43 protein-coding genes and 5 pseudogenes are annotated in these 51,170 nt (G+C 68.8%); 31 read left to right on the top strand and 17 right to left on the bottom strand.

Annotated features, from left to right (window positions below; all coding sequences use genetic code 11):
• Positions 1–81 precede the first annotated feature (81 nt).
• The gene (locus AQI70_RS36275; RefSeq protein WP_159042755.1) at positions 82–396 is read left to right on the top strand and encodes a hypothetical protein; all 315 of its coding nucleotides are present in this window, start codon (positions 82–84) and stop codon (positions 394–396) included.
• Positions 397–1,723: 1,327 nt separating this feature from the next.
• On the opposite strand, the gene AQI70_RS39895 is transcribed toward AQI70_RS36275, so the two are convergent.
• A complete protein-coding gene (locus AQI70_RS39895; protein WP_208607513.1) occupies positions 1,724–2,062 on the bottom strand; it encodes a hypothetical protein in 339 nt (112 codons plus the stop codon).
• 30 nt (positions 2,063–2,092) lie between these two features.
• Between AQI70_RS39895 and AQI70_RS40520 the strand changes: the two genes are divergently transcribed.
• Positions 2,093–2,668, top strand: coding sequence for a hypothetical protein (locus AQI70_RS40520; RefSeq protein ID WP_159042754.1), 576 nt, complete (start codon positions 2,093–2,095; stop codon positions 2,666–2,668).
• A gap of 284 nt (positions 2,669–2,952) precedes the next feature.
• Here the strand turns inward: AQI70_RS40520 and AQI70_RS36265 are convergent.
• Positions 2,953–3,406 (bottom strand): annotated as a pseudogene (locus AQI70_RS36265) (transposase); the annotation flags it as partial.
• Here AQI70_RS36265 and AQI70_RS36260 point away from each other — a divergent pair.
• Positions 3,400–3,787 (top strand): annotated as a pseudogene (locus tag AQI70_RS36260) (transposase); the annotation flags it as partial. The pseudogenes AQI70_RS36265 and AQI70_RS36260 overlap by 7 nt on opposite strands.
• A 65-nt stretch (positions 3,788–3,852) precedes the next feature.
• Here AQI70_RS36260 and AQI70_RS36255 read toward each other — a convergent pair.
• Positions 3,853–4,584 (bottom strand): transposase, encoded by a 732-nt coding sequence (locus AQI70_RS36255; RefSeq protein ID WP_244181981.1) that lies wholly within the window; start codon positions 4,582–4,584, stop codon positions 3,853–3,855.
• Positions 4,585–4,775: 191 nt separating this feature from the next.
• Between AQI70_RS36255 and AQI70_RS36250 the strand changes: the two genes are divergently transcribed.
• The 6 genes and pseudogenes from AQI70_RS36250 (at position 4,776) to AQI70_RS39360 (ending at position 11,750) form a co-directional block, all read left to right on the top strand.
• Positions 4,776–5,681, top strand: a complete 906-nt coding sequence (locus AQI70_RS36250; RefSeq protein ID WP_079051629.1) for a tetratricopeptide repeat protein — start codon at positions 4,776–4,778, stop codon at positions 5,679–5,681.
• 997 nt (positions 5,682–6,678) lie between these two features.
• Positions 6,679–8,850, top strand: a complete 2,172-nt coding sequence (locus AQI70_RS36245; protein WP_341845974.1) for a phosphocholine-specific phospholipase C — start codon at positions 6,679–6,681, stop codon at positions 8,848–8,850.
• 195 nt (positions 8,851–9,045) lie between these two features.
• A complete protein-coding gene (locus AQI70_RS39370) occupies positions 9,046–9,333 on the top strand; it encodes a hypothetical protein (RefSeq protein ID WP_159042753.1) in 288 nt (95 codons plus the stop codon).
• 413 nt (positions 9,334–9,746) lie between these two features.
• Positions 9,747–9,869 (top strand): annotated as a pseudogene (locus tag AQI70_RS39885) (IS5/IS1182 family transposase); the annotation flags it as partial.
• Positions 9,870–10,509: 640 nt separating this feature from the next.
• Positions 10,510–11,327, top strand: a protein-coding gene (locus AQI70_RS38175; RefSeq protein ID WP_425264655.1) for an IS5 family transposase whose coding sequence is annotated in 2 segments (ribosomal slippage) — positions 10,510–10,839 and positions 10,842–11,327 — 816 coding nt in all. Because the reading frame shifts where the segments join, the coding sequence is not laid out codon by codon here.
• A gap of 36 nt (positions 11,328–11,363) precedes the next feature.
• Entirely contained in the window at positions 11,364–11,750 is a 387-nt protein-coding gene (locus AQI70_RS39360; protein WP_159042750.1) for a hypothetical protein, read from the top strand.
• 67 nt (positions 11,751–11,817) lie between these two features.
• On the opposite strand, the gene AQI70_RS36220 is transcribed toward AQI70_RS39360, so the two are convergent.
• From AQI70_RS36220 to AQI70_RS36190, 7 genes are all read right to left on the bottom strand, one after another.
• Complete coding sequence (locus AQI70_RS36220; protein ID WP_062156700.1) at positions 11,818–12,699, bottom strand: IS5 family transposase; 882 nt, start codon at positions 12,697–12,699, stop codon at positions 11,818–11,820.
• Positions 12,700–13,803: 1,104 nt separating this feature from the next.
• Positions 13,804–14,847 carry an LLM class flavin-dependent oxidoreductase gene (locus AQI70_RS36215; RefSeq protein WP_062156699.1) on the bottom strand — a complete coding sequence of 348 codons (1,044 nt, stop codon included), beginning with the start codon at positions 14,845–14,847 and terminating at the stop codon, positions 13,804–13,806.
• On the bottom strand, positions 14,844–15,074 hold the full coding sequence (locus AQI70_RS36210) for a tautomerase family protein (protein ID WP_062156698.1): 231 nt from the start codon (positions 15,072–15,074) through the stop codon (positions 14,844–14,846). Before AQI70_RS36210 ends, AQI70_RS36215 begins: the two co-directional genes overlap by 4 nt.
• Before the next feature lies 1 nt (position 15,075).
• A complete protein-coding gene (locus AQI70_RS36205; RefSeq protein WP_062156697.1) occupies positions 15,076–16,563 on the bottom strand; it encodes an aldehyde dehydrogenase in 1,488 nt (495 codons plus the stop codon).
• Complete coding sequence (locus AQI70_RS36200; protein ID WP_062156696.1) at positions 16,556–17,287, bottom strand: alpha/beta fold hydrolase; 732 nt, start codon at positions 17,285–17,287, stop codon at positions 16,556–16,558. The genes AQI70_RS36205 and AQI70_RS36200 overlap by 8 nt, the downstream gene beginning before the upstream one ends.
• Positions 17,288–17,293: 6 nt before the next feature.
• Entirely contained in the window at positions 17,294–17,845 is a 552-nt protein-coding gene (locus tag AQI70_RS36195; protein ID WP_062156695.1) for an amino acid synthesis family protein, read from the bottom strand.
• Positions 17,842–18,468 (bottom strand): amino acid synthesis family protein, encoded by a 627-nt coding sequence (locus AQI70_RS36190; protein ID WP_062156694.1) that lies wholly within the window; start codon positions 18,466–18,468, stop codon positions 17,842–17,844. The genes AQI70_RS36195 and AQI70_RS36190 overlap by 4 nt, the downstream gene beginning before the upstream one ends.
• A gap of 245 nt (positions 18,469–18,713) precedes the next feature.
• Between AQI70_RS36190 and AQI70_RS36185 the strand changes: the two genes are divergently transcribed.
• The 12 genes from AQI70_RS36185 (at position 18,714) to AQI70_RS36130 (ending at position 31,430) form a co-directional block, all read left to right on the top strand.
• The gene (locus AQI70_RS36185) at positions 18,714–20,309 is read left to right on the top strand and encodes a BCCT family transporter (protein WP_062156693.1); all 1,596 of its coding nucleotides are present in this window, start codon (positions 18,714–18,716) and stop codon (positions 20,307–20,309) included.
• Entirely contained in the window at positions 20,296–20,721 is a 426-nt protein-coding gene (locus tag AQI70_RS36180) for an ester cyclase (RefSeq protein ID WP_062156692.1), read from the top strand. Before AQI70_RS36185 ends, AQI70_RS36180 begins: the two co-directional genes overlap by 14 nt.
• 26 nt (positions 20,722–20,747) lie before the next feature.
• A complete protein-coding gene (locus AQI70_RS36175) occupies positions 20,748–21,251 on the top strand; it encodes a flavin reductase family protein (RefSeq protein WP_107117161.1) in 504 nt (167 codons plus the stop codon).
• Positions 21,252–21,348: 97 nt separating this feature from the next.
• Positions 21,349–22,017: a GntR family transcriptional regulator gene (locus AQI70_RS36170; RefSeq protein WP_062156691.1), complete on the top strand. Its 669-nt coding sequence runs from the start codon at positions 21,349–21,351 to the stop codon at positions 22,015–22,017.
• A 216-nt stretch (positions 22,018–22,233) separates the two neighbouring features.
• On the top strand, positions 22,234–23,562 hold the full coding sequence (glnT, locus tag AQI70_RS36165; RefSeq protein ID WP_062156690.1) for a type III glutamate--ammonia ligase: 1,329 nt from the start codon (positions 22,234–22,236) through the stop codon (positions 23,560–23,562).
• 57 nt (positions 23,563–23,619) lie between these two features.
• On the top strand, positions 23,620–24,486 hold the full coding sequence (locus AQI70_RS36160) for a class II glutamine amidotransferase domain-containing protein (RefSeq protein WP_062156689.1): 867 nt from the start codon (positions 23,620–23,622) through the stop codon (positions 24,484–24,486).
• Complete coding sequence (locus AQI70_RS36155) at positions 24,474–25,148, top strand: GltB/FmdC/FwdC-like GXGXG domain-containing protein (protein ID WP_062156688.1); 675 nt, start codon at positions 24,474–24,476, stop codon at positions 25,146–25,148. Before AQI70_RS36160 ends, AQI70_RS36155 begins: the two co-directional genes overlap by 13 nt.
• Before the next feature lie 12 nt (positions 25,149–25,160).
• A complete protein-coding gene (locus tag AQI70_RS36150; RefSeq protein WP_062156687.1) occupies positions 25,161–26,480 on the top strand; it encodes an FMN-binding glutamate synthase family protein in 1,320 nt (439 codons plus the stop codon).
• On the top strand, positions 26,477–27,562 hold the full coding sequence (locus AQI70_RS36145) for an FAD-dependent oxidoreductase (protein ID WP_062156686.1): 1,086 nt from the start codon (positions 26,477–26,479) through the stop codon (positions 27,560–27,562). The genes AQI70_RS36150 and AQI70_RS36145 overlap by 4 nt, the downstream gene beginning before the upstream one ends.
• Positions 27,563–27,571: 9 nt before the next feature.
• Complete coding sequence (locus tag AQI70_RS36140) at positions 27,572–28,195, top strand: helix-turn-helix domain-containing protein (protein WP_062156685.1); 624 nt, start codon at positions 27,572–27,574, stop codon at positions 28,193–28,195.
• Between the two features lie 397 nt (positions 28,196–28,592).
• On the top strand, positions 28,593–29,855 hold the full coding sequence (locus tag AQI70_RS36135; RefSeq protein WP_062156684.1) for a DUF418 domain-containing protein: 1,263 nt from the start codon (positions 28,593–28,595) through the stop codon (positions 29,853–29,855).
• A gap of 207 nt (positions 29,856–30,062) precedes the next feature.
• Entirely contained in the window at positions 30,063–31,430 is a 1,368-nt protein-coding gene (locus AQI70_RS36130) for a cytochrome P450 (RefSeq protein WP_062156683.1), read from the top strand.
• 91 nt (positions 31,431–31,521) lie between these two features.
• On the opposite strand, the gene AQI70_RS36125 is transcribed toward AQI70_RS36130, so the two are convergent.
• Positions 31,522–32,142, bottom strand: coding sequence for a TetR/AcrR family transcriptional regulator (locus AQI70_RS36125; RefSeq protein WP_062156682.1), 621 nt, complete (start codon positions 32,140–32,142; stop codon positions 31,522–31,524).
• Between the two features lie 115 nt (positions 32,143–32,257).
• Between AQI70_RS36125 and AQI70_RS36120 the strand changes: the two genes are divergently transcribed.
• A complete protein-coding gene (locus AQI70_RS36120) occupies positions 32,258–33,319 on the top strand; it encodes a hypothetical protein (protein ID WP_062156681.1) in 1,062 nt (353 codons plus the stop codon).
• On the opposite strand, the pseudogene AQI70_RS40515 reads toward AQI70_RS36120, so the two are convergent.
• Both AQI70_RS40515 and AQI70_RS40505 read right to left on the bottom strand, forming a co-directional pair.
• Positions 33,249–33,608: pseudogene (locus AQI70_RS40515) on the bottom strand (TetR/AcrR family transcriptional regulator); the annotation flags it as partial. The gene AQI70_RS36120 and the pseudogene AQI70_RS40515 sit on opposite strands and share 71 nt — an antisense overlap.
• Before the next feature lie 2 nt (positions 33,609–33,610).
• Positions 33,611–34,013 (bottom strand): annotated as a pseudogene (locus tag AQI70_RS40505) (maltose acetyltransferase domain-containing protein); the annotation flags it as partial.
• A 219-nt stretch (positions 34,014–34,232) separates the two neighbouring features.
• On the opposite strand from AQI70_RS40505, the gene AQI70_RS36110 reads away from it, so the two are divergent.
• The 6 genes from AQI70_RS36110 to AQI70_RS36090 all read left to right on the top strand — a co-directional run bounded on the left by AQI70_RS36110 (position 34,233) and on the right by AQI70_RS36090 (position 43,047).
• Entirely contained in the window at positions 34,233–34,898 is a 666-nt protein-coding gene (locus tag AQI70_RS36110; RefSeq protein WP_062156679.1) for a helix-turn-helix transcriptional regulator, read from the top strand.
• 230 nt (positions 34,899–35,128) lie between these two features.
• The gene (locus AQI70_RS36105) at positions 35,129–36,313 is read left to right on the top strand and encodes a DSD1 family PLP-dependent enzyme (protein WP_062156678.1); all 1,185 of its coding nucleotides are present in this window, start codon (positions 35,129–35,131) and stop codon (positions 36,311–36,313) included.
• A gap of 202 nt (positions 36,314–36,515) precedes the next feature.
• The gene (lanKC, locus tag AQI70_RS36100) at positions 36,516–39,161 is read left to right on the top strand and encodes a class III lanthionine synthetase LanKC (protein WP_062156677.1); all 2,646 of its coding nucleotides are present in this window, start codon (positions 36,516–36,518) and stop codon (positions 39,159–39,161) included.
• Positions 39,158–39,298, top strand: a complete 141-nt coding sequence (locus tag AQI70_RS38895) for a SapB/AmfS family lanthipeptide (RefSeq protein ID WP_107117160.1) — start codon at positions 39,158–39,160, stop codon at positions 39,296–39,298. Before lanKC ends, AQI70_RS38895 begins: the two co-directional genes overlap by 4 nt.
• A gap of 81 nt (positions 39,299–39,379) precedes the next feature.
• On the top strand, positions 39,380–41,101 hold the full coding sequence (locus AQI70_RS36095; RefSeq protein ID WP_062156676.1) for an ABC transporter ATP-binding protein: 1,722 nt from the start codon (positions 39,380–39,382) through the stop codon (positions 41,099–41,101).
• Positions 41,098–43,047 carry an ATP-binding cassette domain-containing protein gene (locus tag AQI70_RS36090; protein WP_062156675.1) on the top strand — a complete coding sequence of 650 codons (1,950 nt, stop codon included), beginning with the start codon at positions 41,098–41,100 and terminating at the stop codon, positions 43,045–43,047. The genes AQI70_RS36095 and AQI70_RS36090 overlap by 4 nt, the downstream gene beginning before the upstream one ends.
• 54 nt (positions 43,048–43,101) lie before the next feature.
• Here AQI70_RS36090 and AQI70_RS36085 read toward each other — a convergent pair whose 3' ends face one another.
• Together AQI70_RS36085 and AQI70_RS36080 are read right to left on the bottom strand one after the other, a co-directional pair.
• The gene (locus AQI70_RS36085; RefSeq protein WP_062156674.1) at positions 43,102–43,671 is read right to left on the bottom strand and encodes a response regulator transcription factor; all 570 of its coding nucleotides are present in this window, start codon (positions 43,669–43,671) and stop codon (positions 43,102–43,104) included.
• A gap of 311 nt (positions 43,672–43,982) precedes the next feature.
• On the bottom strand, positions 43,983–44,408 hold the full coding sequence (locus tag AQI70_RS36080) for a subtilase-type protease inhibitor (protein ID WP_167358934.1): 426 nt from the start codon (positions 44,406–44,408) through the stop codon (positions 43,983–43,985).
• A gap of 407 nt (positions 44,409–44,815) precedes the next feature.
• Here AQI70_RS36080 and AQI70_RS36075 point away from each other — a divergent pair, with 407 nt between their 5' ends.
• A complete protein-coding gene (locus AQI70_RS36075; protein ID WP_062156672.1) occupies positions 44,816–45,163 on the top strand; it encodes an antibiotic biosynthesis monooxygenase family protein in 348 nt (115 codons plus the stop codon).
• Between the two features lie 50 nt (positions 45,164–45,213).
• Positions 45,214–45,756, top strand: coding sequence for a DUF1707 SHOCT-like domain-containing protein (locus AQI70_RS36070; RefSeq protein ID WP_079051625.1), 543 nt, complete (start codon positions 45,214–45,216; stop codon positions 45,754–45,756).
• A 125-nt stretch (positions 45,757–45,881) separates the two neighbouring features.
• Here the strand turns inward: AQI70_RS36070 and AQI70_RS36065 are convergent, their stop codons facing one another.
• The gene (locus tag AQI70_RS36065; protein ID WP_062156670.1) at positions 45,882–48,836 is read right to left on the bottom strand and encodes a type 1 periplasmic-binding domain-containing protein; all 2,955 of its coding nucleotides are present in this window, start codon (positions 48,834–48,836) and stop codon (positions 45,882–45,884) included.
• Between the two features lie 230 nt (positions 48,837–49,066).
• Positions 49,067–50,329: an IS701 family transposase gene (locus AQI70_RS36060; protein ID WP_079051630.1), complete on the bottom strand. Its 1,263-nt coding sequence runs from the start codon at positions 50,327–50,329 to the stop codon at positions 49,067–49,069.
• A gap of 134 nt (positions 50,330–50,463) precedes the next feature.
• Between AQI70_RS36060 and AQI70_RS36055 the strand changes: the two genes are divergently transcribed.
• A complete protein-coding gene (locus AQI70_RS36055) occupies positions 50,464–50,883 on the top strand; it encodes an SgcJ/EcaC family oxidoreductase (RefSeq protein ID WP_062156668.1) in 420 nt (139 codons plus the stop codon).
• The last annotated feature ends 287 nt before the right edge of the window (positions 50,884–51,170 follow it).

Below are 51,170 nucleotides of genomic sequence, written 5' to 3'. Positions count from 1 at the left end.
CCTCTTATCGCAGGGCAGCGGTGACGCCGGTCAGGTTCTGGCGTTGCGGTTAATGGCCAGCTTCGATCGGACGATTGGATGATGATGATCCAGAACTTGCGCCGCGTTCCCATCTGCGTGGGCGTGGTGGCGTGTGCTGTGGTGAGTGTGTTGGGGATGGGCGCCACGGCAGCACTCGCCGACGGACGAACTCCGGCCCCGCTCGTCAGTTTGAAGAACTTGCAGCAGGGCCAGTCATCGAATCAGCTGAGCCCCGACTCGGTGCAGGAACGCAAGTTCATCAACGAGGGTGTGGGGGCGCACCTTCTCAATGCGGAGAACGTGCGCCAGGGAATTCCTCTGGTTGGCCTCAGCCCCCGGAATGTAAACCGTGATGTGTTCATCAACCACGGGTAGCCGCACCGTCGCCCTGATCCTGGGTACGCTCGTCTCCGCGGCTGCTGTCGCACCCAGCGCCTCCGGTGCTTCGGCTGCGACAGCGCCCCTGGTGAACGCCGAATGTGTGGGTCAGGGAGCGCTGCTCTCGGTGTTGGACAGCGGCTCGGAACACACTGACCGCTTCCGGTGCGATAGCACCCGAGGTGCGGTGATCCTGGACGCCAGCAAGTCCCTGCAGGGAGCAATGCTTACGGTCTCCAGCCCTGATCAGAGAACCGCTCAGATCTATTCATGACTTGCGGTCTGGTACGGCGGGGAGCCGAGGCTATCTGGTCGTCCAGGCCACGCGTCATAACACCGGCTGGTCCGGTATTGGAAGGGCGCCTTGGACGATGTAGTCCAGGGCGCCCCTTCATGTCATCGTTCCTTGGATCTGCTACCAGGGCCAGCGGAGAACGGGGAGCAGCATGAGCACGTACCTTCCTTTCCAAACAATAGCGGTGAGCAACACCGCCACACCTATCACCCAGATAGGAGCGGCTGTGACGCACGAGGGGTCAATCACCTGTTCGTGTGGCTGCCGACGGCTGGATCGCGAGCTAACCGCCCAGATGCAGTGCCGTATGGTTTTGTCGGTGGGAACCCAGAAAGTGAACGAAGCCAGTCGTCTCCTCCGGGATAAAACACAGGGAGAAAACGACCTCTAATAAGAGTCACTTCACTGGCTCGGCCCGACCACCCATTCCGTCATTTGACGAACTCCATTTCGTCGGTGTCCCGAGCTGGGGCGTGTAACCGCCATCTGCCAGCTGCCGTTGGCTCGTTGAACGGTTCCCAACGGAACTGAGCGTTGGGGCGCTGGGTCAGCACCAACTCTTGCTCGCAGCGACGCTGCACGTCGCCCAGGTTGTCGAAGTGGCCCGCGTGACGCGGCCGCATGACCCCCTCGTTCCACGCCTCGCCGCACCGGAGTAGCTCTACGAATACCTCGCCCCAGCGGAAGTGGCGGCCTGCGGTCGGCGTCTTCACCCGATCGGCGGAAGCCAGTTTCCTCGCTGCATGTTGATGTCGAGCTCGGGCCAGGATCGCGATGACTCGCGCGGCGAGTGCATCACCGGGCTTGATTTCGCGCCTCGCGGGTGACCATCACCTGAGTCCGTTCCTGGAGGATTGTGTGCCCAGTAATCATCGGATGGTGCCGCTCGCGGGCGTGGCCGGACTGGCTGTGGTCGGCTTGTTGGTCAGCAGCCTGCAAGCTCCCGCACACGCAAACAGCCAGATCAAGGGGTCGAGGCAGTACACAACACACGGCAAGTACGCGTTTGAGGTACCGGAGGGCGTTACGTCATTGAAGGTCCTGTTGTGGGGACCTGGCGGGGGCGGCTCCGGCGGAGCTGGTGGCGGCGGTGGCGGCGGTGCTGGCGGCGGGGGCGATTCCGGAAGGCTCGCGCACGGCGGAGGCGGCGGTGGCGGCGCCGGGGGCAGTGGCGGTGGGGGTGGCGGCGGTGGCGCGAGTGGCGCGTTCATCAGCTGCACGCTCGACGTCAGCGGTGTGAAGACGCTCGACGTGTACGTCCGCGGTGGTGGCGCTGCGGGCCAGGGCGGAAGGGGCGGCGGTGGGGGCGCCCACGGCAAGGGCGGCGGCACCATCTGGGGTGGCGGAGGAGACGGTGGCCAGGGCCACGGTGGTGACTACGGCGGGCAGGGAGGTGACGTGTACGTTACCGAAGTGCAGAGCTCGAACGGCGACCAGCTCGCCGCTGCCGGGTATGGGAAAGCTGGCCTCTCCGGCCAGTCCGGCTGGGGTGGCATCGCCGGTGAGGGTGGCTACAACGGCGAAACCTCCGGCGGGGAGCCCGGCTCGGGTGGCAGCAGTCGGTCTCAGGTCGGCGCGGGGGGGATGGGCGGCGGTAGCGACGAGTCAAGCGTGTGCACCGGCTCTCTCGAGGAATCGGTGCCAGGCAATCCCGGAACGAACGGCGGCGATGGCAGCGGATCCGACGCGGGCGGGGCCGGTGTCTACAGGCAGGGCGGAGCCCCTGGCCAGGGAGGCAGTGGCGGCCAGGGAGGCCGCGGCGGTGTCGCCATTGAGCGCGCAGGCTTGAGCGCTGGTTGCGGCGGTGACGGCGGCGCGGGCGGCACTGGCGGCACTGGCGGCCGCGGAGGCAAAGGCGGCAACGCGGACAACGCCTCGGCTCTGAAGGGAAAGGACGGCAACCCTGGTGAAACCGGCACGCCGGGCGGCAACGGATCGAAGGGGTGTGACGGCGCCGCTCTGATCATGTGGTGAGGAACTTGGAAACCGCATGTACAGGCGGGAAACCCGCCAGGATACATTGCGGCTATGAGCAGAGTGAAAGGGCTGGTCAGAGCCGCTGTGTGGATCGCCTACGGGCGGCGACGGTCCGGTCGGGTGGGCCGGTGCGATCTGTGGTGTGAGGTGCGCATCCTGCGACCCTGTCTTCAGGGGGAAGCTGCGCACCAGTAAAAACAGCAAACGTAGCGCTAAGGGCTCGCAGAGAAGCAACATGTTGATTCTCTGCGAGCCCTTAGAGGTCGTTTTCTCCCGTTGTTTCATCCCGGAATTGGCTTTTGATCACGAGATGTCGGGTGACGCCAGGAGAGGGTGGCTTCGTCGGTGAGGCGGCGGGCCATCAGATCGGTCATGGCCAGCTGGATCATGGCCTCGGAGCGGGCAGGCAGGGTCTCGTAGTCGCGGGCAAGGCGGCGGTGAAACATCAGCCACCCGTAGGTTCGTTCCACGGTCCAGCGCTTGGGCAGCGGCGTGAATCCCCTGGTCCCGGGGGTGCGTTGGATGATTTCCATGTCGATGCCGAGGCGGCGGCGTGCTCGACGAGATGCTGGCGGTAGCCGCCGTCCACCCAGACCTTGCGGATCGAGGGTGGGCGGCGGCCACCTGGTCGACCAGGTGGGTGCCGGCGACGGAGTCCTGCACGCTCGCGGCCGTGACCAGCACGGCGAGCAGCAGCCCGAGGGTGTCGGTGACGATGCTCCGCTTGCGGCCTACTGCTGGCGGTGCTGGTCACCGCGGCCGGCGTCCAGGACTCCACGGCTGGCCGCAACCCTCCTGGAACAGGCTGCCGCCGACCACCCCTGCCTGCGCAAGGTCTGGGTCGATGGCGGCTACCGCAAGCACTTCGTCGAGCACGCATCGACCCTCGGCATCGACCTCGAAATCGTCCAACGCATTCCCGGGACCAGGGGATTCACCCCACTCCCGAAAAGGTGGGCGGTGGAGCGGACCTACGGCTGGCTGATGCTGCACCGCCGCCTGGCCCGCGACTATGAAACCCACCCACACCGTTCCGAACCCATGATCCACCTCGCTATGACCGACCTGATGGCCCGCCGTCTCACCGGAGAGAACACCATCTCCTGGCGGGACTAAGTCTTGTCCCGTAACTGGTCTTTGAATAGGCATGGGCCAGGTCGGTCGCCGTGCGCCACCCTCGTCTATCCGGCGAGGGCGAGGTTGTGCAGGTGGGCGATGCCGCTCATGGCGTGGTGTACGCCTTCACCCTTGAGACGGCAGTCGCGCAAGATCTTCCAGGTCTTCATGCGGGCGAAGGCGTGCTCGATTCTCGCACGGACCCGCTTGTGGCACTTGTTGTGTGCCTGCTTCCAGTCCGGGAGTTCCTCGCCCTTTCGGCGCCGGTGGGGCATCACGAGGCCGGTGCCCGGGTAGCCGCCGTCCGCGATCGTCATGGTGCGGCCGACGGCGGCCTTAACCCCGGATTCCTCCCACGCCTTGCAGTCGGCGCGGTTACCGGGCAGCGGTCGGCCGACCACGACGACCAGACGGCTGTCGGCATCGATGACGACCTGGTGGTTGGTGGCGTACCGGTAATTCTTGGACTGCTCGGCGACCGTGTGGTCGCGGGTGGGCACCAGGGTGCCGTCCACAATGAGCACGGCTTCCTTGCGGAACCGCTTGCGCGGCCGGAGCGCGAGCAGGGGACCGAGATGCCCGATGATGCGGTCGGCCGCGGACTTTGAGATCCCGAACAGCGGGGCGAGCTGCCGCAGTGTCAGGTTCGTGCGCCAGTACGCGGCGACCAACAGAACCCGGTCCTCGAACGGCAGCCCCCAGGGCCGGCCCTTGCGGACCGGGTCCGCGCCCTTACGCCGCAGCGCGGTGATCAGCTTGCGGAACTGCCGCGGGCTCAGCCCGGTGAACGGGGCTATTCAGGACGGTTCCGATGCCGCAATCACTCCTGCCACAACAAGATCATGGCATCGTGTCCAGCGAGCCATGGGGGGCGGCCGACAGACGGCCGGACCAGGGATACCCTCGGACGATGTCGAATCGGGCGGTAGCAGCTGGAGTAGGTCTCGCGCGGGTGATGGCGCACTGCGGGGGCAGCCCATCAGCAGCCGTGCATTATCTGGCGGGTGCCATCGCCTCCGCACCTGAGAACCCCGAGCCCTATGCGGTTCTTGCCGAGTTGTGGAGGGACAAGCCGTCGGAGTTGGCCGAGGTCGTTCGGGGTGCCGACTCCTTGAGGACGGTACTGGCGCAGTCGTACATCAGCTTCCTTGAGGGGGACATGAACGGTGCGGCGCTGGCGATCGGATCGGTCACGGGTGTGCGACCGGACATCACATGGGCCAAAGCCCCCTGGTTCAGCGATGCACGATTTCTCGGTGTGGTGAGTGCTGACGCGTTGGCCGAGGCCGCAATGCGGACGATGGACTATGGCCATGGTCTGGACACCGAAAGCATGCGGGAACGATTCCGGCCCTGGTTCCGAGCCATCGACGTGGTCGCTGCCCGCCAGCCATTGCCGGAGGCGTTGGCCAAGATGGCGATCTTGCTGCGGACATGCGGTCTCACCGATGCGTCCTTTGCCCTCTGCGACCAGGCGGACTCCGTTGAGCGGATCATGCTGACGGAAGTTGTGCGAGCGGGCACGTGGCGCAAGCTGGGTGATCTTCAGCAGACCGTGGCGGCGTTCGAGCGTGCTCTTGCCCTGGACCCGGCCAACTGGTCGCTCTATCTCGACCTAGCCGATGTGCGTGCTGAGCAGGGCGACTTCACCTCTGCGGTCCGGCTGATCGATCAGGGGATGAGGTACGAGCCAGCTGAGCTCTCACTTCGCGCGGCCGGGGCTGCCTACCGGGCACGACTGACCGGCTCGCCTGCCGATCTGAGCGAACTCATCGAACTGGCGCCGAACCTGCCGAACGACTCGTACCGGGATCTGCTGATTGATCACGCGTGTGCTGGCCCCGCGCTGCCTGCCGAACTCGTGGCTGCGGCCCGGCGCATCCAGAACAGCTGAGGCTCCGCTCCTCCACGAGCAGCAGCTCCAGCCAGCAAGTGCCCAGCAGCGCGACCGGAGCCTAAGTTCCGGCGCGACTGCCACGGCAAGGGCGACGGCGTCCACGCCTTAACGCTTGGCGCCGCCCGGCTGCACAACCCACTCTCGGCCGCATGGCTCGTAGCTCCCAGTGCAGGGGGACCCACCTGCTGCAGTCGAAGATCAGTTACGGGACAAGTCTTAGACACCAGCACATCAAAGCCGCATCCAGGGATGAAACAACAGGACGAAACGACCTCTGAGAACCGGCTCTTTGCCGTATGAGGAACACCGCCTTTCTGAAACCACGGCCATCAGGCCGGCTGCGAGCCATAAGTTGGGCCCTGCCCGCCTGATCGTCTCTCCGGTGAACGGGACAGGCAGTATGGGTGCGTATGCCGCGTCGCGCAGGTTGCCGGGGTCTGCCGCCTGCTACCTGTCTGTGTCAACGGCCAAGTTCGGCATGGTTGGTTCCGTGCCGCCCTGATCAGAAAGGCATTACCTTGGCCGGCACCGATCGTCGCGACCTGGTGCTGCTGATCTCAACCGCCCGGGCGATACTCCCGGGTCAACAGGGGCAGGGGGACCAGGACCGCGGCACTGCTTGGCTCGCGTCGGCGCTTGCGGGTGATCGGGGGCCCGAACCATGTGCACCGCGCGCTGCCGTCGCTCTCCGAGGTGAACATCGTCGGCCGGGAGGTGCGGTCCAGGTCCCCGAGAACGAGCCCCCGGTGATGTGCAGGGAGGGGGTACTGCCAGTGGTCGGGGCCACGTCGCCTGTCGCAGTGCGACGTTCGCATGCCGCAAGCTGATCGTTTCTTCGGTGAATGGGTGGGGCCGTGTGGGTGAGTAAGCCGCCTGACGCGGTCTGCTGAGCGGCGGCCGACTGCTACCTGTGTTCTTCACTGATCGCGGGAGATCTGACGGGCCCCGCGACGAGGGGAAAGGCAGGGCGTTGGCTGCTATCGATCGTCGCGATGTGTTGAAGGCAATGGGCGGGGCTGCGGCCTTGTCGCTGCTGACGAAGAGCATCGCCCGTGCGGCTGAGATCGAGCCGCATTCGCCTACCGGAACGGTCCGCGATGTCGAGCACATCGTGATCCTCATGCAGGAGAACCGCTCCTTCGACCACTACCTGGGCACGCTGCGCGGTGTCCGCGGTTTCGGGGATCCGCATCCGCTGATCCTTCCCAATGGCGAGCCGGTGTGGAAGCAGCGGCTCGGGGAGGACTTCGAGGGCCGCGTGGTGCCGCCGTACCGGCCCGAGCCTGTCGACGGGCAGCCGCTGGGACTGACATGTTTCAGCGACCCCGACCACGACTGGGACACCGGGCACGAGGCGTGGAACCACGGCCGCTACGACGGGTGGGTCAGGTTCAAGCAGCAGTTCGTCATGGCCCACTTCGAACGGCAGGACATCCCGTTCCACCATGAGCTGGCCGACGCGTTCACGATCTGCGACGCCTACCACTGCTCTCTGAACGGCTGGACCGACCCCAACCGCTACTACATGTGGACCGGCTGCGTGGATGCAGCCGGCCTCGGCGACGGGCCGATCATCCTCAACTACAAGGCCGGCAGCACACCCGCCCACACCTGGACCACCTATCCCGAACGGCTCCAGCGGCACGGAGTGTCCTGGAAGATCTACCAGGACGTCGGCAAAGGACTCACCCTGAAGCACAACTGGGGGTGGACGAACAACCCATGCATCGGCAACTACGGCGACAACTCCCTGCTCCACTTCGCCCAGTACCAGAACGCCGGCCCCGACAGCCCGTTGTACCGCAGGGCACGCACCGGAACCCGGATCGAGAAGACCATCGGCACACACGGGCTACCCGACTTCGACCAGCTCTTCGCCCAACTGCGCCACGACGTCACCAGCGGCCGCCTGCCGAAGGTGTCGTGGATCGCCGCACCGGAGATCTTCAACGAGCACCCCATCTACCCTGCCAACTACGGCGCCTGGTACGTAGCCCGCGTCCTGGACGCGCTCACCAGCGACCCAAAGGTGTGGAGCAAAACCGCTCTGATCGTCACGTACGACGAGAACGGCGGCTTCTTCGACCACGTGCCCCCGCCCTTCCCACCGGAGAACGAGGCACAGGGCAAGTCGACCGTCACGGCCAGGGACGAGTTCTACCACGGCCAGGACGGCGTGGTCGGCCCCTACGGGCTCGGGCCCCGGGTACCCACCTTCGTCATCTCGCCGTGGAGCCGGGGAGGCTGGGTGTGCTCGGAGGTGTTCGACCACACCTCCCTCATCCGCTTCATCGAGCGCCGCTTCGGCGTTCATGAACCGCAGATCACCCCTTGGCGGCGCACCGTCTGCGGCGACCTGACCTCTGCCTTCGACTTCGGACACCGCACCGGCGAACTGCCCGCTCTGCCCAGCACCACCGCCTACCGGCCCACCAGCTGCGAACGGCAAGAGGGCGTGGACCCCCAGCCGCCCGCGGATCCCGGGCTGCCCCGCCAGGAGCCGGGACTGCGACGGGCCCGCCCGCTGCCCTACGACCTTGCCGCCGACTGTCACCTGGACGAGGACCGCCTGCACATCCACCTCACGAACCAGGGAGAAGTCGGCGCCTCGTTTCACGTCACCGCTCACACTCACGTTCACGACGGCCCTTATGGTCCGTGGGTGTACACAGTCGGCGAGCGCAGGGACCTGTCCGACAGCTGGAAAGTCACTGACAAGTACAACTTCCAGGTCCGCGGCCCCAACGGATTCCTGCGATCCTTCAGTGGAAACGCTGCTCAGCGCGAGGACACCGCGATCGCTGTCACGGCTCGGCACAGCACCGAGGACGGCGGCCAGCTTGTCGTCCAGCTCAGCAACCACGGCCCCCGACGCGCCGCTGTCACCGTCAAGAACGGCTACAGCCGGCACACCACCCGCCTGCTGCTGCACCCCGGACAGGACATCACCCACGTCGTTGCCACGCAGGACAACCACAACTGGTACGACATCACTCTGAGCTGGGGCAGCAACACCGAGTCCCTGGAAATTCGCCGCCTGTGCGGCCACATCGAAACCGGAGCGCCGAGCACCAGCGACCCCGCCTTCGGCCGGCATGAGGACATCGACACAACGACCACCGTCTCACCCACACGGGCACCTCAACCGACGCCTACCACCCGCTGAGCTCTCCGACCGCTCCCGCATGCCCTCCTCTCCGCTGCGAGAGGGGCATGCGGGACGTCGAGGCCGCGGATCGCCATGGTATTGCCGCAGCTTTGCAGCGGCCCGACACAATTCCGAGGCTGTCCGGTCCTTCTGCTACTTCTTCACCGACCCCTCGATGAGTGGGCGGGCACCTGCGAGGAACGGTTCCCACCGGTGCAGGTAGTGCACGAGTGGGACACCGCCGTCCAGGTCCAAGACAACGAGGCGACGCCGCCACACGTGCCTTCACCCGCGCCGAATCAAGCGTTCTTCGACCACGCCGACGAGCAGGTGGAACGCATCCGGGGCCGTGGCCGCAAGGAATGGCTGCCTGCCTTCCGGGACGCCGTGGCCTTCAAGACCGCGTACGGCTACGGTCTGCGGCCAAGCGTGCAGCTGATGCCCCATTCGGATGTCTCGAACGGCACGTCGGCGACGCCCTGCCGACAATCGGATGCATGATCAGCTCTCGAGCACTACAGCGCGGTTCTACCGCTCTTGTGGCGGGTGTCCTGGCCGCTTCCAGCCTGACTGCGGCAGCCACACCTGCACAAGCCCAGGCTGTCACGGACCGCACCAGCGCCCCGAAGGTAGGGGAGGTTTTCTGTTGTAGAGCGATGGAAGACCCACAAAGCCTCAGTGCATCCACCCAAGCCCTCGTAAGTGCGATCGGTCTGGATACAAGCGGTCTCTCCGGGCAGGTCGGCCGAGACTGCGCCGTGATTACCACGCTTGGCGTCACCAATCCCGAGTGCACCCATCAGGTCCAGTGCACCGGGCCCAACATGAATGGGTTGCTGGTGCTGAACTGCAGCCCCTTGCAGCCCGCAGATACCCGCCGCAGTACATCGGGTTAACGAGCCTTGGCCATGTCTTCGTCGCGGGCCATCCGGGCCTGCTTACGCAGGCGCGACATCCGCACCGTCACGCCGGAGCGGGCCGACCAGGTCGCCAACCGACAGCGGCGCGGGACTGGCAGGCGGCCTTCGGCCTCGGATCCGACGGCCGCAGCATCCCTCTGGTCGATGCCAACGGCGTCCTGCTGGCGGCCATCCAAGCGTTGCACCAGCAGGTACGCCAGTTGCAGGCCGATATCGCCCGCCTGCAATCCCGTCCCGACAACCGTAACGAGCGCCCCGCCTGAGAGGTCGTCTTCTCCTGGTGTTCCACACCGGAATGAGCCCTTGATCACGCTGTGTCGAGTGGCACCGAGGGACGGTGGCTTCGCCAGTCAGGCGGCAGGCCATCAAAGCGTGCCTGCACGCCCGCCGTGAGGAACTGTTCGAGCTGGCGGACGCGCCTGGACGCTCAGATCGATGCCGCCAGTGATGTTCCGACGTTCTGTCAAACATCCCCGCCTCGGCTCAAACCGGTGGCGTCGACTTCGGCCAGCACGCGACTGTGGAGGGGCGCCACCCCAGCTGGTGCCGGATCTCTGCTGCGACCTGCCCGCCTCGTTGGGGCGACACGCCGGTGGACAGAACACTGCATCGACGACGAGAAACTCCGGCGCAGATGCTCACCACCCAGCCTGCGCATCTCCTTGGCCTGGTGGCTTGCGGCTGTACCACCGCTTAGAGGTCCTAACAGAAGCCGTTGATCACGTGACTGTCGGCTTGGGTGGTCGTTGGTCTGTTCGTGGGAACCCGTCAGTCGTGGCCGTGGATCGTGTCGGATGAACTGTGGTCGCTCATCGAGCCGTTGCTGCCCGAGCCGGGGCCGAAGCTGGTCGAGGGCCGGCCGCGGGTACCTGACCGGCAGGCACTGTGCGGGATCCTGTTCGTGCTGCACACCGGCATCCAGTGGGAGTACCTGCCCCAGGAACTGGGCTTCGGCTCCGGCATGACCTGCTGGCGGCGCCTGGCCGCGTGGAACGAGGCCGGTGTGTGGGACGAACTGCACCTGGTGCTGCTGAAGAAGCTGCGTGCCGCGAAGAAGCTGGACTGGTCGCGGGCGGTGATCGACTCCTCCCACGTGCGGGCCGCTCGACGGGGCCCAAAAGAGGCCCCAGCCCGGTCGACCGTGCACGTCCGGGCAGCAAACACCACGTCCTCACCGACGGCCAGGGGATCCCGCTCGCGGTATCGCTGACCGGCGGAAACCGCAACGACGTCACGCAGTTGTTGCCCCTGCTGGACAAGGTTCCGGCCGTGGGCGGCGTCGTCGGCCGAGCCAGACACCGTCCCGACGCGCTCCTCGCAGACCGCGGCTACGACCACGACAAGTACCGCCGGCTGCTCTGGGCCCGCGGGGTCCGTCCTGTGATCGCCCAACGAGGACAGGAACACGGCAGCGGCCTGGGCATCTTCCGATATGTGGTCGAGCGTACGATCGCCTGGCTCCACGGCTTCCGCCGTCTGCGGATCCGCTGGGAACGACGCGACGACATCCACGAAGCCTTCCTAGGCCTCGCCACATGCCTGATCACTCACCGCCACGTCCAACGCCTTTGTTAGGACCTCTAACACGCGCACACTTTTGGGAGGCATGTCATGAACCGTGTTCGTGCGTTCAGCGCCATCGTTGCGCCAAGTGCCCTGCTTGCGTTGGGAAGCATCGTGCTGGCTACTCCCGCTCAAGCCGCCGTGCCACCCTCCCCCAAGCTCGCCTCCGTCGGCGGCATCGACGCCGTCAGGGGCGTCGGCAGCATCGTCAATACCCTCCCTCCCGTTGGTGTCGACGCCAAGGCCCTCACTGGCAATGGTGTCGGTAGCCTCCCTAAGGTCCGTGTCGACCCCAAGGGCCTCACCAATCCCGCCGGTAGCGTCCCTCCCGACGGTGGCGTCAACGCCGTCAAGGGCGTCGGCAATACCGTCGGTAGCCTCGGCGGTACCGTCGGAGGTGTCGGCGGAATCCTCGGTGGTGGAAAGCCGTCATAAGTAGCCTCTTCGGCTGACAACGCGCTCGTGACCGTGTGGGGTCGTGAACGTTAGGACGTCGGGCGGGTTACGGGCGTAGCCAGAGCCGGATCGCGGCGAGCGTGACCGTGCCTTGAAAGACGTAGGCGCGCTTGTCGAACCTGGTGGCTACGGCCCGTGAGCTTTTGAGGGCGTTGACGGTGCGTTCGACTTCGTTCCTGCGTACGTACTGGTCCCGGTTGAAGCCGGTAGGTCTGCCGCCTACGCAGCCGCGGCTGCGACGGTGGGCCCGCTGGTCGCGGCGCTCGGGGATGACGTGCCGGATCTGCCGTCGCCGCAGGTAGCGGCGATTACGGCGTGACGAATACGCTTTGTCTGCGCTTAGGCATTCGGGGCGGGCACGCGGGTGTCCGCCGCCTGGGCGGGGGACACGGATGCGGCCGAGGACCGGGATCATCTGCGGCCCGTCACCCCACTGGCCCGGGGTGACGAGCAGGGCGAGCGGGCGCCGCCCGCCCTCACTGGCCAGGTGGATCTTCGTCGTAAAGCCGCCCCGGGAGCGCCCCAGGGCTTCGTCCTGCCTGTGCCACGCGGGGCGGGTCCGCTTGCCTGGGATCTTCGGGCCGCGCTTGCGGGCGCCGGCCGCGTGCTGGTGAGCCCGCAGGACGGTCGAGTCCACACCGACCATGGACCAATCGATCCGTCCCTCCGCATCCGCGTCGGCCTGAAGGCCGCGGAAGATCCTTTCCCAGGTTCCGTCCGCCGACCATCTGCGATGGCGGTCGTACACCGTCTGCCATCTGCCGAACCGGGTCGGCAGATCCCGCCATGGAATTCCCGTGCGCAGGCGGAACAGAATCCCGTTGATCACTCTGCGGTGAGACTTCCACCGCCCGCCCCGTCCGGAGTTCTTCGGCAGGTGTGGTTCCAGCCGAGCCCACTCCGCCTCACTCAAGTCACCCCGCCCCACACGGCTGAGAACGACCTACGACCTGGGCGGTCACCACCAACCCATCAGACACGCCCTAGACGTGCGTGGTTGCAGTCTCAGCCCAGCGCGAGGACTGCAACCATGCGCGCATCACCCTCCGCCCACGAGCATCTTGAGGACGTCAATCAATGGAGACGCGACGTTGACGAGAAGTTGGAGCACGAAGTTCACCCCCTCCTCAAACTTGCAGGGCTTCATGCCAGCATGACCGTGCCCGTGAGGCGAGGTGGGGACTTGTTGGTCGGTTCAGCCGAAAGAGTGGCGGTCTCCGCTACCAGGGCGCTGTATGACCCGTCCGACAGACCCTAGGTCCTGACCCGTCGGACAGGCCCTAATTCAGTAATCGGTGATATCGCCGCACATCGGGCTGGGACTGGCCTCGACTCGTTGGGCCTTTACCGGAAGTCCGCAGTTTCGCTGCACCGTCCGGTAGCGGGGTCGGCCACTGTGCACGCGGCCTCGCGCAGCAAGCCAACGGCCCCGTCGCTGCCGGCCAGGTGCCTGTCGAGACCTGACCTGGCCCTTCGTTGTGCGGGATCGCAGGTGGTTCAAGTTGATTCAACCAATGTTGACATCCATGTCATCAATCATGGGCACTCGGATCGAGTCGGAGGAGGGAACTATGCCCATCAGCCGAGCCACATCCGTCCCTGTCGACGTGCCGCGGGGCCTCGCGGGCGTCGTCGTGACTGACACTGCCTCGGGTGATGTCAGGAGGCCGGAAGGTTTCTGTCACAGCCCCAGCCCTCATGGGTGCGGAAATATCTTCGATTGAGAGGGGTGGCGGGCAGTTGGTCCGGGAATGGCCCGGGCCTTGGCCCCGAGTTCCGACTCGGCGTCCATCTGAGGGAGGTGTAGCCCGGTAAGTGTGAAGGGGGGACGTGTGTGGTCCGTCCGAAGCTTGCCTGCGCGTGGTCGCACGCTCCGGATGTCAGGCTCTTCCGGCGGAACCGGCGCAGCACGGTCGCGTCGAAGGTCTTGGTGGACGCCAAGAAGTGCGGGCGGCCCCGGTGCTGATCACTGGCATCGCGTTCACCGAGATCCGGTTCGTGCTTGGCAACGGCTTGGCCGGACGGACTCGGCTCACTGGAACGCGGGTATGACTTCCTTGATGAACAGCTCCAGGGACGTGCGCTTCTCCTCGTGCGACATGCTGTTGTCAATCCAGAAGCTGTACTCGTCGACGCCGAGTTCCTCATAGGCGCGCAGCCGCTCGATGACCTCGGCCGGGGTTCCGATCATCGCGGTTCTGTGCAGCGACTCCGGTCGGAACTCCGGGCGGTCCTCGAACTTCGACTCTGGGCTGGGCGGCAGGAACCCGTTCCGCGGGGTGGTCTTGTTGCCGAACCAGGCGTCGAAGGTCCGGTAAAAGCGGTTGATCGCCTCCGCGGCCGGGCGCCAGCCGTCGGGCTCGTCGGGGGAGTGGACATGCGTGTGCCGCAGCACCATCAGGTCGGGGCGCGGCACCTCGGGGTGGTTCGCGACCGCAGTGTCGAACTTCTCCTTGAGGGCGGCGACTTCCTCGTCGCCCTTCATCAACGGGGTGACCATGACGTTGCAGCCCTGGGCCACGGCGAAGTCGTGGGAGGCGGGGTCGCGAGCGGCGATCCACATGGGCGGGGTGGGCTGCTGCACAGGCTTGGGCACACTGGTCGATGTCGGGAACTGCCAGATCTCGCCGTCATGGGCGTAGTCGCCCTGCCAGAGCGCCCGGACAGCGGGCACGAGTTCGCGCAGGTGCTTTCCGCCGTCGGCGGCCGGCAGTCCGCCTGCCAGTCGGTCGAACTCGAACTGGTAGGCGCCTCGGGCGAGTCCGACCTCCATGCGGCCGTTGCTGATGACGTCGAGGAGCGCGCATTCACCGGCGACCCGGAGCGGGTGCCAGAAGGGGGCGATGACGGTTCCCGCGCCGAGCCGGATGGTCGAGGTCTTCGCGGCCAGGTGGGCGAGCAGCGGCATCGGGCTGGGGGAGATCGTGTACTCCATCGCGTGGTGTTCGCCGATCCACACGGTGCCGAACCCGCCGGCCTCGGCCATCAGGGCCAGCTCTGAGAGGTTCTCGAAGAGTTGGCGGTGGCTGACCTCTTCGTCCCAGCGCTCCATGTGCACGAACAACGAAAACCTCATGACTGCTCCTCGTCTGCTGTGGTGATCAGGGTGCCGTCGGCGTCCATCTCGGTGAGGGTGACGTCACCCGTGGCCCAGTGCGTCCTTGGGACCTCGTGGACGACGACGCGGATGTACTCGGGGCGGGTGTTCGTGGTGCGCAGGACCGCTGCGTGCACCTCGTGGATCAAGTCCCGGATCTGTGCCGGGGTACGGCCCTCGGCGAGGGTGATGGAGACCTGTGGCATGTCAGCTCCGCATCGTGAACGGGTCGGCCACGGGCTCCTCGCTCGTGTTGATCCAGACGCTCTTCAGCCGGGTGTACTCCTTGATGGTCTCGGTGCCGTGTTCGACGCCCACGCCGCTGGTCTTGAAGCCCTGGCGCGGTGACATCGGGGACATGGCCCGGTAGGTGTTGACCCAGACGGTGCCGGCGTCCAGGCGCGCCGCCATCCGGTGCGCCCGTGCGAGGTTGGTCGTCCAGACCCCGGCTGCGAGTCCGTAGTCGGTGTCGTTCGCGAGGCGTACGACCTCGTCCTCGGTGTCGAACGGCATGACCGCCAGGACGGGGCCGAAGATCTCCTCACGGACGACGCGCATGCTGTTGTCGACGTCCACGAGGACGGTCGGCTCGTAGAACCAGCCGCCGAGACCGCCGTCGGTGGCCCGTCCACCGGTCAGCACCCGGGCGCCTTCGCCGCGTCCCAGGTCGACGTACCCGGCCACCTTGTCGCGCTGGCCTTCGAAGGCCAGCGGGCCGAGTTCGGTCTTCTCGTCCAGGGGGTCGCCGATGACGATGGTCCGGGCTCGTTCGCAGACGCGAGCGAGGAGTTCCTCGTAGACGGATCTGTGCGCGAACACGCGGCTGCCGGCGATGCAGGTCTGTCCGGCGGCGGCGAAGATACCGGCGACGATGCCCATCGCGGCGTTCGGGAGGTTCGCGTCCTCGAACACGATGTTGGGCGACTTGCCGCCGAGTTCGAGGGTGGAGCCGATGAACCGGCTCGCGGTCGTGGCGGCGATACGTGCCCCGGTGGCGGTGCTGCCGGTGAAGGAGATCTTCGCGAGGTCGCGGTGGTCGACCAGGGCCTGCCCGGCCTCGGCGCCGAACCCGGTGACGACGTTCACCGCACCCGGTGGGAATCCCGCATCGAGCGCCAGCTCCGCGAGCTTGAGCACCGTCGCCGAGGTGTACTCCGAGGGCTTGATCACGACCGTGTTGCCGGCGCAGAGCGCGGGCGCCAACTTGCTGCTGGTCAACGTCAGCGGAGAGTTCCAGGGGGTGATCGCGCCGACCACACCGAGGGGCTCCCTGGCCGTGTAGTTGAGTACCTGTCGGTCGGAGGTGGGGATGAAGTCGCCGTGGATCTTGTCGGCCAGTCCCGCGTAGTAGTAGTAATACTCCGGCAAGGTCGCCAGCTGCCCGCGCATCTCGCGCAGCAACTTGCCGTTGTCCTTCGTCTCCATGCGAGCCAGGTCTTCGGCGTTCTCCGCGATCAGGTCCCCGAGGCGGCGCAGCAGATGTCCGCGCCGTGTCTGGCTGAGGTCGCGCCAGCGCGGGTCCTCGAAGGCTTCCCGCGCGGCGGCCACGGCTCGCTCGATGTCGACGGCGTTCCCGCGTGCCGCCCGGTAGAGGAACTCGCGCGTGGCCGGGTTGGTGCTCTCGAAGTACTCGCCCGAGGCGGGCTCGACCCACCTCCCGTCGATGAAGTGCTGCAACGTGGTGAGTTCAGACATGTGCGCACTCTCCGATGAAGGTCGTGAGGGATTCGACGAACGCCTCGGGGCGCTCGACGGGCAGCATGTGACGCGCCTGGGGGACGACCACCGCACGGCAGCCGGGAAGCGCCGCGGCGAGCCGGTGGGTCATCTCGGGGGTGGACCCGGGATCGTTCTCGCCCGTCACCGCCAGTGCGCGTACGGCGATGTCGGCCAGGTACGGCGCGAGTTCGGCGTCAGCTGTGGCGAACACGCGGTAGCAGTTGAGGAAGGAGCCGACGTCGTTGGAGAGCAGTGTGGCCTCGGTGCGGGCCACCCGGTCGGGGTCGACGTCGGTGCCGGCGTACCACCGCTCCAAGGACGCGGCCGCACTCGCCGTGAAGTCGGCCTCCGCGGTGCGCAGCCGGTCGAGCACGGACGCCCGCTCCTCGGCCGTACGCGCGCACACCGAGCTGACCGAGGTGAGCGTGGCCACCAGCTCCGGGTGGTGCAGCGCCAGGTGCTGGGCGACAAGGGCCCCGAGCGAGAACCCGACCAGGTGCGAGTCCGTCGGAATCTCCTCGACCACCCCGTCGGCCAGGTCCGCGAGGGTCACCCCGTCGTGCACCGGCGGGCGGGAGCCGTGGCCCGGCAGGTCGGGGGTAAGCACGGTGAATCGGTCGGCCAGCAGCGCGGCGGTGGGCTCCCACATGGTGTGGTCGAGCCCGACGCCGTGCAGCAGCACCACGGTGGGTTTGCTCATGGGCACCTACTGCTCGGTCGAGAGCGGTGCCAGGCGCTGCTGGGGGCGCCCCTGGGAGGCTGCGGCGAGGGCGATGACAATCTCGTTCGGGTGGGGGGCGTCGCTGATGCGGACCTCGACGGTCTGGTGGTGCGAACGGATCGTGGCGTCGGTGATGTGCTTCAGCGGGATGTCGAAGACGATGCCGGCGGGCCCGCGTTTCTCGACCGCGGGCAGCAGGGTGGTGGCGTCCGCGGCCTTGCGAAAGTGGTCGCCGAACTTGAGCGTGTGGATCAGTGCCGAGCCGTGCTCGATCTCCCCGTCCAGGCCGACGATGGCCGCCTTGCCGTACGCCTCGGCGGGTGCCTGGAGGGCGTCGAGCACCGCCGGGGCCAGTAGCGCGCCGAGATCGGAGGCGTTCGCTTCGATGCCGGGATTGAGGTCCTCCACGAAGCCCTGACCGGACCAGGGGTTCTCGATCACCGCCGCGACGACGGCGACGCGGGCGGGGCGATCGACCCTGCGGCCGCCTTCGGTGCGGATCTCCTCGACGACGGTCACGATCTTGCGGACGTTCATGAGGGAACTACCTCCAGGCTTTCGGTGGTGACGACGGGGTCGGTCATGCGGTCCCCGATGCGAGGGTGGGGGCGCGGCCCCGTCGACGCGGCCGCGATGACGACGATCTCGTCCGCACGCGGGGCGTCGGAGACGCGGGCGCTGATGGTCTGGTAGTGGCTGCGCGTCGAGGCTCGGGTCTTGTGCCAGAGCGGGACGATCAGCGTCTCGCCGGCCTCGGCACGGGTGTCGGCGAAGCAGATGACCGACTCGCCGTGGAGGAACTCCCGCACCAGATTGCCGAAGTACGGGGTATGGATGAGGGCTCCGGCGTGCTCGATCTCGCCCGCCGTACCGACGATCGCGGCCTTGCCGAACGATTCGATCTCGTCCACGCCGCCCAGGGCGGCGATGAGCCGGTCGGTCAGCAACTTCGCGAGCACCGGGGCGATATGGCCCTGCTCCGGCGACAGATCAGCCGAAGGGCCGGTACCCACCCAGGGGTTGCGTATGACCGCGGCGACGCTGGCTCGCCGCGCGGGCAGAGCCGGTGCCTGGCCCGCCTCGGTGAAGACGACATCGCGGTAGAGCACGAGCTTCCGGAGACCGATGCTCTCGTCAGGGTGATCCATTCGCTCTTGCATGGCACAGGACGATAGGCATCGCCGCTTGTGACGGTCAAGGGGTTGGACAGAAGGGCTTCTCCGCGCTCCCTCTCGGCCCCCTGTGAGGCCAGTCGTAAGCCTTTGACCTGTAGATATTTACGGCATCCAGGGTCTGGACGTGATTCGTCGCCACCGAACCCTTGACGCCCCATCCGTGCCATGCCTTACTGCTGCTTGCATGCCAGGGCGGGTGGCATCAGGCCCTGCGGACTCTAAGGAGTTACATGTCCAGTCACCTTCGAACCGGTACGGAAGCGACGCCGTCGGGCAGCGGTGAAGAAAACACCATCAAGGGCACGGTCGAAGGCCATGACGGCGGCGGCAGACTCGGTTCCGTCTTCTGGACCTCGCTCGGCATCTCCGCCCTCTTCGTGGCCTGGGCGGTGCTCTTCACGGACAACCTGAACAAGGTCACGAACACCTCCCTGAACTGGGTGACGGCCACTTTCGGCTGGAGCTACCTGGTGGTCACGCTCGGCATCCTGGTCTTCCTGGTGTTCCTCGCCTTCAGCCCCGCCGGCGACATCAGACTCGGCAAGGACAGCGATCGTCCCGAGTTCTCCACGCTCAGCTGGTTCGCCATGATCCTCAGCGCGGTCATGGGCATCGGGCTGGTCTCGTACGGCGTCGCCGAGCCCATCTCTCACCTGGCGACTCCGCCGCACGGCCTCGCCGAGCCGAACACACCGGCGGCAGCGGTTCGCGCGCTCCAGTACTCCTACTTCGACTGGGGTCTGCAGGCCTGGGCGATCTTCGCCGTCTTCGGCCTGGCCATCGCGTACTCGACCCATCGCAAGGGTCGGCGCACTCTGGTGAGCCAGATGTTCGAGCCGCTGCTCGGCGACCGGGTGAACGGGCCGATCGGCAAGGCGATCGACGTGCTGGCCGTGTTCGCGACGCTCTTCGGCACCACGACCTCCCTCGGCCTGGGAGCTCTCCAGGTCAACAACGGTCTCGGCAGGTTGTTCGGGATGCCGGTCAACTCGGTGAGCCAGGTGCTCATCATCGCCGCCGTCACCTCGGTCTTCACGCTGTCGGCGGTGACCGGTGTCAGCAAGGGCATCAAGCTGCTGAGCCAGGGCAGCACGCTGCTGGCGATCGCGCTGTTCGTCTTCATGCTGGTCGTCGGCCCGACCGTGTTCCTCGCGAACCTGTACATCGAGTCCGTGGGCCAATGGGCCACCGACTTCTTCCGGATGAGCCTGCAGGGCACCGCGTTCGGCGGGCTCGAGTGGATGCAGTGGTGGACCTACTTCATGATGGCCTGGTGGGTCTCCTGGGGTGCCTTCGTCGGCGTCTTCCTGGCCCGTATCTCGCGTGGGCGCACCATCCGCGGCTTCATCATGGGCGTCCTGGTCGTCCCCAGCGTGGTGTTCTTCACCTGGTTCACGGTCTTCGGCGGCACCGCGATCCACATCGACATGTTCGAGGGCGGCGACATCGCCAAGCAGACCGCGGCCGACATCAACAGCGCCTTCTTCGCGACCCTCGACCACTTCCCACTCGCCGGGCTCACCTCGGCGATCGCGATCATCCTGGTCGTGATGTTCTTCGTCTCCGGCGCGGACGCCAACACCTACGTGCTGTCCATGATGACCTCGGACGGATCGCTCACCCCGCGCCGTTCGGTGCTCATCCTCTGGGGCGTCCTCACCGGTGTCACAGCGGTCGTCCTCATGCTCGCCGGCGGACTGAACGCCCTGCAGAACACCGTCATCGTGACGTCCTTGCCGTTCCTCGTGATCATCGCCGGTCTGGCCGTGTCCTTCTGGAAGGAACTGCGGGCGGACCGAAAGGAGAAGACCGATGCCGCACACTGATACCCGCCGTGGGCTCATCGAGAAGGCGTGGGCCGCGGCCTGGGGCCAGGGTGACGTCGACGCCCTCGACACACTGCTGAGCCCGGCCTACCTCCGCCACGGCCAAGACCCGCACCCGCAGGACCTGAACGCTTTCAAGGCCGCGATCGTCACGACCCGAGCGGCCTTCCCGGACCTGGTCACGACCATCGACGACATCCTGGTCGAGGGCGACAGGGCAGCGATCCGCTGGCACAGCGCCGGAACCCATGTGAACTCGTTCCTCGGCGTCCCTCCCACCGAGCGGCGTGTCGAGGTCAGCGGCGCCACGTTCGCCCGGTTCGAGGGGGACCGGATCGTTGAGGAACACGTGACGTGGGACCCCCGGGCGTTGCTCTCGGCGTTGGGCGTCATCCGGGTGGGACAGGACTGATGATCAAGATGACTAGGAGCATCTCCATGGCGCCGCTCGCCTCGAAGCCCGACCTCGACGTGATGAAGCAGGTCAACCGGCGGTTCGTCACCGGTGTCACGGTCGTGACCGCGATGGACGGACAGACGCCCAGAGGACTGGCCGTCAACGCGTTCTCGAGCATCTCGCTCGACCCCGCCACCGTGATGGTGTGCGTCCAGCGCACCTCTTCCACCCATGACTGTCTGTTCCGGGCGGACCACCTCGCGATCAACATCCTGTCCACGGACCAGCTCGATGTCGTCGGTACGTTCGCGAGCAAGGCCGATGACAAGTTCAAGGACGTGGAATGGGAGAGCGGCCCCTGCGGCAGCCCGCTGATCGCCCGGAGCAGCGCGCAGATGGAGGTCGAGATCCGCGAGCGGCTGCAGGCCAGCACCCACACCGTGTTCATCTGCCGCGTGGTGCACGCCTCGGTGGCCGAGCGCCATCCGATGGTCTACAGCGCGGGTAAGTTCTTCGACGGTGGCGCGCTCGCGCCGTTGGGATGACCGGCGGGTGGCTCGGGAGACGGAGGAGGGCTCGGTGAATCGCGCAAAGAGCGAACCGAAGTGGGGGTCCCCCCGGCCGGAGGCTGGGGGAGGGTCGATGCAGGCCAGGGTGATCGCCGAAATGCGCCGGCGGATCATCAAGGGAGACATCGATCCCGGCGCTCCGCTCTCGGAGCTCGCCCTCGCGGAGGAGTTCGGAGTCAGCCGTACGCCGGTGCGCGAAGCCCTCAAGCAGCTGCAGACCGAAGGGCTGGTCGAAATCCGGCCCCGCGTCGGGACATTCGTCACCACCCCCTCCCGCCGCGAGATCACGGAACTCTTCGAGATGAAGGAGCTTCTCGAGGGCGCGGCCGCCCGCCTCCTCGCCCGGCGCGGCCGTGTCGCGGAGATCGACCTGCTCGAGCGGAACCTGCGCGAGGCCGACGAAGCGGTGGCGCGGGACGACCGGGAGCGGTACGCGGAGTTGGTCCAGGAGTTCCACGACCTGCTCATAGCCGGTGCCGACAACAGCAAGCTGGAGTCCCACTACCGGATGCTGATGAATCAGCTGGCGTACTCCCGGCTGGTGAACACGTCGCTGAGCCAGCCGGGCCGCCCGCTTCAGTCAGACCGTGAGCACCACCTCGTCCTGGAGCTGATCCTGGAGAAGGACGGAGACAGCGCCGAGCACGTGATGCGGGAGCACGTCAGGGCAAGCCGACGTGCGCTGCTGGCGGGGCTGCCCCTCAGCGGTTCGAACGAGAGGTTCGGCACGGCAGGTTCCTGAACCGGGCGATCACATTGGCCGCAGGCAGCCTGACGGTGGACCAGGGCCGGGTTCCGCCTCTTCGGAGGCGGTGCCCGGCCCTGCGGCTTGCGGGGGAAATCCGTCGGCTTACGGGGAGCTTCCACCGCCGCAATCTTCCCGTAACTCCCAGGGTGTCTACTCGCATGCAACGACGGTTCATCACAGTAGACACTCCATCGTGGCCAGGGAGGCCCCATGACGACCGACCCAGCGGCGGACGCCCCCGATCTCGCCGAGCTGGTCCGCGCCGACGGCATCGAGTTCGTACTGGCCGTCTTCGTCGACCTGACCGGCAAGCCCTGCGCCAAGCTCGTTCCTGCCCAGGCCGTCGAGGAACTCCGCGACGAGGGCGTCGGGTTCGCCGGATACGCGGCCGGCGCGCTCGGCCAGCAGCCGAGCGACCCCGACGTCGTCGCACGGCCGGACACCTCCTCGTACACACCCGTCCCCTTCGTCAAGCCCGGTCTCGCCCTCGTCCACTGCGACCCGTACGTGGAGGGCGAACCCTGGCCCTACGCGCCCCGCGTCATCCTGCGCAGTCTGCTGGAGCGGGCCGGGGCCCGGGGGCTCTCCCTGGCCGTGGGCGCGGAGGTCGAGTACTTCCTGGTCAACCGGGACGAGCACGGCGTGCTCAGCGTCGCCGACGTCAGGGACACCGCGCCGCAGCCTTGTTACGACGCGCGCGGCCTGACCCGGATGTACGACCACCTCACCGCGGTTTCCAGTGCCATGAACGCGCTCGGCTGGGGCAACTACGCCAACGACCATGAGGACGGCAACGGCCAGTTCGAGCAGAACTTCCAGCACTCCGACGCCCTCACTACCGCCGACCGGGTGATCACCATGCGGTACCTGGTGTCGGTGCTGGCCGAACAGCGCGGCATGACCGCCACGTTCATGCCGAAGCCGTTCACCGACCGCACCGGCACCGGCATGCACCTGCACATGTCACTGTGGCGGGGCGATGAGCCCGCCTTCCCCGACACCACCGACGGGCGCGGGCTCGGTCTCTCCCCGCTCGCCTATTCCTTCGTCGCCGGGATCGTCGAGCACGCGCGGGCGCTCCAGGCCGTCATCGCGCCGACGGTCAATTCCTACAAGCGGACCGGCGCGGTCTCCACTCGCTCGGGCGCCACCTGGTCGCCCCGCATGGCGGGTTACGGCGGCAACGACCGCACCCATTTCGTCCGCGTTCCCGACGGCAACCGCATCGAACTGCGCGGCGGTGACGGCGCCGCCAACCCCTACCTCGCCGCTGCCGCCGCCCTCGCCGCGGGCCTCGACGGTATCGAACGCGGCCTCGACCCGGGCGAGCCCGGCGCGGTGGGCAAGGGCCCGGAACTCCCGCCCACCCTGCTGCACGCCGTCGAGGCCCTCCAGGCGGACGACGTGATCAGCGGTGCCCTGGACGTGGCCGGGACCGGGGTGAGCCAGTACTTCGCCGACCTCAAACGCGAGGAGTTCTTCGACTGGCACGCCACGGTCGGCCCCTGGGAGCTGGACCGCTATCTGACCGCCTTCTGAACTGGCCGTCTTCTGACCGACCGCCTTCTGACCGACCGCCTTCCGAAGGGATCTGAGATGTGCGGAATCGTGGGGCTCCATCTGCGCGAGCCCTCCCTCGAACCCCGGCTCGGCGCGCTGCTGACCGCGATGCTGGGGCAGGTCGTCGAACGCGGCCCGGACTCGGCGGGGGTCGCGGTCTACGGCGACCCGCGTCTGTCCCCGCCGGGACGTGCCGTCGTCTCGCTGCTGGGGGTCACACCGGCCGAGGCGGAGGCCGCGCTGCCCGGCGCCGTGGCCGTCGCGGCCGACGCCACCACGGTCGTGCACGCGGACGGCGACCTGCTCGCAGCCGTCTCGGCCGCGCTGCCCCACGCCACCGTCATCGGCTCCGGCACGGGCATGGCCGTACTCAAAGGCACCGGAAATCCCGTGGGGTTGGCCGAGTCCTTCGGGCTCGCCGGTGTCACCGGATGGCAGGGCGTCGGCCACACCCGGATGGCCACCGAGTCCGCCGTCACCCCCGAGGGCGCGCACCCCTTCTCCGTCGGCCCCGGCCAGTGTCTGGTGCACAACGGCTCCTTCGCCAACCACGCCACCATCCGGCGCGAACTGCGCGCCCAAGGGGCCGAGTTCGACAGCGAGAACGACTCCGAGGTGGGCGCACGGTACATCGCGCACCAGCTCGCCCAGGGTGCCGACCTGGAGAAGGCGCTGCGGCTGCTGTGCGAGCGGTTCGACGGTTTCTACACGCTGCTCGTGTCCACCGGCGACTCCTTCGCGGTCGTCCGCGACGCGATCGCCTGCAAGCCCGCCCTGGTCGCGGAGACGGCCCAATGGGTGGCGATGGCCTCCGAGTACCGGGCCCTGGACGTCCTGCCGGGCATCGAGAACGCCCGCATCTTCGAACCCGAGCCGGAAGAGGTGTACGTATGGCGACGCTGATCGACCTGGCCGAGAGCCCGGTCCGCGAGCTCAACCAGGCCCTGCACTCCACGGCCGCCACCTCGTGGCGGGTCCTCAACCCGCGTGGCGCGCACGCCGTGGCCTGCGGGATCCGCGAGGACCACACCGTCGACGTCGAGGGCCACGTGGGGTACTACTGCGCCGGCATGAACCAGCACGCCACGGTCACGGTGCACGGCAACGCGGGCACCGGAGTGGCCGAGAACATGATGTCCGGAACGGTCCGGGTGCGCGGCAACGCCTCCCAGTCCGCCGGTGCCACGGCCCACGGCGGCCTCCTCGTGATCGACGGGGACGCCTCCGCCCGCTGCGGGATCTCCATGAAAGGTGTGGACATCGTCGTCGGCGGCGGCGTCGGCCACATGAGCGCCTTCATGGGGCAGGCCGGACGCCTGGTGGTGTGCGGCGACGCGGGCGACGCGCTGGGGGACTCGCTGTACGAGGCCCGTATCTACGTCAGGGGCACGGTCAAGTCCCTCGGCGCCGACTGCGTGGAGAAGGAGATGCGCGCCGAGCACCTCGCCGAACTCGCCGAACTGCTCAAGGCGGCCGAGCGGGAGGAGGACCCCGCCGACTTCCGCCGCTACGGCTCAGCCCGGCAGCTGTACCACTTCAAGGTCGCCAACATGACCTCGTACTAGAGGAGTCCAGCCATGGAACCCGCAACCCACGGCCTGCGCGAGTCGGCGACCTTCGACCGCGCCACCATCCACGCCATTCAGCGCGCCGCCGAGACCGGCGTCTACGACATCCGCGGCTGGGGCGCCAAGCGGAAACTCCCGCACTTCGACGACCTGCTGCTGCTCGGTGCCTCCATGTCCCGCTATCCGCTGGAGGGTTACCGCGAACGCTGCGACACGGACGTCGTCCTCGGCACCCGGCACGCCAAGCACCCCCTGCGGCTCGCCACCCCCGTCACCATCGCCGGCATGAGCTTCGGCGCGCTGTCCGCCCAGGCCAAGGAGGCCCTCGGCCGCGGTGCCGGCGAGGTCGGCACCTCGACGACCACCGGCGACGGCGGCATGACCCCGGAGGAGCGCGGCCACTCCAAGCACCTCGTTCACCAGTACCTGCCGTCCCGCTACGGCATGAACCCCGACGACCTGCGCGCCGCCGACGCCATCGAGATCGTCCTCGGCCAGGGCGCCAAGCCCGGCGGCGGAGGCATGCTGCTCGGCCAGAAGATCACCGAACGGGTCGCCGGCATGCGGACGCTGCCCGTCGGCATCGATCAGCGCAGCGCCTGCCGCCACCCCGACTGGACCGGCCCCGACGACCTCGCCATCAAGATCCTCGAACTGCGCGAGATCACCGACTGGGAGAAGCCGATCTATGTGAAGGTCGGCGCGACACGGACGTACTACGACGTCAAGCTCGCCGTGCACGCGGGCGCCGACGTCGTGGTCGTCGACGGCATGCAGGGCGGTACGGCCGCCACCCAGGACGTGTTCATCGAGCACGTCGGCATTCCCACTCTGGCTGCCCTGCCCCAGGCCGTCCAGGCGCTGCAGGAGCTGGGCGTCCACCGCGAGGTCCAATTGATCGTCTCGGGCGGCATCCGTAGCGGTGCCGACATGGCCAAGGCGCTCGCCCTGGGCGCGGACGCGGTCGCCATCGGCACGGCCGCGCTGATCGCGCTCGGCGACAACCATCCGAAGTACGACGCCGAGTACCGCGAACTCGGCTCGGCCGCAGGCTACTTCGACGACTACCAGGACGGCCGCGACCCGGCCGGCATCTCCACCCAGGACGCGGAACTGTCCGCCCGCCTCGACCCCGCCGAGGGCGGCCGCCGGCTCGCCAACTTCCTGCGGGTGATGACCATGGAGGCCCAGACCCTCGCCCGCGCCTGCGGCAAGTCCCATCTCCTGCACCTGGAGCCAGAGGACCTGGTCGCCCTCACCATCGAGTCCGCGGCGATGGCCCGCGTCCCGCTCGCGGGCACCCACTGGATTCCGGGAGCGGGCCTGTGATCGCGGTCGTCGGCGCCGGACTCATGGGCGCGGCCACCGCGTGGCAGCTCGCACGTCAGGGCCATGAGGTCACGCTGATCGAGGCGTACGACATCGGCCACCGGCACGGCAGTTCGCACGGCAGCTCCCGGATCTTCCGACGGGCGTACGCCGACCCCTTCTACGTCGGACTGACCGGGCAGGCGTACGATCAGTGGCGCGAACTGGAGGACGACAGCTCGACTCCCTTGCTGCGCACCACCGGTGGTCTCGACCTGGGGGAGGGGCGCGACCCGGAGGGGCTGGCCGCCGTGATGGGCGCGGCCGGAGTGCCGTACGAACTGCTCGGCGCGGAAGCCGCCGCGGAGCGCTGGCCGCACATCCGCTTCACCGGCCCGGCGCTCCACCACCCGGACGCGGGTGTCATCGACGCCGACCAGACCGTCGCGGCGTGCGTGCGCCGGGCCGTCGAGCACGGCGCGGACGCGCTGATCGGCGTACGGGTCACGGGCGTCGACGTACAGGACAAGGCACTTGTGCATATGGACGACGGCCGTGAGTTGATCGCCGACACGGTGGTGATCGCCGCCGGCCCCTGGCTGCCCGACCTCCCACTGCCCGTCCCCCTGCCCCCGTTGCGGGTCACCCAGCAACAGGTCTTCCACTTCCCGCAGCGGGAGCCGCACGTGCGGTGGCCGATCCTGGTCTGCAAGGACGGGTCGGCGCAGGTCTACGGACTTCCCTCCGGCGCCGACGGCGGCCCGCTCCCCGCGGTCAAGGTCGCCGAGCACGACCGGGGCACCCCCACCACCGCCCGCACCCGCACCGGGATCGTGGACCCGTCGTCGCGCACGCGGGTGAGCGACTTCGTCCGCGACCGGCTCCCGGGCCTGGATCCCGACCCGGTGGCCGAAGCGACCTGCCTCTATACCACCACTCCCGACGAGGACTTCGTCCTCGACCGCCACGGCCCTCTGGTCATCGTCTCCCCGTGCTCCGGCCACGGAGCCAAGTTCGCCCCGCTCATCGGGGCGATGGCCGCCGCCCTCGCCACGGGACGGGCCGAGCCCCATCCCCGGTTCCGCCTCGACCGCGCGGGCTAGGATGCCGCGGTGACCGAGCACCCCGAACCCGCAGCGGACCCCCGAGACTCCGACGACAAGGCGTTGGAGCGCGTCATCGCGATCCGGGCCCGCGAGTACCGGCAGGCGGCGGGGATGTCGGTCGGCGAGATGGCGCAGCGGGTCGGCATCTCCAAGGCCATGCTGTCGAAGATCGAGAACGCCCAGACCGCGTGCAGCCTCACCACGCTCTCCCGCCTCGCACGGGGCCTGGGCGTCCCGGTCACCGCCCTGTTCCGCGGCATGGACGACGAACGCGAGGCCGTCTTCGTCCCCGCCGGACACGGCGCCCGGATCGTGCGGCGCGGCACACGCGTCGGCCACGAGTACGCCCAGCTCGGCTCACTGCGGGGCGCCCACAAGCGCATGGACGCCCTGCTGGTGACCCTCACCGAGTCCAGCGAGATCTTCCCGCTCTTCCAGCACGCCGGCACCGAGATCATCTACATGCTGGAGGGCGTCATGGTCTACGGCCACGGCAAGTCCAGCTACACGTTGCGGGCCGGGGACGCCCTGCAGTTCGACGGCGAGGCCCCGCACGGCCCCGAGCGCCTGGTCGAACTGCCGATCCGCTTTCTGACGGTGACGGCTTTCGGGGACAGTCCGCACCACTGAAACCCGGCCTCAAGCAGGTCTTCGTCTGCTGGTGGTACACGTCTACCCGGTGCACGGGTCACCCTGTGCCGTCCGGGCAGCATCCTCGCCAAGCTTGGTTACGCCAACCGAACCGAGATGGCTGCACGATGGGCCGACCATGACCGTCGGCCCGACTCCAGAGAGGAAGTGCGCCATGACCTGCAGAAAGAGGATGTGACACAGCTTCTCACCCCAGGCCTGTTGGCCACAGACCACAGACCACAGGCGAAGCCGTGGTGACTTGGCCGATCTCACCGCACTGGCGGCCAAAAAAGATCTTTCTTCCGTCCAGCCCGCCCGGACGGCATACTTTCGTCGACCGCAGCGCGACCGAGGACGGATTTCCAGGCACCGGACGCCTTCCTAGCGTGGCCGTGTGACGACGACCGATGCCGAGAACGCCAAGAGTGTGCCACTGCCGCGCGGGCCCGTACGGGGTGAGGAGCGGGCGCTGGCGCCCGACCTCGCGCGCGGGATGATGCTGTTGCTGATCGTCCTGTCCAACACGGCCTTCCACCTCTGGGCGGCTCGGCACGGCCCCTCGGGGTGGCAGCCGGTCGACGGTGGATGGGCCGACCGTGCGGTCCAGTTCACCATGATCACCGTGCTGGATCTACGGGTCTATCCGCTCTTCGCGTTCCTCTTCGGCTACGGCATGATGCAGCTCTACCTGCGCCAGACCGAGGCCGGGACCTCCGGGCGCGCCGCCGTGCGGATCCTGCGCAGGCGCAGCCTCTGGCTGATCGTCATCGGCCTGTCGCACGCCACCCTGCTGATGGCCGGCGACATCGTCGGCTACTACGGGCTGCTGAGCCTTCTCCTCGGCTGGCTCTTCGTCAGGCGCAGTGAGCGTGCGTTGAAGTGGTGGATCGGCACAGCGGCGGCACAGTTGGTGTTGTTCTCCTCGCTGCCGGTCGTGATCGCCTTGCTCCGCGGCGAGTTGGGATCCCTGGGGGACTCCGGAGCGGAGGCGGGCTTCGAGGCGTACGCGTCGGGCGAGGAGAGCGCGCTCGCGGCGCTCGGCACCCGGCTGACGACCGGCTTGTTCATCACCTTCGTCGGTGCCCCGTTCGCCCTCGTCGGCGGTGGCTACGTGGTGTTCCTGCTCGGCTTCTGGGCGGCGCGCCGGCGCATCCTGGAGGAGCCCGGACGCCATCTGCGCCTGCTGCGCCGCACCGCGGTCAGCGGCATCGCCGTCGGCTGGCTCGGCGGACTGCCCGCCGCGCTCGCCCACGTCGGCGCGCTCGACGTACCGGACGACGCGCAGAGCGAGGAGGGGGCGCTCACCATCCTGCGGGATGTCACCGGGAACGCCGCCGGGATCGGCTATGTCGCCGCCGTCGCACTGTTCGCGCACTGGTGGACCCACCGGCCCGGCCGGCGGGGCGCGACGGCCGTCGTCGCGGTCTCAGCGGTCGGCAAGCGGTCGCTGTCCTGCTACCTCGCCCACTCCCTGATCTTCTCCCCGCTGCTCGCGGCCTGGGGCCTCGGCCTCGGCGAGCATCTGACCAGCGCCACCATGGCGGTCTTCGCGGTCGGAGTCTGGCTGGTTACGGTGGCCGGGTCATACGCCCTGGAGCGGGCCGGGCGACGCGGGCCGGTCGAGACAGTCCTGCGTCGGCTCGTGTACCGGAGCTGACCGGCCGACGATGTCGGGGGAGCAGGTCGACGGGGTGATCCGGCGGTTCCGTACGGGCGGCCGGCGGCGCTACGGCGGCATCGTCGGCCGGCAGACAGCGCTGCGCCTCCCGTTCCACGTGGCGTAGGACACGTTCACGCGTGTATTGCCTCGGGAAAGGAGCAGGGAAGTCATAGGGAGCCCATGATCGCCGTGAAGGGATGACCCGTGACGCTCACTGCGCCTCCCCCCATACCGCGGGCCGCAGGATCGTTCCCGCTCCTTGGACACGCTCTGAAGATGCGCGACAACCTCGGTTTCATCGCGTCACTGCGCGAGACGGGGGAGCCGCTGATAGAGATCGTCCTGCAGCCCGGCACGCGGACCGTCGTGGTCCAGGACCCCACCCTGATCCACCAGATGCTGAAGGCCCTCGCGCCGACCCTCGACAAGGGCCGGTTCTTCGACAAGATGGGCCAGTTACTGGGCGACAGTGTGGTCACCGCCGCCGGCCGCACCCACGTACGCAAGCGTCGCCAGCTCCAGCCGGCCTTCGCCCACACCGAGACCGCTCGGTACGTCGACATCATGCGCGCCGAGGTGAGAGCGGCCGTCGCCGCCTGGAAGCCCGGCCAAGTCCTGGACGTCCGTGAGGCGATGGTTCAGCTCAGCCTCAACATGCTCGCGAAGACGGTGTTCTCGGGCAGCCTGGACGAGGCAACCTTCCGCCAGTTGCGCAGCGACCTGTCGGTGGTGATGAACGGCGTCGGCGCCCGCATCATGCTGCCCGACTGGGTCGAGAGACTGCCGCTGCCCTTCAACCGCCGCTTCGACCGGGCCCGCGCCGCCGTACGCGCCACCATCAACACCGCCGTCGACGAACTGCAGGCCTCCGGGCACGACACCGGGGACATGCTGTCCATGCTGCTGCGCGCCGTGGACGAGGAGACCGGCGAGCCGCTGACCGGGCACCAGATCTGCTCCGAGATCCTCACCCTGGCCGTCGCCGGCACCGAGACCACCGCTTCGATGCTGTCCTGGATCCTGTATGAACTCGCCCGTCACCCGGACATCGAGGCCCGCGTCCTGGCCGAGCTCGACGAGGTGCTCGGCGAGCGGCCCGTCACCTTCGACGATCTCACCCGCCTGCCGTACCTGAACCGAGTGATCACCGAGACCCTGAGGCTGCACCACACTGGCTGGCTCGTCACCCGCCGCACGACGACCGAGACCCGACTCGGCGAGTGGACCCTCCCCGCAGGCACCGAACTGGCCTACTGCCAGCACGCCCTGCACCGCGACCCCAAGCTCTTTCCCGATCCGCTCACCTTCGACCCGGACCGGTGGCAAGACGATGCCCAGGCGTCCCCGCTGGGCGCGTTCCTGCCGTTCGGGGACGGCAAGCACAAGTGCATCGGGGACCGCTTTGCCCTCGCCGAACTGATCACGGCGATCGCGACGATCACGCGGGCGGTACGGCTGGAACTCGACGCGGGACAGGTGGTCCAACCCGTGGCCCGGGCCACCGTACGGCCCCGCACCCTGCGGATGGCCATCCGCCCCCGAACAGGCCTCAAGCAGGAGACATCTGCCTGAACCGGCCGTGGCCCGGCAGGGCGCTGTCCGACGGCCCTGCCGGTGATGTCCCGGCCGGATCGCGACTGAAGCGGAGCGCCCTCCGAACGCCTCAGGCCGGAGGCGCGCCTCGACCGCGAACCAGCGGCAGGTACACCTCGTCGACGATCTCGACGAGGACGTCATCGGGTGCGGTAGGAACGCCGCGCAGGACGAACTCGTTGCGCAGCAGGACCATGGCGACGGTCGCGACCCGGGGATGGAGCGCCTCGGGGGAAGCTTCACCGCGCGCGACCGCGCGCCCCAGGATGGTCAACCAGGGGCCGACCGCGGTGTCCCCGGACTGTTCTTGCAACTGCGCCAGCAGTTCCGGTGCGCCGCCGGCGGCAGAGAGCAGTTCGCGCAGAATCGCACCGAGGGGCGAGCTCCAGTAGCGGTTCGCCTGACGCAGCCACTCCAGGACGTCGCCGCGCAGAGTTCCGGTGTCGGGGGGCTGGACCGCCGTTGCCAGCTGCCGATAGGCGGCGATGCCGAGCGTGAGCCGGTTCGGCCAGCGGCGGTAGACGGCGTTCTTGTTGGTGCCGGCGCGGGTGGCGACCTTGTCCATAGTCAACCCCGCGTATCCGGACTCGGTGAGTTCGTCCACCGCGGCGCGCAGGATCGCCTCCTCCAAAGCGGCTCCGCGTCGCCGCGTCTGCCCGGAACCTGACCGTCCCCTTGGATCCTCCGCCATGACTCCTTCTCGCAATCGGTACCGACCGTGCCTTCCCATTCTGGTTGTGCCCGGCGAGTCACGGAAATTAAGGTACGGCACGTATCGTAAGCCTGCTCCTGGGGGGATCCGACACATGCGAGCCAGAGGCATCAGCTACGACACCGGCTTCATGGTCAAGGGAGCGATCAGCCGTCAGCGCTTCGACGCGGACACAGTCAGGCGCGAGCTGGGCATCATCCGTGACGACCTGCACTGCAACGCGGTCCGCGTCATGGGCGGCGATCCGGAACGGATGGAGCTCGCGGCGGCCCATGCCGCCGACCTCGGCCTCGAGGTCTGGTTCTCCCCCTACCCGCTGGAACTGACCGCCGACGAGATGCTGTCGCTGTTCGCCGACTGCGCCGAGCGTGCGGAGCGGCTCAGACGGCAGGGAGCCGAGGTCGTGTTCGTCACCGGCGCCGAACTGAGCCTGATGAACAAGGGGTTCCTGCCCGGCGACAGCGCAGACGAGCGGGTCGCGTTATTGAGCGACCCCTCTCGCGTGCGCGAGCACATCGGCGAGGTCTCCGCACGCGTCAACGACTTCCTCGGCAAGGCCGCGGCACTCGTCCGCGAGCACTTCGGCGGCAAAGTGACCTACGCCGCCGTACCCCTTGAACGCGTCGACTGGACCCCCTTCGACATCGTGTCCATGGATCTCTACCGGTCGGCCGAGATCGCCGACCGGTTCATCGAAGGCATCCACCATCTCGTCGCGCAGGGAAAGCCGGTCGCGATCACCGAGTTCGGCGCAGCGGGCTATCAGGGGGCGGGTGACAGGGGCGCTCGCGGTCTGGAGATCGTGGAGTACGACAAGGAGACCCGGGCGCCTCTCCGGTTGAACGGGGAGTACGTTCGTGACGAGGCCGGTCAGGCCGCGTATCTGCGGGAGTTGCTGGAGGCGTTCGACGCCGGAGGCATCGACAGCACCTTCGTGTTCACCTTCGCGCTCTACGACCACCTGCACCGCCCCGACGGCGACCCCCGCGACGACCTGGACCTGGCCAGTTACGGCATCGTCAGAGTCCTGGAGGACCGCCTCGGAGCCACCTACCCCGACATGCCCTGGGAACCCAAGGCCGCCTTCACCGCCGTCGCCGACTACTACCGCGGCTCCGGAACGCGCCCTGGTGGTCGCGCCGGCCAGTGGCGGTGATGCGGGTGACGGCGTCCAGGGTGAGGGCGCGGTCGTGGGGTTCCTGGGCCAGGGCGCGGTGCAGTGTCAGGGCCTCGATGAGAGCGTCCAGTTGGCGGGCGGTGGCGGGGTCGAAATGCTTCTCCAGGTGCGTGCGGCTGCGAGCCGTCCATTCCTGGGTGAGTTCCCGGTAGGCGGGTCGGCGGGCGGTGACGGTGTAGAGCTCCTGGGTGAGGATGAGGTCGCGCTGGCTCCCCTCGGGCAGTGCGTGGATGAGGTCGGCCACCGCGGTCCTGGCCTCGTCGCGGTCGACCGGGCCGGATTCCCGACCGCGACGACGTTCGCGGGGACGTCCTTGGTGACGACGGCGCCCGCACCGATGACGCAGTTGTCACCGATGGCGATGGCCGCGACGTCCAGTGCGGTGGGGTTGTAGTTGACGAAGGTGCGCGCGCCGATCGTGATGTTGCTGCCGTAGTCGACGTACAGGGGCGGGCCGCACATGCGCCTCGTCGCCCAACGAGCCGAGCAGTTCGGCGAGGAGCGGCCGGGCGGCGTCGACGTCCTCGGCGTAGGCGGCCTGATAGTTGGCGGCCAGCCGGACGGCCCGTTGCTGGCGGCGGGCGATCTCGGGATCGTCTGCGATGTAGAGGTCGCCCGCGAGTATGCGTTCCAGGTTGGAGCGGGGGTCGTCCGTGAAGTAGTCGGTCGACATGCGTACGAGCGTAGACCCCGGAGTGTGCGAACGTACGCTCTGAGCTCCCGCTGTACGCACACTCCTGCTTGGGGTGGGGTGATCGGCTGGACAAGCGGCGGCGGCCGTGCTTAGCCTTTCTGTCTAGATCTAGACGAGGATTCCAAGCGGCTGGGAGGAGGCGCTGTGGAGCGCGGCTCAGCGGGAGCGGAAGAGGACCGGAGCACGGGCGTTGCCGGGGTGCCGGAAGACGGCAAGAGCAAGGGCGTCGCCTTGGGCTCGGACGAGGCGGAGGAGCACCTGATCCGGGAGGCGGAGAAGATCGCCGTCGCGGTCGGCCGCATGTTCCCGGGGCTGTGTGAGGTGGTGCTGCATGACCTGCGGGACCCCCGGCACGCGATCCGGGCGATCGAGAACAACCTCTCCGGCCGCCATGTCGGGGACTCCGTCACGGAGTTGGGCCTGGCCCGCATCGAGGATCCCGGCTATCCCAGCGTCATCCAGAACTACCCCAACCAGTTCCCCGACGGCCGCCCGGCGAAGAGCACGTCCATCGGCATCAAGAACGCCGCGGGCCAGTACATCGCGGCTCTCTGCCTGAACCTCGACGTGTCCGTCCTGTCACCTGTGACGCTCGCACTGTCGAACCTCGTGGCCACCGACACCGAGCACCGCGAGCAGCCCCTGGAGACCCTGCGGGACCGCAACGCCCGCGAGCTGCGCACGGTGGTGGAGGCCCACGCCGCCGAGCGCGCCGCGACTCCCCGGTCACTGAGCCGGGAGGACAAGAGAGCGCTGGTGCGGCAGTTGCAGCGCGACGGCTACTTCGACTCGCGCGATGCCGCGCAGACCATCGCGGACCTGCTCGGGGTGTCCCGGGCGACGGTCTACAACTACGCCAAGTGAGAGGGCGCCTCGTGGCCCCTGCCGGACCGAGCCCTGATTGCAGCGTGCCGATGCCCCCCGGCAAGTGGGAAACCCCGTCCGAACTCCTCGGCCGCGCCCGCCTTTTCTGAAACCAGCCCGAGCAGACCCACCCGAGGCACCGAGGGCCGCCGCACCTCCGACAGCTCCGGCATCGGGCTGCGGGACCCGTTTCCGGGCCCGGCCCTCCCGAAGAAAATGGACACTGCCCTGTGAACAGCACCGCAAGCGCCACCGGCCCGCAGACCACCACCCGGACGCTGGCCGACCCCGACACCCCCTTCGCCGTCGTCGACGTCCACAAGACCCTGCGCAACATCGAGCGCCTCCAGGCCAGGGCCGACCGGCTCGGCGTCACCCTGCGCCCCCACGTCAAGACCGCCAAGAGCCTCGACGTCGCCGCCCTCCTCCACGACGGCACACCGCCCTGTCCGGTCACCGTCTCCACGCTCGCCGAGGCCGAGGCGTTCGCCGACGGCGGCTACACCGACATCACCTACGCGGTCGGTATCGACCCGCACAAACTCCCGCGCGTCATGGCACTGTTGCGCCGCGGTGTCCGCCTGCGCGTCCTGCTCGACAGCCCCGAGCAGGCAGAGTCCGTCGCACGAGCCGCGCAGCGGGCCGGACTGCTGATCCCCGCCCAGATCGAGATCGACTGCGACGGCCACCGCGGCGGCATCAAGCCCGACGACCCCGCGCTGACCGAGATCGGCCGCATCCTGCACGACGCGGGCAGTCTGGACGGCGTCCTGACCCACGCCGGCGAGTCCTACTTCGCCTACACCGCCGAAGAACAGCGCCTGGCCGCGCGGCACGAACGCGACGCCGCCGTCGCCGCAGCCGAGCGACTGCGCGCGGCCGGCCTGCCCGTCACCACCGTCAGCGTCGGCTCCACCCCGACCGCCCACGCCGTCGAGGACCTCACCGGCGTCACCGAACTCCGCGCCGGCAACTACGTCTTCTTCGACCTGGTCATGGCCGGCCTCGCCGTCTGCGCCATCGACGATCTCGCCCTGTCGGTCGTCGTCACCGTCATCGGCCACCGGCCGGAGTACGGGTGGATCATCACCGACGGCGGCTGGATGGCCATGTCTCGCGACCGCGGCACCTCCGTCCAGGCTCAGGACCACGGCTACGGCCTGGTCACCGACCTCGACGGCAACCTCCTCCCAGACCTGGTCATGACCGCCGCGAGCCAGGAGCACGGCACGCTCACCGCCCGCGACGATGCCACCCTTCCCGACCTGCCGGTGGGCACCCGTCTGCGCATCCTGCCCAACCACGCCTGCGCCACCGCCGCCCAGCACCACGGCTACCACGTCATCGACAGCAGCCGGACCGCGGACACCGCCCCCGTGATCCAGGCCGTCTGGCCACGCATCACCGGGTGGTGACCAGCCCGTGAGCGTCGTCGCCGCAGGCGTTTCTCCCGGTAGTGAAGGGAAAGTCCTCCCGGCTCCGAGGAGACAGTCTCACCGCGTACGGGTGACAAACGGTGGTATTCCGCGGCGGGCCGAGTCTGCAATCCTCGGTAGTGCTCCCGGGTGAACGTTCCCCATGAACTCCGAATACGGTCCTCGGACCACTGGAGCCCCCGTGGACATGCGATACGAGGCGTATTGCCTCATCGACCCGGACTTCTACGACACCCCCGCGCGTGCGAAAGGGCAGAGCGACAACTTCGAACTGTCCCTCTGTCCCGCTCCGGACGGGTGGGTGCGGTCGGATCTGGACAACTGGGTGGTGCTCACGCCCGACGGAGTGGACCTTCCCCCGCAGGGCTGGAAGATCCACGTATCGGCGTGCCTCGACGACGCACGGGACACCCTGACCGCCGTGTGGGACTACTGCGTCCCGCGTCGGATCGCCTTCAAGTTCCTCCCCAGCGAGGACAGCCTCCTCCTCGCCAACGCGAAGTACGCCCCACGTGAATCCAGCGGCAAGTTCGTGACGATCTACCCGGTGGACGAGGCCCAGCTCGCAACGGTCCTCCACGAGCTGGGCTCCGTCCTGGCGGGCCGGCCGGGACCGTACGTCCTCAGTGATCTGCGCTGGGGTTCCGGCCCGCTGTACGTCCGGTACGGCGGGTTCGCCATGCGGACCTGTGTCTCCCCGGACGGCGAGCTGGTGCCGGCGATCGAGGACGCGGCCGGCCGGCTCGTGCCCGATGTGCGCGGACCCGCGTTCCGGGTGCCCGACTGGGTGACACTGCCGGCCTTTCTCGAACCCCACCTCGCCGCACGGAACAGCACCACCGTCGCCGGCCTGCCGTACCGCATCGAGAGCGCGCTGCACTTCTCCAACGGAGGCGGGCTCTACACCGGTCAGGACACACGGACGGGGCAGCGGGTCGTGCTCAAGGAGGCCCGGCCGTACGCGGGGCTCACCCTCGACGGCGCGGACGCCGTCACCCGGCAACGCCGTGAGCGTGAAGCCCTCGAACGACTGCGCGGGCTGGACTGCGTGCCCGCGCTGCTCGACCACTTCGTGCTCGGCGAGCACCACTTCCTTGTCGAGGAGTTCGTGGAAGGGCCGACGCTCAACAGCATGTTCGTCGACCGGTGCCCCCTCGTCCTTCCGGAAGCCGAGGACATGGACACCGAGGCCTACACCTCGTGGGCCCTCGACACGCTGGACGAGGTCGAGCGCGCCGTCGACGCCGTACACGGCAGGGGCCTGATCGTCGGCGATCTCCATGCCGACAACATGCTGGTCCGCCCCGACGGCCGGGTCGTACTGATCGACTTCGAGGGCGCCGCGGACGTCACCGACCGGCAGGACCAGCGCCTCGCCGCCCCCGGGTTCGTCGTCCCGAGCGGCTTGTCCGGTGTCGACATCGACCGCTACGCACTGGCCTGCCTGCGCTTCTTCCTGTTCCTGCCGCTCACCGGCCTGTTCCCGCTCGACTCGGGAAAGGCACGGCACTTCGCCGACGACATCGCCCGGACCTTCCCGGTTCCTCCCGGCTTCTTCGACGACGCGGTCCGGATGATCGCGGGAGAGGGCACCGGCGCACCGGCAGGCTCCGTCGCGCAGGCGTGGCCGGAACCGGACCACCAGGGCTGGACCCGCACCCGTGCGTCCATGACCGCTGCCATCCAGGCGGCCGCCACCCCGGACCGTGACGACCGGCTCTTCCCTGGCGACGTCGAGCAGTTCGCCACGCCGGGCGGCGGCCTGGCCTTCGCACACGGCGCGGCGGGCGTCCTGTACGCGCTGGACGCCGTCGGCGCCGGCTGCCACCCGGACCACGAGGAGTGGCTCGTGCGGCATGCCCTGCGCCCCGAGCCCGGGATCCGCCTCGGCTTCTACGACGGCCTGCACGGCATCGCGTACGCGCTCGACCACCTCGGCCACCGGGACGTGGCGATGAAGGTCCTCGACATGGCTCTGGGCGAGCAGTGGCAGCAACTGGGGCCCGACCTGTACGGAGGCCTGGCGGGGATCGGCCTGAACCTTCAGCACTTCGCCGCGGCCACCGGTGACCCCGCGCTGCGTGACGCGGCCTTCTCGGTGGCGGACATCCTCGCCGACCGGCTGGGACCGGCCGACGGCGCGGCGGAGGACGCGGCGGACGACGCGTACCCGTACGCCGGACTGCTGCGCGGCGCGACCGGCCCCGCCCTGATGTTCCTGCGGCTGCACGAGGACACCGGCGATCCGGAGTTCCTCGCCCTGGCCGACCGGGCGCTCCGGCAGGACCTGCGCCGCTGCATCGTCCGTGAGGGCGGGGCCATGGAAGTAGACGAGGGCTGGCGGACCCTGCCGTACCTGGGGGTCGGCAGCGCCGGTATCGGCCTCGTGCTCGATGACTACCTCGCACACCGCGAGGACACCCCGTTCCACAAGTCCGCGGCGGCAGCGATCCGCAAGGCGACCACGGCCCGGTTCTTCATCCAGCCGGGGCTCTTCCAGGGGATGGCCGGGATGATCCTCTGTCTCAGCCGTCCGCACCCCCCGGGCACGGCCGCACAGCGGGACCCGGTGGTCGCCGAGCACATACGCCGTCTGTCCCGGCACGCACTCACCTACCGGGGCCACTTCGCGTTCCCCGGCGATCAGCTGATGCGCCTGTCCACCGACCTGGCCACCGGCAGTGCGGGCGTCCTCCTCGCCGTGGGCTCCGCGCTGCACGACCGCCCCGTGCGGCTGCCGTTCCTCGCTCCCAGCGACCGGCGGAACGGGCCACACGGCCACATGCCCCCGTCCCCACAAGGTCAGGAAGGAGGTGAACTTCCATGACACTCCTCGAACTGCAGGCAATCGATCCGACTGTCGCCACCGGCGGCAAGCCTCCGAAGAGGCACAGCAACTACAGCGTCACGCTGTGTGCCGGAGGGGCGAGCAACCTCAGCCTGCTGCTCTGCAGCGGCAAGTAGCGGTTCCACGCGGGGACGCCATGTGCGTCCCCGCCACGCCGCTGTTTCCATCCCGCACGACCGGGGACCACCGGAGGAGCCATGAGCCTTGGCGCGGCGGATCGCCTGCTGCTGGCGTCGGCACGGCGCGGCGGTGTCTGGCTGGGCCTCACGGTCGTCACCTCACTGCTGCTCACCGGCGCCGGCCTCGCGCTGCCGGCCGTCATGGGCCGCGCTCTCGACGCCGTCCTCAGCGGCGGCGACACGGCTCGGTGGATCACCTTCACCGGCTTGCTGATCTTCGTCCTGGTGGCCGTCGACGCCGTGGACGATCTCGTCGGACAGATCGCCGAGGCCCGGTCGACCGCCTGGCTGCGGCACACCCTGCTGGGGCACGTGCTGGCGCTGGGCACCCGGGCCACCCGCACATTCACGCCGGGAGACCTGGTCAGCCGCCTCGTCGGCAACTCCGCCCGGACCGGGAACAGCGCGTCGGGCCTGGTGTGGGTCGTCATGGGCCTCGTCCCACCGGTCGGCGCGATCGTCGCCCTAGCGCTCATCGACTACTGGCTTTGCCTCACCTTCCTGGCCGGGATGCCGCTCGTCGTGCTCCTGGTGCGGGCCTTCCTCCGCGACATCTCCGACGCCAACGAGGGCTACTTCCGCGTGCAGGGCACCATCGCCGCACGGCTCGTCGATGCCCTCGGCGGAATCCGGACGATCACCGCGGCCCGGACCGTCGACCGCGAGGCACGCCGTGTCCTCGCGCCCCTTCCGGAACTGCGCCGGCACGGGCTCGGCGCGTGGGACGCGATCGCCCGGATCTCCGCGCGCGGCGATCTCGTCGTCCCCCTGCTGGTGGTCGCCGTCCTGGCGGTGGCCGGACTGGGGCTCGCACAAGGCCGGATCACGCCCGGAGACATGCTCGCGGCGAGCGAGTACGTGGTCATGGCGGCCGGCATCGGCGGCGTGCTGTCGTCGCTGAACCAGCTGGCCCAGGCCCGTACGACGGCCGGGCGGATCGCCGAGGTGATGGCCGAACCGCCGGCGGCGTACGGCCACGAGCGCCTTGCCGAAGGCCCCGGAAGGCTGGAGTTCCGGCACGTGACCGTTCAGGGGACGGACGGCCCCGTGCTCCAGGACCTCAGTCTCATCGTCCCGGGCGGCGCCCTCGTCGCCGTCGTGGGCCGTTCCGGGGCCGGCAAGTCGCTGCTCGCGGCACTGGCGGGACGCCTCGCCGACCCGGACGAGGGCGAGGTGCTCCTCGACGGCGTGCCGCTGCGCCGACTCGGCCGCGAGGAACTGCGGCAGGCGGTGGCCTACGGCTTCGAACGCCCGGTGCTGCTCGGCGAGACCTTCGCCGACGCCATCGGGTTCGGCACGCCGACCCCGTCCGCCGAGGACGTGGTGGCTCAGGCCGGGGCGGCCCGGGCCGACGCGTTCATCCGCCACATGCCCGCCGGGTACGCCAGCCGCGTCACCGGCACCCCGATCTCCGGCGGCGAGGCGCAGCGGGTCGGGCTGGCCCGTGCGTTCCTCCAGGCCGGGCGGGTGCTCGTGCTCGACGACGTGGCCGCCAGCCTGGACACGGTGACCGAGCACCACATCAGCCAGGTGCTGACCGGTGCGCTCGCCGACCGCACCCGGATCGTCGTGACGCACCGGGCCTCCACGGCGGCACGGGCGGACCTCGTCGTCTGGCTGGCGGACGGGGGAGTCCGGGGGCGGGGAACGCATCGCGCGCTGTGGGCGGACCCCCGGTACCGGGCCACCTTCCAGCCGTTCTCCCTCCCCGCGGCCGACACGGCGGGAGGCGCACGGTGAAGCGGCGGGCGATCCGGATCCTGCGCTCCTCGCTGAGCCGCCGGCGACGGGAGTACGGCCGCCTGGTGGCCTGGTCACTGGTGCAGGCCGCGCCCGCCGCCCTCTCCGGGTGGATCGTGGCACGAGCCGTCGACCACGGATTCCTGGCCGGCCGGCCCGCCACCGGGTTCCTCTGGCTGGGCGCGCTGGCGGGCGCCTTCCTCGTCGGTGCCTGGGGGACCCGGCACGCCATGCTGGGGCTCGCCTCGCTCATCGAACCCTTCCGGGACGAACTGGTCACCCTCGTGACCACGGGCACGCTGCACCGGTCCGCACGGCTGGGCGAGCCGGCCGACACCGCCGGCGTGGCACGGCTCACCGAGCACGTGGAGCGGGCCCGGGACGCCTACGGCGCGGTCGTGTTGTTCGTGCAGGGCTTCCTGGTTACCGCCGTGGGCGTGTGCGTGGGCCTGGCCGGCCTCGACCCCGTGCTGCTGGCCCTCGTGGTGCCTCCCGTCCTCCTCGGCCTGGCCCTGTTCGCCGCGGCGCTCCGGGCGATGGCCGCACGGCAGCGGGACGTCATCCTGGCGGACGAGCGCATCGCCGAGACCACGAGCGCCCTGACCGGCGGGCTGCGGGACGTGGTGGCCTGCGGCGCCGAGGACCGCGTACGGGCCGAGACGGGTGCGCAGGTCGACGCCGCGGCCCGGGCGGCCGTGTCGCTGGCGCGGCTCACCGCGGTACGCACCGCCGCCCTGGGCATCAGCGGCTGGGTCCCCCTCCTGCTGATCCTGGTCTCGGCGCCCTGGCTGGTACGGAGCGGGGTGACGGCGGGGACGATCCTCGGGGCGGTGACCTATGTGTCGCAAGCCCTCCAACCGGCCCTGCAGAGCTTCGTCCAGGGACTCGGCAGCAGCGGGCTGTGGCTGCTGGTCACCGTCGGCCGGATGGCGGAGATCGCGGCGGAGCCGGAGGAACCAGAGGCGACCGAACACAAGGCGACCGAGACCACCAAGGCGACCGAGACCACCGAGACTACCGAGACAATCGAGGCCCCCGAGGCCACCGAGGCCAAGGCAGCCGACGCGGACTCCGGGATCGCCGACTCCGGGATCGCCGATTCCGGGACCGCCGACTCCGCGCTCGACGCCACGAGGGGGCCCATGCCCGTACGGCCCGGCGGTGCCCGCGTGGAGGCACGCGGTCTCACCTTCGGCTACGCCCAGTCCGCGGAGCCGGTGATCCGTGACCTGGACCTCGTCCTGTGGCCGGGGGAGCACCTCGCCGTGGTGGGGCCGAGCGGCGCCGGGAAATCCACCCTCGCCGCACTGATCGCGGGAGTACTCGAACCGCAGGCGGGGGAGGTGCGCCTCGACGACGTGCCGGTCCTCGCGCTGCCCGACGGCGACGAACTGGCCCGGCACCGTGTGCTGATCCCGCAGGAGGCGTACGTCTTCGCCGGCACGCTGCGGGAGAACCTCACCTACCTGGCTCCAGGCGCCACCCAGTCGGACGTGGCGGCGGCGGTCCGTGCCGTGGGCGCGGCGCCGCTGGTGGAGCGCCTGGGCGGCTACCTGGCGCCGCTCGACCCGCGCGACCTCTCGGCGGGGGAGCGCCAGCTCATCGCCCTGGCCCGTGCCCTGCTCCCGGCACCCCGCCTGACCCTGCTGGACGAGGCCACCTGCCATCTCGACCCCGCCGCCGAGGCGGTCGCCGAGGCCGCCTTCGCCCGCCGCCCGGGCACCCTGATCGTCGTCGCCCACCGCATCAGCTCGGCGGCGCGGGCCGACCGGATCCTCGTCATGGACGGGACGCGGGTCGGCCTCGGCACGCACGAGGAGCTGCTCGCCGGCTCCGCCCTCTACCGTGACCTGGTCGGCCACTGGGGCGCGGCGAACGGATCCCCGGCACCGGTCGGGTCGATGCCCCGTACGGGCGGGGTGAGGGATGCGGTCCGCGCCCTCTGAGGGAGCCCGCCATTCATCGTGCTGTGAGGGACCCGCCGTTCACCGGCGAAACGCTCACACCCAGCCGGACTCCCTGGCGATCCGTATGGCGTCGATCCGATTGCGTCCGCCCGTCTTCCGGGTGATCGCCGACAGGTGGTTGCGGACCGTGGCCACGGACAGGGACAGCCGTTCGGCGATCTCCCGGGTGGGTGTGCCGTCGGCGGCCAGACGCAGGATCTCCACGTCCCGTGGCGTCAACGGGTTCTCTCCGGCGTCGAGCGCGACCAGTGCGAACTCCGGGTCGATGAACCGCTGCCCCCTGACCAGCTTGCGCACGCCGTGGACCAAGCGGTCCGCCGGGGCGTTCATGCTGATGACGCCGGCGGCGTGCAGGCCGAGGATGCGGCGCAGCCGCTCAGGTGTCGTCGACGCCATCAACAACAGCATCCGGCACTCCGGCAGCCGCGCCCTCAGCTCGCTGCGCGCGGCGAGTTCCTCGCCCTCTTCCGAGTCGACGTCGATGACCACCACGTCGGGGCGGCAGGACACCGCCCGCGCGAGTACCTCCCCGTTGCCGTCGGCTTCGGCGACGACCTCGATGTCCTCTTCGCGAGACAGAAGAGCGGCGACCGCTCCCCGCATGAGGCGGACTTTCTCAACGAGAAGAACGCGGATCAATGTCGCTCCCACTCGGCGCCATGCGGCCTGCCCTGACACCACACCGTGCGTGCCGCACTCCCTGAACGCCTTTGCAGCCAATTATCCGGCCGCTCCGCGACCGGCGCACGCGCGCGGCCCGAGGCGAGCGGTGCTTGGCCCAGCCACTCGGTGCGCCATCCAAGGCCGGCGCGTCGCTGCTCCATGGCGGGACGAGGGGGGACCCAGTGGTCGATGCGGCGTCGCAGTTCGACCACCAGGTCCCGCCGGTGAGACGCCTTACTGGCCGAGGTGAATCAGAAGGCGAATACCGATGCGCCCTGGGTTTCCTTGATGCACGCGTTGGCGAAGGTGTGCTCGTAGTTCACGCGTGTACCGCGCCATACGCCTTGTATGGTGACGACAATGGGTCGGTATTCCTTCGTGCAGTATCGTTCCGACTCACCTGTGCGGAGTGTGGCCAGGCGGTCGAGGTCCCCGTTCACGCGGTCCAGATCCGTACAGGCTCGTCGCGGATCGGGGTGCGTCCCCGAAGTGGTGTACGCACAGTTCAGCGTTACTGCGCGCTCCGGTGCCGCGGTGGCGGCGCGCTCGCCGTGGCCGGTGGTCAGGACCAGGGCCGAGGGGGCGTACTGGGAGGCGGGGGCGCTGTGGGCGGGCATGGCCAGAGGACCCGCCACGGTTGCGGCGAGCAGAGTTCCCGTCATTGCCCAGCGTGTCATTGGTCGCATGATGTATTTCCCTTCTCTTTGGTGTTGTTCAGTGCCTCGAAGTACCCACTGTGTTGCTCCTGTCTCAGGGCGGACGAACCGAATTGCTTCCGGTCGCCGCAATTCAGACCAGATTGCTGATTCAATTAGTGGCCTGATCGGCTGAGTGGCCTTCATGATTGAGGAGGTGAGCGGTCTTTCATCCTGTGCGCCGGTGGAATGTGTGGCCGATGTGCCGGGGGTGTGAAATGGCCTGAAACCGGCGAGCGTGCTTTCGGCGGCGGGGTGGCGCGACAGCGACTTCGCCGCGCGTTGCCCAGGAGGGCGGGTCGGTAACCGGGTAGCAGGGTTGTGAGTTCCACCCGCTGCGCGAGATCGTTTGAGGCGACAGTGCCGATGTCGTCTGTTGGAGGACCTCCGTGACCGATCCTGCGCCCGCGTCGCCGCCCGCCCCGCCCTACTACGCCGTGGTGTTCACCGCCGTGCGGACCGCCGGCGACAACGGCTACCGGGAGACGGACGAGCGGTTGCTGAAACTGGCTGCCGACCAGCCGGGATTCCTCGGTGTCGACTCCGCTCGCGGTGCGGATGGCCTGGGGATCACGGTGTCGTACTGGAGGGACGAGGACTCGATCGCCGCTTGGCGGGACCACGCAGAGCACGCCCTGGCCCGTGCGCACGGACGCGAGCGCTGGTATGCCTCGTTCTCGCTCCACGTGGCCAAGGTCGAGCGCGCCTACGGGTTTACCCGCCCGGCAGATGTGTAGGTGTCACCGCCGCCCATCGCGCATCGCCGGCACGGCAGTAGGGTGAAACGGTGCTCCCCTTACCGGAAGACTCACCGTCACTGATCGGCGAAGACGCCCGCGATACGGCCGTGCAGCGCCTGCAGGAGGCGTACGCCGAAGGGCTCATCTCACACGAGGAGTTGGACGAACGCCTCCACCAGGTGCTCACCGCCAAGGCACACAGCGAACTCGTGTCGGCTCTGGCCCCACTCGCCAAGGAGCACACGGACACCACGTCAACGATCGGCGCCGCCAGTGGACGGATCCGGCGGCGCGGCGCATGGCGGGTACCTCGGATCCTGAAGGTCGAGTCCGCATTCGGAAGGGTGCGCCTGGATCTGTCCCGGGCGATCATCGAGCATCCGGTCGTCGACATCGAGCTGCAACTCGGAACCGGCGGGGCCAGAATCACGGTGCCTCACGACGCGGTCGTTGAAGTCGAGGGGCTGCGCACCGGCTGGAAGGACCTGCGCTACAAGGCCCCGCGGAGTTCCCGCCCCGGCGGGCCGAAGATCCGCATCTCGGGTGCCATGGGATTCGGACGACTGAAGATCCGCCATGCCCGGCGTTGAGACTCCATCCGGCACTAGGACCCCATGTCACCAGGACCCGCGGCACTATGACCCCACGCCCGGCACTCGATCCCCCCGCCACCCCAGGGGCCCGGTCTCCTCGGCGACCGAGCCCTCCCTGGGGATCACTCCGCGCGGCACACAGTGTGCGCGTCGGCGTCCTCGCCGCCCGGGGGTGCGGTGAGTGGCTCATTGCTGCCGGCCGGCCGCCCGCACACGGTCACCGATCGCACCTTGTGGCCGCGGTAGGTCACCCGCACGATCTTGTAGCCGTGCCCCCGCTGGTCGGCGTAGGGCTGGCTGCCGGCGAAACTGACCGTGCCGACGGGCAGGTTCGGGTTGGGGCGCCAGCGCAGGTCGGCCCAGGTTTCGGGGGCGGTCTGCGGGGCGTCGCCGTTCTTCGAGGCCCGGTACAGCACCGCGGTGGCGCTGTAGGACAGTACCGTCTGACCGCTGGAGAACAGCGCGTCGTTCCAGGGCCGGGCGGGGTCGGTGAGCTCGGTCGCCGCCGTGCCCTCGGGGAGCAGGCCGCCGAGCACACGGTGGGCGTCCTCGTAGAAACCGGTCGCGCCGACGAGGTCCATCGGTGCCAGCGCGAAGTGGTAGAGGGTGACCTCCGGCGGGATGCGCAGACTCTCGCCCTCCTCGTAGTTGCTCTTGGCCAGGTCGTCGCCGGTGAACACGGTGATGTTCCGGCCGGAGCAGCCGGGCGTGGAGCCGAGTTGGGACATCAGGTTGGGCACGTCCTCCACGCGGCCCGCGAAGTACAGGGCCTTGGGCACGGGGTCACTCGCGCAGATCGCCTCGACCGGGTCGGTCAGTTCCGGTTCGCCGTTGGGGCTCAGCCGGTAGGACCGGGAGGGCAACAGGGTGAAGTCGGCCTGGTCCAGCATCTGCCTGCCCACCCGGGCCTGTTCGGTCGTATAGAAGTCCTTCTCGCTGCCGACCTTGCGGGCCAGCACCACGCCCCGGCCGCCGTCCTCGCGCCGGGAGAGTTGTCTGGCGACGACGAGGAGCGCGTTCGCCTCCTCCTCATCGGTGGCCGCCAGGCCGAACCAGTTCGACAGCTCCCGCGCCAGATGGCTGCCGGAGTTGGTGGTGCTGACGACGGGCAGGCCGGCGCCCTTGAGGATCTCCACGGCGTCGTCGCTCTCCGTGGTGTTGCGCCCCATGCCGACGACACCCACGATCGACCGGTCGCGCCGGGCCAGCTCCGCTATGTGCCGGGCCATGGGCAGCACCTGGAGCATGTTCTCGCCGCCGTTGGCGAGCAGGACCCTTATCTTGGTCGGCTGGTGGGTGCTGACGTTGGCGTAGTACTGGTAGAGGTAGACACCCGTGATCTCCTCAAGTCCCTTGCGGGTGCCGGACTCGTCCTCCGCGGTGACCGGGCCGGCGTAGACGATCGTCACGTACTTGTCCTTCGGGCCGATCTTCGCGTTCTCGGCCCTGATCGCCTGCTCGACGGCGTCGAAGGTGACGCCCTTGCCGGCGCCGTACAGTTCCAGCCCGTTGCCCGCCGCAAGCCGTACGTCCCCGGTCGCGACCCCGACACACTCGCCGCCCACCAGCACGGAGTCGGTGTTGGAGCCGACCAGCCGGCCCTGGCAGTAGCGCTGGGCCATCCACCGGTTGCCCAGGAAGCCGAGGCCGAGGGCGATGGCGAGGACCACCGCCAGACAGGGCCTGGACCACAGCAGCCAGGCAGCGGTACGGCGGATCCTGGTGGTGGAGTGCTGTGCGGAGTGCCGGCGGCGCAACTCGTCGGCGGACAGCGGTATCCGCAGGATCCACGGCAGTGCGGCGGACCGGCCGGGGGACTGGCCGATGTTGAGGTGGGTCACCCACTCCTGGTATCTGGCGTCCGCTCCGAAGGCGCGCGTCTGGTCTTCCTCTTCGAGCCCGCCGGGATGCGGTGCGGAGGGCTGCTCGGGTCCCTCGGAGCCCGGCGGGCGCAGCCGCTCGGCCGCGGGGACCGCGGCGAGCACCAACAGCGGGTCCACCTCGCTGCGGCGGCTGCGCACGTTGCTGATCGCCCGCAGCAACAGCAGACCGCCGTCGTCCTCGGTGGCGCACGGCAGGTACACCACGGGCGGGACGGTGCGCTTGCGGCGGCGCAGGTCAAGGGTCCGCGGACGGAAGTTCTCGCGCAGGTCCTCCAGCAATGCCAGCACCCGCAGCTCCAAGTGGAACTGACGGGCCGTCACATCATCGGCCTGGGCGGCGACGACCTGCCGGGCGACGGCGAAGGCCCGGCCGCGGATGGTTTCCCAGGACTTCGCCGGCCGCCATCGGGACCACTCGGCGGCCTCGGGCCGGTCGCTCGAAGGCGCCAGGAACGTGGTCGTCGCGAACCATCGGCTGGCTCGGCGCAGCCACAGCAGCGGCGGCGCGCTGCGCGCCAGGAAGTGCACCACGCCGAACGCCGCCAGGGCCAGGGCGCCGCCCCACACGGCCGTCTGCCAGCCGCCCTCGCCCAGCAGCACGCTCAGACAGGCGATGAACATCGCTCCCACGAAACCGGACGGGTTCGCCACCGCACCGACGGTGTCCGCCAGCGCCGAGACGCGGCCGTCCGCGTCGTCGGCACCGTCCGGATCGCGCCCCGGCCGCCAGCGCAGCTCGGCCAGCCGTCGCATCAGCCGCTCGCGGCGCTGGGCGGCGGACCACACCGTGCTCACCTGCCCGCCGACCTCGGGCGCGGCCTTCTCGATCGCCCGCAGCAGCCGCGAGCGTGGAAAGGCGAACGGCTTGTACTGCGACTGGTTCTGGTTGTCCCAGGGGTGCTCGCACAGTTGGCGCACCATGTCGATCGCGGAGGAGTACGCTTCCACGCCGCCTCCGCCGTCCAGCCGTTTGGCCATCAGCCCCCGCGGCTGATGGCCCTGGCGGACGAACTCCACGACCTGTGCGACCCGTCGGTCCAGGGTGCCGGTGTCGTCCTCCTCGGTGGCCTGCAGGACCACCAGCGGCGTCACCGGAGGGTTGTCCCGGAAGTTGTCGATGAGCCGTCTCATCAGCTCGAACACCGCGTCGGCCGCTTCTATCCCGGCGCTGCCGCTCCATGCCTCTCTCGCCACGTGCTCCGCCCCCGTCGCATCCGCCCGACCCGGCACACCCGGATCCGATGGAGATACCCACACCTAAACGCACTGCACCGTACAGACGTTCCGAATCTCTTACGGACCGGTCATGGCGCCGGTGTGCGGGCCGATCGGCCGACGGACGTGCCGGCCCGGCGCTGGTCCGACAGGGTCCGACAGGGTCCGACAGGGTTTGACAGGGTCCGACAGGGTCCGAAAGACATGGCCTAGTACTCCAGCTGTAGTTCGTGATCTTCATGGGTTGCGGCTTGTCGGCGGTAATGGCTGGACTGTGATCGTGCCTGGTGGCGGCGTCGCCAGTCGGACCAGCTGAGTCGGTGTACGAGGTCGTTCAGCGGTCGGACGGTGACCGCGAGAAACAGGTGCTGGATCTCGTTGCAGGTCAGCGGAGCCAGGTCGTCCGGTCCGGTGCGGCGTGCGTGTTCGTCTGCGCGGACGACAGCGAGGAAGGCATGAGCGAGCATGGCGAGGGTGACCCAGCGGCTCCAGGACGGGTAGCGGCGGACCTGGTGTTCATCGAGTCCGGCCAGGCCCTTCTCGGTCTGGAAGGTCTCCTCCACCCGCCACCTGGATCCGGCCGTCCGGACCAGCGTGCGCAACGGGACTGGCCCGGTGGAATGGCAGCGGTAGTAGGCAAGTTCGCCTGTAGTGCGGTTGCGTCGGATCAGCAGGTGACGGTGGCCCGGCGCCGGGTCGGTGAGGTCGATGACGGCCCAGTCGTAGTAGCGGTGTCCCTTCGCGCCGCTTCCGGCGGATAGTTCCTGCCAGGCCCGCTTCGGGAGTTTCCCGGCCAGCGTGTCGGCGCGGAACTTTCCTGCGCCGGTGGGCACTTCAGCTGAACAGGCCACCGCGAGGACGTAGCCCAGACCGCGCTTTTCCAGGGCCGCCCTCAGCTTCGGATTGGAGCCGTAGACCTCGTCGCCGGTCACCCAGCCGATGTGATGCCCAGCGTCCAGGAACCGTTCGATCATCGTGCGGGCCAGCTCCGGCTTGGTCGCGAACAGCGTGTCCTCGCTCAGCCCGGCCGCCCGGCATCGATCCGGGTCTGAGGTCCACGAGCGCGGGACGTACAACTCCCGGTCCACCGCCGCGTGCCCTCGCTCGCCCGCATAGACGAGATAGACGGCGACCTGGGAGTTCTCGATCCGGCCGGCAGTGCCGGTGTACTGGCGTTGGACACCGACGGTGCGGGTGCCCTTCTTCACGTCGCCGGTCTCGTCCACGACCAGCACCGCCGCATCGTCACGGAGATGCTCGACGACATACTCGCGCACATCGTCACGCACGGCATCGGCGTCCCAGGACGCCCGGCACAGCAGATGCTGCATGCCAAGCGGCGTCTTCTCCCCGGCCCACTCCGCAATCGTCCAGCGGTTCTTGCGTGGCAGCTCCGCCAGCAGCCCCAGCACCAACCGCCCGGCCCGCAGCCGGGGTGCGACCCGGGCGAACCGGCCCGCGATACGGCCCACGGCCACCTCGAACGCCTTCCGCCAACGGCCCGGATCTATGCTGTGAGCCGCGGCCACCGTCTCTTCCTCTTCGTCAGTCCACACAACTCACGATGATTAACGGTGGCCGCACCGTCTCAACCAGGGAGCGAAGAGTGACCGATCGCCCGGATACTCAGGGATTTCAGACCAATAATGACGATGCGCGCCTCATTGAGGAAATTTTCGCTGATTTGGGATCAGCTTTCGCTGAGCATGACGCCGCGAAGTTCGACGAGCGGTTCACCGCGGATATCGTCTTCACGGCAGTGAACGGCACACGGTTCTTTGGCTGGGAGAAGATTCATGCGTATCACAGCGAGCGCCTGACCGGGCATGCAGAGGGAGTCAACACCTGGTACGAAATCGAGCGCATCACCTTCCCGACCCCGGACGTCGCCGTGGTCTTCTTCCGGCAGCCCATCGTCGTGTCAGAACACAAGCGTGCCAATGTAGGGACGTGGGTGCTGGTGAAGAGGGAAGGGCAGTGGTGGATCTCCGCTGTCCAAAACACAGGCGTCGCCGTAACTGAGTGACCACTCGCGTCAGGTCGTCGGCGCCGTAGGGGCAGGGTACTCAGCTCAAGAATCCCAGGTCGGATTCCTTCCGACCTGGGATTGTGTCGCTGGCCCGGCGGGCAGGTCCTCGCCAGCTGGCGAGGATGTCGTCCGGGGTCCACAGCAGGTCGAGCGAAGGTCCGTGGTGGTGCCGGAGAGGGTGGCGGCGGCGAGGCCGCCTCGCGGCGGCCGCGGTGGGCCTGCTCCTGGCAACGCGGAGCGCGGCGAGGCCCCGACCAGCAAGATCACGATCTACAGCTGGAGTA

It is taken from the genome of Streptomyces curacoi (assembly GCF_001513975.1).
In the GTDB taxonomy this organism is placed as follows: domain Bacteria; phylum Actinomycetota; class Actinomycetes; order Streptomycetales; family Streptomycetaceae; genus Streptomyces; species Streptomyces curacoi.
The sequence above is the reverse complement of the archived record's forward strand: the minus strand, read 5'-3'. Positions and strand labels throughout refer to the sequence as shown.

Excerpts from the sequence above, each read along its gene's own strand:
- AQI70_RS36195 (WP_062156695.1), bottom strand. The coding sequence starts at position 17,845 with ATGAACGTCCGCAAGATCGTGACCGTCGTCGAGGAGATCCGCACCGAA.
- AQI70_RS36175 (WP_107117161.1), top strand. The coding sequence starts at position 20,748 with ATGGCGCCGCTCGCCTCGAAGCCCGACCTCGACGTGATGAAGCAGGTC.
- AQI70_RS36205 (WP_062156697.1), bottom strand. The coding sequence starts at position 16,563 with ATGTCTGAACTCACCACGTTGCAGCACTTCATCGACGGGAGGTGGGTC.
- AQI70_RS36085 (WP_062156674.1), bottom strand. The coding sequence starts at position 43,671 with ATGCGGGGAGCGGTCGCCGCTCTTCTGTCTCGCGAAGAGGACATCGAG.
- AQI70_RS36080 (WP_167358934.1), bottom strand. The coding sequence starts at position 44,408 with ATGACACGCTGGGCAATGACGGGAACTCTGCTCGCCGCAACCGTGGCG.
- AQI70_RS36160 (WP_062156689.1), top strand. The coding sequence starts at position 23,620 with ATGTGCGGAATCGTGGGGCTCCATCTGCGCGAGCCCTCCCTCGAACCC.
- AQI70_RS36180 (WP_062156692.1), top strand. The coding sequence starts at position 20,296 with ATGCCGCACACTGATACCCGCCGTGGGCTCATCGAGAAGGCGTGGGCC.
- AQI70_RS36150 (WP_062156687.1), top strand. The coding sequence starts at position 25,161 with ATGGAACCCGCAACCCACGGCCTGCGCGAGTCGGCGACCTTCGACCGC.
- AQI70_RS36185 (WP_062156693.1), top strand. The coding sequence starts at position 18,714 with ATGTCCAGTCACCTTCGAACCGGTACGGAAGCGACGCCGTCGGGCAGC.
- AQI70_RS36215 (WP_062156699.1), bottom strand. The coding sequence starts at position 14,847 with ATGAGGTTTTCGTTGTTCGTGCACATGGAGCGCTGGGACGAAGAGGTC.
- AQI70_RS36095 (WP_062156676.1), top strand. The coding sequence starts at position 39,380 with ATGAGCCTTGGCGCGGCGGATCGCCTGCTGCTGGCGTCGGCACGGCGC.
- AQI70_RS38895 (WP_107117160.1), top strand. The coding sequence starts at position 39,158 with ATGACACTCCTCGAACTGCAGGCAATCGATCCGACTGTCGCCACCGGC.
- AQI70_RS36120 (WP_062156681.1), top strand. The coding sequence starts at position 32,258 with ATGCGAGCCAGAGGCATCAGCTACGACACCGGCTTCATGGTCAAGGGA.
- AQI70_RS36125 (WP_062156682.1), bottom strand. The coding sequence starts at position 32,142 with ATGGCGGAGGATCCAAGGGGACGGTCAGGTTCCGGGCAGACGCGGCGA.
- AQI70_RS36170 (WP_062156691.1), top strand. The coding sequence starts at position 21,349 with ATGCAGGCCAGGGTGATCGCCGAAATGCGCCGGCGGATCATCAAGGGA.
- AQI70_RS36275 (WP_159042755.1), top strand. The coding sequence starts at position 82 with ATGATGATCCAGAACTTGCGCCGCGTTCCCATCTGCGTGGGCGTGGTG.
- glnT (WP_062156690.1), top strand. The coding sequence starts at position 22,234 with ATGACGACCGACCCAGCGGCGGACGCCCCCGATCTCGCCGAGCTGGTC.
- AQI70_RS36200 (WP_062156696.1), bottom strand. The coding sequence starts at position 17,287 with ATGAGCAAACCCACCGTGGTGCTGCTGCACGGCGTCGGGCTCGACCAC.
- AQI70_RS36210 (WP_062156698.1), bottom strand. The coding sequence starts at position 15,074 with ATGCCACAGGTCTCCATCACCCTCGCCGAGGGCCGTACCCCGGCACAG.
- AQI70_RS36190 (WP_062156694.1), bottom strand. The coding sequence starts at position 18,468 with ATGCAAGAGCGAATGGATCACCCTGACGAGAGCATCGGTCTCCGGAAG.
- AQI70_RS36155 (WP_062156688.1), top strand. The coding sequence starts at position 24,474 with ATGGCGACGCTGATCGACCTGGCCGAGAGCCCGGTCCGCGAGCTCAAC.
- AQI70_RS39360 (WP_159042750.1), top strand. The coding sequence starts at position 11,364 with ATGAACCGTGTTCGTGCGTTCAGCGCCATCGTTGCGCCAAGTGCCCTG.